The following is a 57,671-nucleotide window of genomic DNA, read 5'->3' on the forward strand; positions in this document are numbered from 1 at the left end:
TGCACCGCACATTGTTCTGCGTGAACTGCAGTTGCCATTCGAGCTGGTCCGCGTCGACAACCGAACGAAGAAGACCGGCGACGGTGCCGACTTTCTTGCGATCAATCCGAAAGGTTATGTCGCGGCGCTGCAACTGGATAACGGCGATGTGCTGACCGAGGGACCGTCAATCCTGCAATACCTGGCGGATCTTCGCCCGCTTGCCGGCCTTGCACCGACATGCGGATCCTGGGAAAGAGTGCGTTTGCAGGAGGTCCTGAACTTCATTTCGAGTGAGATTCACGGCGGCCTGGGACTGCTGTTCAACGTGCAGTTTCCTGATCAGGTGAAAGCGCTCTTCAAGGAGAAACTGTTCAAGCGGTTTGCCGTGCTGACCCAGACACTGGAACAACAGGATTATCTGCTGGGCGAACGCTTCAGCATCGCTGATGCCTATCTGTTCAGCGTACTGCGGTGGACTTCCTTGTTTGATATCGACCTGAAGCAATGGCCGCCGCTGGAGCGTTTTCAGGTACGGATTGGCTCACGGCCTGCGGTAAGCGAGGCGCTGGCGGCGGAAGTGGCGCACGACTGAAGATTGATCGCTGGCAAGCCCTGCTCCTACGGTGATGTGATGTGCTCGAGATCAAGGGCTCATGCAAAACCTGTAGGAGCACGGCTTGCCGGCGATGGCGACTTCATGAGCGCCATCACCGGTGAATGCCACACCTACAGACTACTGCTGACTTTCGTCGCGACCTGCATCGGTACCCAGCCTTGCCACACCTGCGGTTGTTCACGCAGGAAGGCCTGTGCGACTTCACGCGGTTTTTGGCGTTTTTCGCTCATCTGGCCGAGGGTCTGGTTCAGCAGATCGATCGGTAAATCGACTTTCTCGAAGAACGCCACCAGGTCCGGGTATTGGGCCTTGAACGGTGCCGAGACGCCAATGGCCAGGTTGGCCGGCATCGAGCGCGTACCTTTGGGGTGTGGGTTGTTGGCGTCGGCCAGGGTTTTCCAGGCATCGGCATCGAAGGCCGGTTCGTCGAGCTTCACCAATTTGAAACGCCCCAACAGCGGTGTCGGCGACCAGTAGTAGAAAAGTACCGGCTTGCCGCGCCGAATCGATGAACTGACCTCGGCATCCATCGCCGCCCCCGAGCCGGTGCGGAAGTTGACGAAGCTCTCGTTCAACGCATAGGCCTTGAGCTTCTGGCTGTTGACGATCTCCGAGGTCCAGCCGGTCGGGCTGTTGAGAAAGCGCCCGCGAGTCGGGTCTTCCGGATCCCGGAACACGTCCTTGTAGCGCGCCAGATCGGCGACCGATTTCAGCTCCGGCGCCAGCGGTTTGATCCCGCGCTCGGGGTCGCCCTTAATCACATATTCCGGCACCCACCAACCTTCGGTAGCGCCTTTGACGGTATCGCCCAGGCCAAACACTTTGCCCTCGGCCTGAGCCTTGATCCAGGCTGGACTACGCCCCGCCCACTCCTCGCCGATGACCTGAATATCATCCTTGGCCAGCGCGGCTTCAAGGCTGACGGTGCTGCCCGGCAGCGTGTCAGTCGGGTAGCCATAACCTTTCTCGACGATCAAACGCAGGATCTCGGTGATCAGGCTGCCGCTTTCCCAGGTGATGTCGCCGAAGTGAATGGGTGCGACTTTTTCCGCCGCGGGGGCCTGTGTCGCCACAAGGCTGAAGACCAGCAGCGAACTGCCGAGCCAGGTTTTGATTGATCTCATGCGGACCTCAGGGTGGGGGGTGAGAACAATGGTTGATTGGCGCTGCGCTGGCAAAGCGTCTGACAGCGGGTCATGTAGACGCTGACCGAACGCTGGGAGATGCCCAGTTCGGCGGCGATTTGCGGGTAAGTCAGGCCCTCGAGCCGTGACAGCAGGAACGTCGCCCTGACCTTGCCCGGCAAGCGGTCAAGCGCCTGATCGAGAACACTCAAGGTCTGCAACTGCTGCGTCAGGTCTTCCGGCGACGGCCCTTGGCAGGGCTGAATGTGCCGCAACTGATCAAGGTGTTCACGCTCGCGGTCCCGTCGGTGCCAGAGACGATAAATCACCCGCTGAGCAAGAGTGGTCAGCAAGGCACGAGGCTGTTGGATCGACGTCAGGTTCGGCGAGTCGAGGAGCTGCGCAAAGGCCTCGGCGGCGACATCTTCGGCGCTGATGCCAGCATCGAGGTAGCCGCGCAAGCGATTGCACAACCAAACATAATGACAGCGGAACAATCCGCCGACGTATTCGCTGTGAGAAAGGTCGGTGCCGGACATGGAGGCTCCAATCGATAGGGTTGCGCTGGATGTCCGGTGGTCCGGTGCAGCGATCCTAGCAAGGAGCCTTATTCTTTAATAATACTTAAAAACTATTTTTATATATTTTTTAGAAATAAATAAATCACATCGTCCACCAATCGCGTCAATCCTCAACGCAGTCGTCCATACCCCAGCTCTTCGGCTTCCTGCCGGTAATCCAGGAGGATCCGATAGTCGCTTTCAGTAGCCGGCAACACCTCGTGGAGCCCCAGGACTTCAACCACATCAGGCAGTTCATTCAACGCCTGGTTCATCACCTCGCGAAGGTGCCCGATTTGCCCGTCCGTCAGGCTGGCGACCCCGATATACGGCAAGGTTGGGCTGAACGCACTGCGCGCCACCACCCGCAGACCTTCGACCTCCTGCGGCGCATGGCGTGCCAGATAGGCGAAGGTCACGCTGTCGATGGACGCCAGATCCGCGCGCCCGTCACGCAGCCAGCGCAGGCTTTCCCGGTGACTGCCGCTGACCGAGACGCTGGAAAAAAACTGACCATTGCGTTGCAACGCAGCGATGCGGTGACGCAACAGATTCATCCCGCTGTTGGAGTCCTCGCCATTGATCACCGCTCGGCACTCCAGCAGCGCCGGCAAGGTTCGGCGCGGGTCGTCGGCCCGGGTCAGCAGCAGGCTGCAATGGTTGCCAGCGCTGCTGTCCGGTAGCTCATAACGCGGCCGACCGATCACCCGCACCTGCCCGCGCAGTGTCGTCATCAGCGGATAGCCACAGGTCTGCGTGAGCAGTAATTGCGGGGCCAGCCAAAGCTCCATCAACGACAGGCCTTCAGCGTTCAAACGGGTCGCGCCGAGCCGCTCGACGATACGCGCCAGCCAGTGTTCATTGGCCTGACGTATCGGCTCGGGGGCGACGTACATCAGTAATTCTGCAAAACCTGAAATCATGCCGCTTCTCAACTGAAGGGATGCTGCGGACTGTCGACGGGACTGAGCCCGTGCCGACGCAACAGCTCACCATAGCCGCGCACCAGAAACCCGCCACTGCGCACCTGCCATTGTTCACGTCGCGCGCGATAAACCTGTGGCAAATAGAACCACGGCAAACCCGGCAGATCGTGATGCACCAGGTGCAGGTTCAGGTTCAGGAACAACCAGCGCCAAGGCCAGGCAGCCTCGTTGAGCACGGTGCGTTTTTGCGATTCGCGGTGCGGACGATGTTCATAGTAGGAACGGATCGCCCCGACCGACAACGCCGGCACGCTGATCAAGAACAGGTAATGCCAGACGGGAACAGCACTGTAACCCGCGATGAAGGTCAGCATCAGCACGGTCAACGCGCCGTGGGTCAGCCACATCAACCAGGCCTGGCGATCTCCGTGGCGCAAGCGCTGGAATTCTTCCTTGGCCAGCGCCAGTAACGCCAATGGCGCACCGACGGCGAAGCGCCCCAACACGGTTTTGTTCAGCCAGTGCAGGCTGCGCTCGAACACTGAACTGCCCTGCCACTGCTGCGCGCTCACATAGCGACTTTCCGGATCGCGGCCGGGTAACGTCAGGTCCTCGTCGCGGTGATGCAAAAGGTGGCTGTCGCGGTACAGGGTGTACGGGTACCAGACGGCAAATGGCGCGTAACCGAGGAGTTTGTTCAGCGAGGTAAAGCGCGTCGGATGCCCATGCAACAGTTCATGCTGGACCGACATCCACAGCACCACGATCGGTATCAGCAGCAGCGTGCTCAACCACAGTCCCAGCCAGGCGCTGGCCAGCAGTACGCCAAACCAGGACGCGTAGACGCCGATCAACAACAGCCAGGTCGGCCATTCGCTGCGACCGGCAAACGTTCGGCGCAGGGTTTCAATTTCTTCACGCAGGTTTTGATCAAGGTAATAGGACATGGCTCGGCTCAGAACAGGACAAGCCAACAGACAAATGTCGGCCTTATCCCCTTCTGTGCAACGACACGGGGAAATCTTGCAGCTCAATGGCTGATTTACCTGGAAGTGAACACTTGAGAATGAACGCGGAGCCCGATTGCCGGGCTCCGTCAAAGCGGGCTCAGTGCCCGAACACACCGACCTTTTTGGCCTTCTTGTCAGCGCGTTTTTCAACGGCTGTCTTGGTCGGTTTCTTTTTCGCCGCTTTCTTCGAATCCATGCCTTTGCTCATGATGCACGCTCCACCAACTGGGAATATGAGATCAGGTATACACCTATCTCGCAGCGTTGGTTCTTTTATAATAGGCGCATTTTTCGCAGTGACCCTCTCGCACATGCCCAACACCCAGTACACCCAGCTTGCCGAGCCACTGTGGCCTTTGCTGAACAAGTTTTACCGCAGTCACCAGTCATCGATGAAAGCCGTTCGCGACGCTCAACTGTGGGTAGGCAAGCGCGACGAGATCATCGCCGGACTCTGTTTGCGGCCGATGGCGGAGGGGTTTTGGCTGACGGGGTTATTTGTCGACCCGGCCCTTCGGGGACAAGGTATTGCGGGGGCGTTGATGGCCCAGGCGCTGGTGCAGATCAAGGCGCCGGTGTGGCTGTTCTGCCACCCGGACTTGCGCAGTTTTTATGAGTGCAATGGCTTCACTGCGGCCCCGTTGTTGCCCTATGCACTGGCCGAGCGCCTGGCTCGCTATAAACGCAACAAGCCGATGATCGCCATGGGCCTGGAGCCGGGCAGGTAAACAGCGATCTTTTAGCGCCTTTAGTCATCAGCCGTCGGGTCGAGATCCGGGAACATCACCTCGGTAAACCCGAACTTGCGAAAGTCGGTGATCCGCGACGGGTACAACCGGCCGATCAGGTGATCGCATTCGTGCTGCACCACTCGGGCGTGAAACCCCGAGGCGATTCGCACAACCGGCTCGCCCTTGGGATCGAAGCCTTCATAACGAATGTGCTGATAACGCTCAACCGCCCCCCGCAGCCCCGGCACTGACAGGCAACCTTCGAAGCCCTCTTCCAGCGTCGGATCAAGCGGCGTAATCAACGGGTTGATCAAGATCGTCTGCGGTACGGCGTCAGCGTCCGGGTAACGTTCACTGTGCTCGAAGCCGAAGATCACCAGTTGCAGGTCGACGCCGATCTGCGGGGCAGCCAGGCCAACGCCACCGACACTTTCCATGGTCTGGAACATGTCATCGATCAACTGCCACAGTTCCGGGCTGTCGAACATTTCGGCCGGTACCGGCGGAGCGATACGCAGCAGGCGCTCATCGCCCATTTTCAGAATTTCACGGATCATCGTCAGGCTTCGTCAGTGGTTGGGTTGAGCGAGTGGTCCCGGCCCAGTCCCGAAACATGGTGTTTTTCGTCGTGTTCGCCGAAGTCCTTGGCACCAGGATGCTTGCCTTCGCTCGACATGTGATCGATCACCGCATTCATTTCCGCGCCGAGCAACAGCACCGCGGCGGAAATATAGAAGTACAGCAACAGCACGATGATCGCGCCGATACTGCCATACATGGCATTGTAGTTGGCGAAGGTCTTGACGTAATAACCAAAACCCAGCGAAGCGATGATCCACACCACCACCGCCAGCACCGAGCCCGGCGTGATAAAGCGGAACTTCTGCTTCACATCAGGCATCACGTAATAAATCAACGCAACCGCAACCATCAGCAAAATGACGATCACCGGCCAGCGCAGTATCGTCCACAGCGTGACGATGAACTCTTCCATGCCGATCTGTGACGCAATCCATTCCATCACCTGCGGGCCGAGCACCATCAAGGCGGCAGCGACCAGCAGCATGCCGGCGATACCCACGGTGTAGAAGACCGACAGCGGAAAGCGCTTCCAGATCGGCCGGCCTTCGACCACATCGTAGGCTGCGTTCATCGCGCTCATCATCAGCCGCACACCCGCCGAGGCGGTCCACAGGGCGATGACGATACCCACCGAGAGCAATCCACCCTTGGATTGCTGGAGCTGGTCGATCACCGGGTTCACTTGTTCCAGCGCTTGCGGCGGCAATACCAGCTCTGTCTGAAGGCGCAGCCAGGAAAAGAAATCCGGCAGGTGCAGGAAACCGATCAGGGCAATCAGGAACAGAATGAAGGGAAACAGCGAGAACAGCATCTGATAGGCCAGCGCCGAGGCATACGTCGACATCTCGTCATTAATAAACTCGGTGACGGTGCGCATCATCACGCGGTGCAAGGGCAAGCCTTTCAACTCGGGGAACATCATAGCGTCTCCTTTCGCCGCAAAAAGGTTGAAGTCGGGGGCGACTCAGGGGGCCGTTTTCTACATCAAAGTAACCTACTTGGCGACTTTGGAACAATTTCGGGGGGGATTCATAACAATAAGCCACAGAAAAACGGCCATCCTCGGATGGCCGTCACACTGCACTAAAACAGGTTATCGGGTCAGATTTTATCGATGGTTTTCTTAATCGCGTCTTTAGCCTTGCCGAGCGCTTGCTGGGCTTCGCCTTTCTTCTCCTGAAGCTTGCCTTCGGCTCGCAACTTGGGATTGTCGGTGGCTTTACCCACACCTTGCTTGACGTTGCCGACCGCTTCGTTGGCCAGGCCTTTAACTTTATCGCCAGTGCTGCTCATGGTATTTCTCCTGTGAACACTCAAAGGTCAGTGACTACGTAGAGGTTGACCTGAGGACGTTGCACAGAGTTTCATTTATTTACACCCGGTCATTTCATCAGCACATGCAGGTTGGGCTTTATGTTTGCGGGCTTTGCCCCGAGAATGCGCAACGTATTCAGGCCGTGGCGCTGAAGATCCAATCCCGTAGGAACGTTATGAAACTCGATAAAAAGCAGGCCATTGCCCGCAGAAACCAGGAACTCGGCGGTGCAGTGCTTGGCGTCAACAACTGCCATTTCACCGAATTGAACCGCAACCGCAATATCTGGTGGTTTGATATCCCGGTTGCGCGCCTGGCCATTGGTCAGTACGAATGGGTTCACCTGCTGATGTACACGCCGGCCACCGACGAACTGCTGCACCTGAAAGTGCCGACGGTGTTCCTGCGCGAGAAGCTCGAAGGCCTGGTGGTGCGCAATGAAGGCAAGCGCAAGGCGGCCCTGAGCCTGGAACTGAGCGCTGACAAGGACTCGTACCTTCAGGACATGCGCCCGGCCGGTACCAACGTCAACTTCGCGCAGTTCCGCCTCTAACAGCAAAAGATCTGAAGAAACAAAAAGCCCCGCAAATGCGGCAATGCTGTTCACTTAAGGAAGTCTGGAGGCCTAAGAAGTATCTGTGGCGAGGGAGCTTGCTCCCGCTGGACTGCGTAGCAGGCCCAATTCAGGGTCGCTTCGCGCCCCAACGGGGGCAAGCCCCCTCGCCACAAGAAACGATCCAGGTATCTGAAAAAAAGCCCCGCATCTGCGGGGCTTTTGTTTTAGGCGCTGACCTTCTTCAAGCCGAGTTTCTTCAGCTCTTCGTCGCGCAGTTCGCGACGCAGGATCTTGCCGACGTTGGTGGTCGGCAGCGCATCGCGGAACTCGATGGCTCTCGGCACTTTGTAGCCCGTGACGTTGGCACGCATGTGCGTCATCACCTGCTCTTTGGTCAGGGTTACCCCCGGTTTGGCGACAATGAAAATCTTGATCGCCTCGCCCGACTTCTCGTCCGGTACACCAATGGCTGCGCATTGCAGTACGCCCGGCAAGGTGGCCAGTACGTCTTCGAGCTCGTTCGGATAGACGTTGAAACCGGAGACCAGAATCATGTCTTTCTTGCGATCGACAATGCGCATGTAGCCGTCTGGCTGGATCAGCGCGATGTCACCGGTCTTCAACCAGCCTTCGCTGTCGAGGATTTCATCGGTGGCTTCCTGGCGCTGCCAGTAGCCTTTCATCACTTGCGGACCTTTCACGCACAGTTCGCCGATTTCGCCCAACGGCTGTTCAACGCCGGCGTCATCGATGACTTTGCACAGGGTCGACGGAACCGGAATACCGATCGTGCCTATCTGAATGTTCTGGTTTGGATTGACGGTGGCCACCGGGCTGGTTTCGGTCATGCCGTAACCTTCGCAGATGGCGCAACCGGTGACGGCTTTCCAACGCTCGGCAGCGGCCAGTTGCAGGGCCATGCCACCGGACAGGGTGATTTTCAGGCCTGAAAAATCCAGCTTGCGGAACGCTTCGTTGTTACACAGCGCCACGAACAAGGTGTTCAGGCCGACGAAACCGCTGAACTTCCACTTCGACAGTTCCTTGACCATCGCCGGCAGGTCGCGCGGGTTGCTGATCAGGATGTTGTGGTTGCCAATCAGCATCATCGCCATGCAATGAAAGGTGAAGGCATAGATGTGGTACAGCGGCAGCGGCGTGATGAGGATTTCGCAACCTTCATTCAGGTTGGAACCCATCAGCGCCCGGCACTGCATCATGTTCGCCACCAGGTTGCGGTGGGTCAGCATTGCACCCTTGGCCACGCCGGTGGTGCCGCCGGTGTATTGCAGCACGGCAACGTCGCTGCTGGCCGGGTTGGCTTCGGTTACGGGCTGGCCATGGCCTTTGCTCAACACGTCATTGAACTTGACGGCCTTGGGCAAGTGATAGGCCGGAACCATCTTCTTCACGTACTTGATGACGCTGTTGATCAGCAAGCGCTTGAGCGGTGGCAGCAGGTCGGCCACTTCGGTGACGATGACGTGCTTGACGCCTGTCTTGGGCACCACGGCCTCGGCCAGGTGCGCCATGTTCGCCAGGCACACCAGCGCTTTGGCGCCGGAGTCGTTGAATTGGTGTTCCATTTCCCGCGCGGTGTACAGCGGGTTGGTGTTGACCACGATCAAGCCAGCGCGGATGGCACCGAATACGGCGATCGGGTATTGCAACAGGTTTGGCAGTTGTACGGCAATTCGATCGCCCGGCTGCAAATCGGTATGCTGTTGCAGGTAAGCGGCAAAAGCACCGGACATTTCGTACAGCTCACCGTAGGTGAGTGTCTTGCCGAGGTTACTAAAGGCCGGTTTGTTGGCGAAGCGTTGGCAGGATTGCTTTAACACTGCCTGAATATTCGGATACTCGTCTGGATTGATCTCGGCAGCAATTCCAGCTGGGTACTTATCCTTCCAAAAGTCTTCGATCATGGAAGCCCACTCCTCAGCAACGCGAATTCTTCACCGCATTTTGCGATTATTATTGGTGTCTTTTTGTTGGTGAATCTGGCCTTTACCTAGGCCGAGAAGTCACAAAGCGCGCCGAGAGTAGCAGCTTTGCCAAGGCCCTACTAGAGCCAAAAGAAGCCCCTACAGTCACTTTAATGACTCAAGACCTGTAAATGGTCTGTTTTAGAGCAAAAAATCTATACTCCCTTGAAACGCCCTGAAATTGGCGTTTACCCCCGCTGAAAAGCATCGCGGGCAAGCCTTGTTCCTACGGATTTGTGTCGTGCCACAATTGGCTGATCGACACTAAACCTGTAGGAGCAAAGCTTGCCCGCGATCGCACGAAGCGCGGCCTCTAACGATTACGCGATATCGCGCAGCTCCCGTCGCAGGATCTTGCCCACTGGCGTCATCGGCAGCGACTCGCGCAGCACGATGTGCTTGGGCACCTTGTAGGCGGTGAAGTTTTCCTTGCAGTAGGCCTTCAGCTCTTCAAGGCTGATCCCCGCTTCACGCGCTACCACGAAGAGCTTCACCGCTTCCCCGGAACGTTCGTCCGGCACACCGATCACCGCGCAGTTGGCGACTTTCGGGTGCGCCATGACCACATCCTCGATTTCGTTCGGGTAAACGTTGAAACCCGAAACGATGATCATGTCTTTCTTGCGATCGACAATCCGTACGAATCCGTCCGGGTCGATCACCGCGATGTCGCCGGACTTGAACCATCCGTTGGCATCCAGCACTTCGGCAGTGGCTTCGGGTTTCTGCCAGTAGCCTTTCATGATTTGCGGGCCCTTGATGCACAGCTCGCCGCGCTCGCCCAGGGGCTGTTCGACACCGTCATCATTGATGACTTTCAACGTGGTACCCGGCACCGGCAGGCCGACCGTGCCAATACGCGACTTGTCGCCATACGGATTGGTGCAGGCCACTGGCGAGGTTTCGGTCAAGCCGTAGCCTTCGGTGATCCGGCAACCGGTTATCTGCTCCCAGCGTTCGGCGGTGGCCTTGACCAGTGCGGTGCCGCCGGAGTTGGTGAGTTTGAGGCTCGAGAAGTCCAGGGTCTTGAAGTCCGGATGATCCATCAACGCGACGAACAGCGTGTTGAGCCCCAGCAGCGCCGAGAACCGCCAGTTTTTCAGTTCTTTGATGAAACCGGCGATGTCCCGTGGATTGGTGATCAACACGTTGTGGTTGCCGGTCACCATCATGCACATGCAGTTCGCCGTGAAGGCATAGATGTGGTACAGCGGCAGCGGCGCGATCATCACTTCCTGACCTTCACGCAACAGCGGTTTGCCATCGCTGCCGAACTGGCCAAGACAGGCGCGGGCCTGCTGCATGTTGGCGACCAGATTGCCGTGGGTCAGCATCGCCCCCTTGGCCAGCCCGGTAGTGCCGCCGGTGTATTGCAGCACGGCGACATCATCGAGGCTGACGTTCAGCGGCTTGATGCTTTGACCTCGGCCCAGGCGCAGCGCGCTCTTGAAGGAAATCGCCTGCGGCAGGTCGTAGGTCGGGACCATCTTCTTGACCTTGTCGACCACGGTGTTGATCAGCCAGCCCTTGGCGGTCGGCATCAGGTCGCCCATCTTCGCTTCGATCAGGTACTGAATCTCGGTGTCGGGCAGTACTTCCTGGACCTTCTGCCCGAACATGTTCAGGTACACCAGTGCCCGGGCACCGGAGTCCTTGAACTGGTGACGCATCTCACGCGCGGTGTACAGCGGGTTGGTGTTGACCACAATCAGCCCGGCTCGCAACGCGCCGAACACGGCAATCGGGTAATGCAGGACATTGGGCATCTGCACCGCGATACGATCACCGGGCAACAGGTCGGTCTGTGTTTGCAGGTAGCCAGCGAACGCCGCGCTGTAGCGCTCAAGCTCGGCATAGGTGAGCGTCACACCCATGTTGCTGAACGCCGGACGGTCAGCGAATTTCTTGCAGGAACGCTCGAACACCTCGATCACCGACTTGTAGGCACCCGGTTCGATATCATTGGGTACGCCGGCCGGGCGTTTGTCATTCCAGAAATCAGGTTGCATTGTACTTGTCCTCTTTACCTGAGCGAATCCGGGCCGCTCTCTGTGACGCTGAAAAGCGGGGCTTCTGGGACACTAGCAGCTATGGTGATTCAGGCAAATATACGCACCAGCTTCATTGACAGTGTGAATCTTGCTGCTGAGGGACACCCACATCGCACGTCCTGCGGTTGATGAGCTATACAATGCAACGACGCCGCACCTAAACAAAACCGTGCAAAGGAATCGCCATGATCCACGACACTTTCTGGTTGACCGCGAGCGATCACAGTCGACTTTTCGTCAACCAGTGGTTGCCTGAAGGCCCGCTGAAGGCGGTGATTCTGCTGTCCCACGGTATGGCTGAACACAGCGGTCGTTATGCGCGGCTGGCGCAGGTTTTATGTGCCGAGGGTTACGGCGTCTATGCGCTGGACCAGCGCGGTCATGGCAAAACCGCCGAATACGGCCTGCTCGGGCATTTCGCCGATCAGGACGGCTGGTGCAAAGTGGTCGGTGATCTGGCCAGCCTCAATCAGCACATCGGTCAGCACCATCCGGGCGTACCGATCGTACTGCTCGGTCACAGCATGGGCAGCTACATCGCCCAGGCGTACTTGCTGCACCACAGCGCCAGCCTGCACGCTGCCGTGCTCAGTGGCTCGAACTTCCAGCCCGTCGCGCTTTACCGAGTAGCGCGCCTGATTGCGCGTTTCGAACGCTGGCGCCAGGGGCCTACCGGTCGCAGTGCACTGATCGAGTGGTTGTCGTTCGGTTCATTCAACAAGCCCTTCAAGCCTCATCGCACTCGGTTCGACTGGCTCAGCCGCGACCCGGACGAAGTCGACAAGTACGTCCACGACCCGCTCTGCGGCTACCGTTGTACCAATCAGCTGTGGATCGACCTGCTCGGCGGCTTGCAGCAAATCAGCAAAGCGTCCAATCTCGCGGAGATCGATCCGGGCCTGCCGTTGCTGGTGATCGGTGGTGAATGTGATCCAGTGAGCGAAGGCAAACGTCTCAAGGCTCTGGCCGACGCACTGCGCGGCGCCGGCAACCAGTGCATGCAGCTGAATATCTACCCGCAAGCCCGGCACGAACTGTTCAACGAGAGCAACCGCGATGAAGTGACCGCGGACCTGCTCAAATGGCTGGCTGAGGCATTGAGCCATCGCCGGCCACCCCGAACCGAATAATGTTTGGTTATTACACTTAACTCGTCACAGGATTCAAGACACATGACCCAGGTTACCAATACCCCGTACGAAGCCCTCGAAGTCGGCCAGACCGCCAGCTACAGCAAGACCGTCGAGGAGCGTGACATTCAGCTGTTCGCAGCGATGTCCGGAGACCACAACCCGGTGCACCTGGACCCCGAATTTGCGGCAGCGAGCATGTTCAAGGAGCGCATCGCCCACGGCATGTTCAGCGGTGCGCTGATCAGCGCCGCCGTCGCCTGCGAGCTGCCTGGGCCGGGGACTATCTATATCGGTCAGCAAATGAGCTTTCAGAAGCCGGTAAAAATCGGCGACACCCTGACCGTACGCCTGGAAATCCTCGAAAAACTGCCGAAGTTCCGCGTGCGCATCGCCACTCGGGTATTCAACCAGCGCGATGAACTGGTCGTCGACGGCGAGGCCGAAATCCTCGCACCGCGCAAGCAACAGACCGTGACCTTGCCGACACTGCCCGCGATCAGCATTGGCTGATCCTCATATATGATCGCTCCCACGCTCGCGTGGGAACGATCCTCTGATCCAGGCGTTTTTAACCGACTTACGACCGGGCACGAGCCTGATAACACAAGGCTTTGACCTGATCGTGGTTGCGTTGCGCCCCGTGATACTGACGTTCGACCAGATCACGAATCCCCAGCAGATTGTCTTCGTTGATCTTCTCGAGCGCTGCTTTGTAAGCCTTCAGGGCATGGTCCTCGCCACGCTTGGCTTCGTTGAGCACCACTTCTTCGCTCTTTCCAGTGACCAATGATTTGACGCCGACCCAACGACGATGCCTATCACCGCCGACATGGGTTCTGGTCTCGGGATCGCCACCCATCGAACGCACGGTATGTTGAAGTTCGGCAGCGGCGCTGGCGCACTCGGCAGCGCGTTTGACAAACAGCGCCTTCAGTTCAGGATGCTTGATGTCCTGGGCACAGGTCTTGAAACCCTCCTGACCGTCCTTGCTGATCTCGATCAGGTCGTTCAGGACTGAAATCACTTCTCTATTGATGTCAGTCATTCTTCAATTCCTCGCAGACCAAGAGGGATACCTAAAACACTGCATCTCGTGTGCCAGCCCTCGATTTGAAGTTTTTACGATAAATTTCAATACATTAACTTTTAAGCAAACATCTGCACCCGAGTTATTTGCATGATCTGTCAATTGGCCTGCATGCAGAATGCCTGTATTTTCCAGATTGTTTGAATCAAGACGAGCGATCGATGAATCCCGAAAAGCTTGAACTGCTGGTCACCCGCGAAATGCCCTTTGGCAAATACAAGGGGCGCATCATTGCCGACCTGCCCGGCCAATACCTGAACTGGTTCGCCCGCGAGGGTTTCCCCCACGGTGAACTGGGTGGCTTGCTGGCCCTGATGCAGGAAATCGATCACAACGGCCTGTCCGACTTGCTCGACCCGCTACGCGCCAAACATGGCAAACCCAAACCACGCCACTGAACCACGGAACGAGTCGCCCCCATGCCCGAAAACACCCGCCGTGCCCTTGATGAAGCTTTTTGGCAAACGTTCGCCGACCGCTACGAAGTCCAGCCAGGTCCGATCAATCTGGAGAATGGTTACTTCGGCCGCATGTCGCGTACCGTGGTCGAGGAGTACCAACGCAACATCGAGCTCATCAACCGCAGCAACTCGGTGCATGTGCGCCAGCGTTTCGAAAAACTCGAAAGCCTGAAAATACGCGGGCAACTGGCCGAGCTCTTGCAGGTGCCCGCCGAAGCGGTAGCCCTGACACGCAACGCCTCGGACGCACTGCAATCGCTGATTCGCAACTACAACGGCTTGCAACCGGGCGATCAGGTGCTGTTGTGCGACCTGGAATACGACACGGTCAAAAGTGCGATGCGCTGGCTAGCTCGCTATCGCGGTGTCGAAGTGATCGAGATCGAGCATGCTCATCCCGCCAGCTTCGAGACGTTGGTGGCGACCTACCGCGAGGCGTTCGTGCGTTATCCGCGGCTCAAGCTGATGGCGCTGACCCACGTCACCCATCGCACCGGCCTGGTGATGCCGGTCAAGGCGATTGCCGCTGCGGCCAAAGAGCACGGGATCGACGTGATCCTCGACGGCGCCCACGCGCTCGGCCAGATTGAATTCAACCTTGATGACCTGGGCATCTCTTTTGCCGGCTACAACCTGCACAAATGGATCGGCGCACCGTTGACCCTGGGGTTCATCTACATCGCACCACAACGTCTGGCCGATATCGATCCAGACATGGACGAGTTTCACTTCCCGCCCACCGACATCCGCTCGCGCACGCCTTACAGCACGCCAAACATTCCGGCGTTACTGACCTTGCCACTGGTGTTCGAAGAACATCGCTCCATCGGTGGCGCAGCCTCCAAGGGTGCACGGCTTAACTACCTGCGCAATCTGTGGGTCGAGGCTGTTCGCGATGTGCAGGGCATTGAAGTCATGACCCCGGATGATCCGCGCCTGTATTGCGGCATCACCTCGATGCGCTTCACCCGACATGCCGACCAGCAAGCGATGGTCGAGCGCCTGCTCAATGACTACAACCTGTTCACCGTGACCCGCAGCGGTTCGGCGTGCGGCAGCTGTATTCGCATTACACCGGGCCTGACCAACACCTCACAGGAAATGCAGCTGCTGGCTCAGGCCCTGATCAAGCTGAGTTGAGGTGATGAACACCGAGGCTGGTGTTCACACGGTATAGATGTCGAAGTCTTCGGGTTTGATCTGCGCAGACATCGCACGCTTGTCGATCCCGATGGTCAACTGCCCGAAATAACCGTCTTCCCAGGAATCGCGGGCAATGGTGTGGATTTTCAGGATCGAGTCTTCCCCATGCATTTGGGTAAAAAGCTCATCCTGATCGTTGCGCAACGGTGAGACGCCTCGCCCGGTATAGTCTTTGGCGCTCAGTACCGAACGCGATGTCACCTCGGGAAGGTACAGTTGACCGACCCAGGCAACATGCCGCGCCTCCAGGTGATTGCTGCCGGTTACGATTCGAACGGCAACGTGGATGTGCACGCTGCGCCCCGCATAAAACCCCGGATAAATCGTGGTAAACCTGACGGCGCCTTTGCGATCGGTGAATTGCCCACCGCGCAAATAAGTGTCGTCATCGGTACGTGGAACCGAGCCGATATCGCCGACATCGACCTCTTTATCCGGATTGATCTTGCTCCAGCCTGAATAGGCCCCTCGCGCATTGCATTGCCAGATATCCACCAGGGCATCCGTCACCGGTTCGCAGGTGCTGACGTCGACAAGGCTCAGTTTGAGCAGCAAGGGAATGCCACTGGCGCCTTCACTGATGTTCCTTCGGATCAACCTGGGGTTCCTGAAGTACGGGCCGGCAATCTGCTCGGGAGCCAATAAACAGACCGGCCCGGTTGCCTTGGTTGTTGCGTGTTCTTCCATGAGTCGCTTCCTCCATAAGTTGCTCGAAGGATAAACAGATCTGCGGGGTGGGTTGCGGTAACTATGTATGCCGCTATAGGCGTTCCAACTCCCCGTAGCAGCTGTCGAGCCCGCGAGGCAGCGTTAGAGGCGGACCGCGTTCGGGCGAAGTCCTCGCAAATCCTGCGAATGCGGTTTGCCTGGAAGAATCCGCTGCCTGATTTTACGACTGCTGCGCAGCCGAACGCAGCCTCGCAGGCTCGACAGCTGCTACAGGGCCGCCGCTTTTCCACAGGCAAAAAAAAACGGCGCACTGACCAAGTGCGCCGTAAAGCCGTAGAACACAACTACAACGATTCTGCGTAAAAAACAGCCGGTAAAACCAATCAGTCCAGCAGAGCCAGCGCCTCGGCGGTGCACTCCTGGATACGTGCCCAGTCGCCGTTCTTGATCCACTCCGGATCAAGCATCCAGCTACCGCCGACGCACATCACGTTTTTCAGTGCCATGTAACTCTTGATATTGGCCGGGCCAACACCGCCAGTCGGGCAGAAACGTACTTCGCCGAACGGGCCGCCAAGGGCCTTGATCGCTGCCACGCCACCGCTGACTTCCGCCGGGAACAGCTTGAAGCGGCGATAGCCCAGGGCGTAGCCCTCCATGATCCCGGAGGCGTTGCTGATGCCTGGCAACAGCGGAATCGGGCTGGCAACGCTGGCTTCCAGCAGGTCGCGGGTAATACCCGGAGTAACGATGAACTGCGAACCGGCAGCTTCAGCGGCAGCCAGCATGTTGCGATCGAGCACGGTGCCGGCACCGGTGACCAGCTCTGGACGCTGCTCACGCAATACCTGGATGGCCTTGAGGCCGAACTGCGAACGCAGGGTGACTTCCAGGGCCGTCAATCCACCTGCGGCAAGGGCATCGGCCAGTGGCAGAATGTCTTGTTCGCGGGCAATGGTGATCACCGGCAGAATCCGCGCCTTGACGCAGAGACTGTCGATCAGGGCAACTTTGTCCGCCATGGAAACGGTCGGTTGAGTGTTTGTCATAGCGGCTGATCCTTGGTTCATGGGCACCAGTAAATCTCTAACGTGGGTTGCAGAAACGCGCGAATCGGCATTGCGGCGACATCGTCACCGGCCAGTGCGGCACTCAGGGTGGTCAACTTGGACTGACCGGAAATCGATAGCACAGTGAACTTTGCCGAGGCCAGCAGCGCACGACTCATGGTCAGGCGCTGATGCGGCACGGTCGGCGCCAGCATCGGCCAGCATCGGCGCGTGCCGTCGGCTCGCAAGGCTTCGACCAGGTTCGGGCTGTTGGGGAACAGCGAGGCCGTGTGGCCGTCGTCACCCATCCCCAACACCAGCACGTCGATTGCCGGCAACTCGGCGAGCAAGCGATCGGCCTGCTCGGCAGCCTGTTCAAGGTTGGCAGTGGCGCTGTAGAGGCTGAGGAACTTCGCCTTGGCTGCCGGGCCTTGCAACAGGTAGCGCTTGAGCAGACCGGCATTGCTGTCGGCGTGCTCTACCGGTACCCAGCGCTCGTCGGCCAGGGTCACCACGACCTTGGACCAGTCCAGCGTCTGCTTGGCCAGATGCTGGAAAAATGCCACCGGGCTGCGTCCGCCGGAGACCACCAGCGTCGCGGCGCCTCGGGCATCGATAGCGTCGCTGAGTTGCTTGGCCACCTTCAGTGCCAGGCCTTCGGCCAGCAACACCGGGCTGCGAAACTCATGAGCGCTGACGCCCTGAGGCAGTTTGAATTCAGATATCGCCATACCACGACCTCCCGTCCCGCGTGATCAGTGCAATGGAACTCATCGGTCCCCAGGAGCCCGCCGCATACGGCTTGGGCGCATCACCGGACTTCTTCCACCCGGCAATCAGCTGGTCACACCACTTCCACGCGGCTTCGATTTCATCTTTACGGACAAACAGGTTCTGATTGCCGCGCATCACTTCCAGCAACAACCGTTCGTAGGCATCGGGAATCCGCGCGCTGCGATAGGTATCGGAAAAATTCAGCTGCAACGGACCGCTGCGCAGCTGCATGCCCTTGTCCAGGCCCTGTTCTTTGGTCATCACGCGCAAGGAAATACCTTCGTCCGGTTGCAGGCGGATGATCAGCTTGTTGCTGATCTGCAAGCGCTGCTCGGGAGCGAAGATGTAGTGCGACGGTTCCTTGAAGTGGATGACGATCTGCGACAGTTTCTGCGGCATGCGTTTACCGGTACGCAGGTAAAACGGCACGCCCGCCCAACGCCAGTTGCGGATGTCGGCACGCAGGGCGACGAAGGTTTCGGTGTCGCTCTGGGTGTTGGAGTTTTCTTCCTCCAGGTAACCCGGTACCGACTTGCCTTCGCTGTGACCGGCTATGTACTGGCCGCGCACCACCTGGGTGGTCAGGCCTTCCGGACTGATCGGCGCCAGCGCCTTGAGCACTTTGACTTTCTCGTCACGGATGCTGTCGGCCGAAAGATCCGCTGGCGGGTCCATGGCGATCAGGCACAGCAACTGCAGCAGGTGGTTCTGAATCATGTCGCGCAGTTGGCCAGCCTTGTCGAAGTAGCCCCAACGGCCCTCGATCCCGACTTTCTCGGCGACGGTGATTTCCACGTGGGAAATGTAGTTCTGGTTCCACTGGGTTTCGAACAGGCTGTTGGCGAAACGCAGGGCGATCAGGTTCTGGACCGTCTCTTTGCCCAGGTAGTGGTCGATACGGTAAGTGCGGTTTTCCGGGAAGTACCGCGCCACTGCGTCGTTGACCTTGCGCGACGACTCGAGGTCCGAACCGATTGGCTTTTCCAGCACCACACGGGTGTTTTCGGCCAGGCCGACCTTCGCCAGGTTCTCGCAAATCGCGCCGTACACCGCAGCGGGCGTCGCGAAGTAGGCAATCATCCGCTGCGCCGAACCGGCCAGCTCGGCCAAGGCGACGTAGTCGTCAGGCTGGAGGAAGTCGACATGCAGGTACGTCAGGCGTGCCAGGAAGCGCTCGACCACCGTTTCGTCGAGTTCCTTGGCATCAACGTAATGGCGCAGTTCACGGGCAATAAATGCCAGATGCTCTTGCTCGCTGCCTGGTTCACGGGCCAGCGCGATAATGCGCGTGTCCTCGTGCAGCAGGCCAGCGCCATCCAGTTGGTACAAAGCAGGAAACAGCTTGCGAAGGGCCAGATCGCCCAAGGCGCCGAACAAGGCAAAGGTGCACGGTTCAACCGTAATCGAAGGCATGATGTTTGTTCTTTTATCAAGTTAAGCTACAAATACCTTTTTTTAAGGCATCGCTCAAGGAAAAATGTAGTAATAACCACAACATTTTTCCAAAATATAGATTCCGAGTGGTGGTCGGTCGGGGCCATCAGTAGGATAGGCCACCATTATGGGCCGCTTCACAGGCCCAATCTGCATAGCCGACCTAAGGAACATAAATGGACCGCGTGCGAAATTTACTGGAACAAATCCAGAATCGCCTTGCAGACCTGAACAAGGCCGAACGCAAGGTCGCCGAAGTGATCCTGCTCAACCCGCAGCAGGCCACTCGCTTCAGTATTGCCGCCCTCGCCCAGGCCGCCTCGGTCAGCGAGCCGACGGTCAACCGTTTCTGCCGTTCGTTCGGTGTCAGCGGCTACCCGGAACTCAAACTGCAACTGGCCCAAAGCCTGGCCAGCGGCGCGGCCTATGTCAGCCGCGCCGTGGAAGCCGACGACAACCCTGAAGCCTACACCCAGAAAATCTTTGGCAGCGCCATCGCCTCACTGGACAGCGCCTGCCAGGCACTGGACCCGAACCTGATCAGCCGCGCCGTGGATTTGTTGATCCAGGCCCGGCAGATCCACTTCTTCGGCCTCGGTGCGTCAGCCCCGGTGGCGCTGGATGCGCAGCACAAGTTCTTCCGCTTCAACCTGGCGGTCACCGCCCATGCCGACGTGCTGATGCAGCGGATGATTGCCTCGGTGGCCCACACCGGCGAACTGTTCGTGATCATCTCCTACACCGGGCGTACCCGCGAACTGGTCGAGGTGGCGCGCATTGCCCGTGAGAACGGTGCCTCGGTGCTGGGTCTGACGGCCGAGGGTTCGCCACTGGCCAAGGCCAGCACCTTGAGCCTGAACATCCCGCTGCCGGAAGACACCGACATCTACATGCCGATGACGTCGCGAATCATCCAGCTGACCGTGCTCGACGTGCTCGCCACCGGTATGACCCTGCGCCGCGGCGTCGACTTCCAGCCGCACCTGCGCAAGATCAAGGAAAGCCTCAACGCCAGCCGGTATCCGATCGGGGATGAGTTCAGCTGACGTCTGTCCAAGCCGAGTGCCCACTTGTGGCGAGGGGGCTTGCCCCCTCGCCACAGGGTTTGTGTGCCACCTCTACCCTCCCATCCGCGCCTGCAAACTCAAATGCGCCCGCTCCCCCGGTGCCAGGCTCAGGCTATCGGTGCCTCCGCAGGCTGCCTCTACGCAGACAAACTCCGAGACCTCATTCCAGCTCACTCCCAACAGCGGCCGTGACCCGGGGTGCCAGACCACGGTGTCAGCGCTGTCGCCGGTATCGATGCACAACTGGCGCTGCCAGGCGTGGTCCTTGAGCTGTAACTCGCCCTCATGCTGGAACACCCGCTGACAGCCACCTTCCACCCGCAACTCGCCCTTTTGCTCGCAGAACTCGCGCTTGAGCTGGTCATAACCTTGCGCGCCATCGAGTCCAGACAGCGCTATCTCAGCAACGTCGCCAATACGCCAATAGGCGTGCAATGCATGGCTCAACTGGCACGGCAGGCTGTCCTGATGCTCAGTGCTCAGGCGTAAATCCATACGCTCGCCCAAGTGCGCATGCAGGTCCACCTGCCAGTCACACAACTGCAATTGCCAATGCAGGCGCACGCCGTCGTCATCGGTGCTGCTGTCGATCAGCTTCCAGTCGATCAGCCGCGCCCAACCATGGGACGGCCAGGCATTTTCGCTGGGATGACGGCCAAACCACGGCCAGCACACCGGTACCCCACCGCGAATCGCGCCGACCTGCGGCCACTTCGCCGCGCACCAGAGCCAGGGCTTCTGGCCCGTGGGCTGGAAATGCAGCAACTGCGCGCCCTGACGACTGAACACCGCCTGACACAGCGGATGGTCGATCACCAGCACCTCACGCTGCTGATAGCGCTCCCAGGCAAACACCGGGCGCTCGCGCAGGGATTTGAAGAAGCGTTGTAGCGGATGCTCAAGCATGTGCCGCGGTCCTGAAAATCATGGATGTACTCATCACCATTGTCACAACAGCGCTTTTTTGTGGCGAGGGAGCTTGCTCCCGCTGGGCTGCGAAGCGGCCCCAAAACCAGTCATCGCGCTGCTTCAGCTAAACCACATTTAGCGGATTTACGACTGCTGCGCCCAAGCGCGGACCGGCCGGCGGGAGCAAGCTCCCTCACCACAGAAAACCGTCGTGTGCGCCGCCCCAAAAAAAAGCGGACAGCCTTGGCCGTCCGCAAAAATGCGCACATGGAGAGGAGCTTATCGCAGCTGCGTTAGAACACCGACTGAATTTTCAAACCGGCGACCAGCGCGTTGTCGACTTCATCAACACCGCCCGGGTGAGTGATGTATTGCAGGTTAGGACGCACAGTCAGCCAGTTGGTAACGTGGAAACCGTAGTTGATCTCGTAGTTGTACTCGGTGGAACGCAGTGGCGAGAACAGCGGATTGTCGTAGTCGCTGACACCATTGGCGGCGTTGACCAACTCGGCATTTTTCTTCACGTCATCGTTGACATGGATACGGGCAAAACCGATTCCGACGTCATCTTTTGGACGCGCATCGAATGGGCCCTTGTACACAAACATCAGCGACTGGTAGTTGTCGACGACGTTAGTGTCCTTGTCGTGGAACGTCGCGTTGGCCGCGACGTTCAGACCGCGAGAAGCATCACCGTTGTGGGTGGTGAGTTGTTGTTGCGCCACAAACCAGTAACCGTGCTTGCTGTCGTGGCTGCGGAAGGCCTTGCCTGTGGTCGCTGCATCATCGCCATTGTCGTCTTTACGGACGTCATTGGCGTCGGCAGTGCTCTTGTAGTAACCGACACGGTATTCGCCCGGCAGGTTGTTGACCTTCGGCGACCAGACCAGTTCGACCGGCAAGACGGTGCCTTTGGTACCACTGCCGCTGAGCTTGAAGCCGTTACCGTGTTCCAGTTGCGATGGGTTCTGGTTGTATGCGCCGATCTGCGCATAGAACTCAGGCGTGATGTTGTACTTCACGCGAACCGCCGCCTGCATGACCGGCCAGTTGTACCAGATACCGGTCGCCCAGTTACCCGCCTGGGAACCGCAGAACGCCAGGTTCTGGAACTCGCAAGGGAAGGTGTTGAAGTCTTCGCCTTCGCCGAAGTAACCGGCTTTGACGTCCAGTTTGCCGTCGAGGAACTGGTGCTGGACCCACAATTGGGTCAGACGGACCATATGGCCACGACCGTAGACTTCCTGGGAGGAACTCAAGGTGCCAGCACGCGGGTCGCCGACACGGTCATTGGAAATGTTCTGACCGTTACGGTTGGTGAGCTGGATCTTGGCCTGGGTGTTGTCCCAGCCCCACAGTTTTTGCAGGTCCAACGCCACGCCCAGGCCAAACTGGTCGGCGTAACGTGCGGTCTTGTCGTGGTTGTAGCCGCCGTGAAGGTTGGCGCCCACTTCACCGACGTAATCCGCCTTGATGTCGATACCTTGGTCGATCAGCTTGGTCCGCTCGCCCCCCCAGTCACCTGTCATCCACTTGGAGTCGGCGCTGAATGCATCAGCTGCGTGTACGTTACCGGCCATGGTCAGCACCGCAACAGCCGACAATTGGCAGATAAGCTGAGCGTTGTTCTTCTTTTTCATCCCTACATCCTCGTCTTTATTGTTATTAACTGTTTTTATCTAACGCGGTTTACAGCGGTTGCGACGGATGTCCCCATCCGCCGCGAATCCCCCACAACTTGATCTTCAGCGCCCTTTGAACTGAGCGACGTTGTCACTGTGAGTCCCGGTTTTCGCTTGACCGGCCGTCCCCAGGCGTTCGCCCGTCTTGGCATCGAACAGCAGCACTTTCGATGGGTCGAATTGCAAGGTCAGGGTCTCGCCCACGGCCGGCGCAACATCCGGTGCCAGACGGCAGCAGACTTTGGTTTCGTTCAAATTGACGAACACCAACGTATCGGGACCGGTCGGCTCGGTAACCTGGACTTCGGCGCGAATGGTCGGCAAACCATTAGCCTCGCCGTTCGCCAGAACGATCTGCTCCGGGCGCATGCCGAGGATCACTTCGCGGTCCTCAAGACCGGCGTCCTGCATGCCCAGCGGCAGCTCGCAACGCGCCTGGCCGCTGTCGAGCAACGCCAACAGACGGCCGTCCTTGCGCTGCAAACGCAGTGGGATGAAGTTCATTGGGGGCGAGCCGATGAAGCTGGCAACGAAGAGGTTGGCCGGATCGTTGTAGATCTGCTTCGGCGTGCCGAACTGCTGGATGATCCCGTCCTTCATCACCGCCACTTTGTCGCCCAGAGTCATGGCTTCGATCTGGTCGTGAGTCACGTAGACCGTGGTGGTTTTCAGGCGTTGGTGCATCAGTTTCATTTCGGTACGCATCTCGACCCGCAGCTTGGCGTCGAGGTTGGACAGCGGTTCGTCGAACAGATAAATCTTCGGCCGCCGCGCCAGCGCACGGCCCATGGCCACGCGCTGTTGCTGACCACCAGAGAGCTGGCCGGGCTTGCGGCTGAGCAGGTGTTCGATTTGCAGCAGCTTGGCGACCCGCGCCACTTCTTCGTCGATTTCAGCCGCCGGCATTTTGCGGATCTTCAGGCCGAAGGCGATGTTGTCGCGCACGCTCATGGTCGGGTACAACGCGTAGGACTGGAACACCATGGCGATGTCGCGATCCTTGGGGCTCATGCCGCTGATGTCAGCGTCATCCACCAGAATCGCCCCGCCACTGATGTTTTCCAGGCCGGCGATGCAGTTCATCAAGGTCGACTTGCCGCAACCGGACGGGCCGACGAGGATCAGGAATTCACCGTCATCGATCTTCAGTTCGATGTTTTTCAGGGTGTCCGGCAAGCCGCTGCCGTAGGTTTTGTTGACGTTGCGTAATTCGAGAGTTGCCATGTTCTACCCCTTGACCGCGCCGGACGTCAGCCCACGCAGGAAATACTTGCCAGCGAATATGTAGACCAGCAGTGTCGGCAGCCCGGCGATCATCGCCGCCGCCATATCAACGTTGTATTCCTTGACCCCGGTGCTGGTGTTGACCAGGTTGTTCAGGGCCACGGTGATTGGCTGGGCATCGCCACTGGCGAAGACCACACCGAACAGGAAGTCATTCCAGATCTGGGTGAACTGCCAGATCAGGCAGACCATCACGATCGGAATCGACATCGGCAGCAGGATCTTCCCGAAGATCGTGAAGAAGCCCGCACCATCCAGCCGCGCCGCCTTGACCAGCGCATCCGGAATGCTCACGTAGTAGTTACGGAAGAACAGCGTGGTGAACGCCAGCCCGTAGACGATGTGCACCAGCACCAGCCCTGTGGTGGTGTTGGCCAGGCCGAGTTTGCCGACGGTGAACGAGGCTGGCAGCAGCACGGTCTGGAACGGCAGGAAGCAGCCGAACAACAGCAGGCCGAAGAACAACTGCGAACCACGGAAGCGCCACATCGACAGCACGTAGCCGTTCATTGCACCGATGAAGGTCGAGATCAGCACCGCCGGCACGGTAATTTTCACCGAGTTCCAGAAGTAGCCGCCTACCACGTCCCAAGCCTTGATCCAGCCAATGCCATCAATCACTTGCGGCCAGCTCAAGAGGTTGCCGGTGCGGATGTCTTCGGGGGATTTGAAGCTGGTCAGCAACATCACCACCAGCGGAATCAGGTACACCGCAGCGGCCAGCAACAAGGTCGCATAGATCGCAATGCGGCTAAAGCTCAAGGCTGGTTTGCCAAGTTGATTACTCATGGCGTTTGCCTCGCAGTTCGGAGTACAGGTACGGCACCAGAATCGCCAGGATCGCGCCGAGCATCATCATCGCGCTCGCCGAACCGATGCCCATCTGGCCACGGCTGAAGGTGAAGGAATACATGAACATTGCCGGCAAGTCGGAGGAATAACCCGGACCGCCCGCGGTCATCGCCGCCACCAGGTCGAAGCTCTTGATCGCGATGTGCGCGAGAATCATGAAGGCGCTGAAAAATACCGGACGCAGGCTTGGCAGGACGATCTTCAAATAGATGGTCGGCAGGCTCGCACCGTCGACTTGAGCGGCACGGATGATCGACTGATCGACACCGCGCAGGCCGGCCAAAAACATCGCCATCACAAACCCGGAGGCTTGCCATACGGCAGCGATCACCAGGCAGTAAACCACGCGATCCTGATCCACCAGCCAGTCCAGGCGAAAGCCTTCCCAGCCCCAGTCACGCAGCATCTTGTCCAGGCCCAGGCCTGGGTTGAGCAGCCATTTCCAGGCAGTACCGGTGACGATCATCGACAGCGCCATCGGGTACAGGTAGATGGTGCGGATGAAGCCTTCCTTGCGAATGCGCTGATCGAGCAGCACCGCCAGAAACACCCCGAGCACCAGGCTGATACCGATGAACATGCCGCCGAAGACCGCGAGGTTCTTGCTCGCGACCCACCAGCGGTCGTTCTCCATCAACCGGACGTATTGCTGCAGGCCGACCCACTTGTAGCTCGGCATGAAGCTGGAGTTGGTGAAGGACAAAACGAATGTCCAGATGATGTAACCGTAAAAGCCAACCAGGACGATCAGCATGCTCGGCGCCAAAACCAGTTTGGGAAGCCAGCGCTGCAGTGCGTCGAACGGTGAGGCTTTGCTGAAAACCGCCACAGAGCTCATCGGGATAATCCAGTTGAAGAAGTGAAATCCGGACCGAGCGCCCCCACTACACGAGCCATGGCCCGTGCAGGGAGACGAAGATCTGGGGTTGGCCGCAGGTCGGGCCCGCGGCGGTCCTGGTGTTACTGGGCGGCTTTGATGGCCGATGCCAGTTGGGCGCTGGCCTTGGCCGGGTCAGCGCTCTTGTCGTTCATGAAGTTGGTCACCACATCGAAGATCGCGCCTTGCACAGCCAGGGAAGTGGCCATGTTGTGCGCCATGCTCGGTTGCAGGCCGCCGGTCTTCTCGTCAGCCAGGAAGTCCTTGGCCGACGCCTGGGCGCAGGAGTCGAAGCCCGACGCGCTCATGTCATTGAGCATGTCGGTGCGCACCGGGATCGAACCTTTGTTGATGCTGAAGACCTTCTGGAAGTCTTTACCCAGCGCGACCTTGGCCAGGTCTTGCTGAGCGGCGATATCGCCGGTGCGATCAGCCTTGAGCTTGAACACCGCCAGAGAGTCGATGTTGTAGGTGAAGGCTTTTTCAGTGCCAGGGAACGGCACGCACTGATAGTCCTTGCCCGCTACCTTGTGGGCGGCGGTCCATTCGCTCTTGGCCCAGTCACCCATCATCTGCATGCCGGCCTTGCCGTTGATCACGTCGGCGGCAGCGATGTTCCAGTCACGGCCCGCGCGGTTGGGGTCCATGTAGCCGGTGAGTTTTTTCAGCTCGGTGAAGGACTTGACCATTTCCGGGCCGGACAGGGTTTTCTGGTCCAGATCGACCAGGGCTTTCTTGTAGCCCTCAGGGCCCATGACCGAGAGCACCACGTCTTCAAACACGGTGCTGTCCTGCCAAGGCTGACCACCGTGGGCCAGGGCAATGAAGCCCGCAGCTTTCAGTTTGTCGCCAGCGGCATAGAACTCTTCGAGGGTGGTCGGGGCTTTGTCGATACCGGCTTTCTTGAAGACCGCCGGGTTGATCCACAGCCAGTTGACGCGGTGAATGTTCACCGGAACGGCGACGTAATCGCCTTCGTATTTGACGGTATCGGAGACTTTCTTCGAGAGCAGGCCGTCCCAGTTTTCAGCTTTGGAAACGCCTTTCAGCGCATCGGTGCTGAGCAGGCCAGTGCTGCCCCACTCCTGGATATCCGGACCTTTGATTTGCGCGACACCTGGCGGATTACCCGCGACGGCGCGGCTTTTGAGTACGGTCATGGCCGTAGCGCCACCACCGCCGGCGACTGCACCGTCCTTCCAGGTGAAGCCGTCTTTTTCGACTTGAGCCTTGAGGACATCGACCGCTGCTTTTTCACCACCCGAAGTCCACCAGTGCACGACTTCCACGGAACCTTTGGAATCGGCAGCAAGGGCGCTGAGAGGAAATGCAGTCAGGGGAAACAGCGTGGCAAGAGAAACGACAGTGGCGAGGCGAGAAATCGCATTCATCTAGCAGTACCTTTCTTGTTGTTATGCATGCAAGTCTGGTGCTTGCGCTGCAAATGAGTTTAAACAGCGTAGATCGCTTGGCAGGTAACGAAGCGACGGCAAAATGTCACCGCATGGTTACATAAGTACCGAGACAGAGCCTTGAGCCAATGCACTGGCCATGCTCGGCGCCAGCGGCAAGCGTGGAATCAACACCGCTTGCCAGGCGTGATAAAGATCTGGTTTGCCACCCCAGATCTCGGCGCTCGGACGATTTTGCGGGTCAAGCTCGTGGTGCCAGCTGCCGTGAATCCGGTCGATCAAGTTGCGGTCGCTGAACTTCCAGAAACGCCGGTACCAGGTTTCGTATTGCGCCTCACCGGTACGCTTGAGCAAGGCACTGGCGGCGGCACTGGCTTCGCAGTGAACCCAGTGCAAACGCTGGCGCACGACCGGGCGATTGTCCCAGTCGAGGGTGTAGACAATGCCTGGCGCGCCATCGACGTCCCATCCGTGAAGGCAGTTGTTGGCGAAGAGTTGTTGCGCGTCGCTCAGCAGCCAACCGGGGGTTAACATCCCGGCCTGCCCGCGTGTAGCCTCCAGGTGCAACAGCAGTCGTGACCATTCGAAACCATGGCCCGGCGTGGTGCCGTACGGTCGGAAGCCATCAGCCGGATTGGCCTGGTTGTAGTCGCGCAACGGTTGCCAATCGCGATCAAAATGCTCGACCACTAAATGGTCGTTGGCCGCTGCGTGCCGGTGAATCACCCGTTCGACAATCCGCAGGGCGCGGTTCAGCCAACGGCTGTCCTGCGTGACATCGGCCAGCGCGAGAAAGGCTTCGGTGGCGTGCATGTTGCTGTTGGCACCGCGATAGGGTTCCTCTTCGCTCCAGTCGCGATTAAAGGATTCGCGCATCGCGCCCTCCTCTTCGCTCCAGAAATGCTGCTCGATAATCGCGATGGCATCGTTGAGCAACGCCTCTGCACCGGGCCTTTGGGCGACCACCGCAGAACTCGCCGCGAGTGCCACGAAAGCATGCAGATAAGCGACCTTGCCGGTATCGCCATCACGGTGATCGGGGGCCGCAAACCAGCCACCGAATTCGGCGTCACGCAGCGGGCCATTGAGGGCATTGATGCCGTGATCCACCAGCTCGGCAAACCCCGGTAAGCCTTGGATGTGGGCCATGGCGAAGCTGTGGGTCATGCGGGCGGTGTTCATGGTGTGGGCCTGGGCGTCAGCCGATAATTGGCCGTGTTCGTCCAGGTTGCCGAAGCCTTCGGACAGCTTCGAGGCCTTGGCGAAAGCCAGCAGGCGCAAGCCTTCATCGGCCAGCCATTGCTGATGGGCAGGTGCGTTCAGCCAACTGCTGAAAGCAGGAGGGGCGGTGTTCATGGGATGCCTTTTTTGTTGTTATGACTGAGGGGAGTCTAAACAACGGGCGGTGGCGGGCAGGTAACGAAGGGGGCCGGGTATGTCACTGACTTGTGACATTGATCGTTCCCACGCAGAGTGGGAACGATCATCAATCTCTGGGTAGCTGCAACGTTACCCGCAGTCCGCCCTCGCGCAAATTCTGCAGGCTGACTTCTCCACCATGGCTATGGGCGATATTGCGCGCAATGCCCAACCCCAACCCGTAACCCTGCTGCTGTCCGGCCAGACGAAAGTGCGGCTCGAACACTTGCTCCAGTCGCTGCTCAGGCACGCCCGGGCCTTCGTCGTCGACGTGCAAGATAAACGCGCTGTCATCATCATCGATGTGCAGATGGGCGTTCTGCCCATACTTGAGGGCGTTGTCGATCAGGTTGCCAATACAGCGCTTGAGCGCCAGCGGCTTACCCGGATACGGCGCCAGCGCCCGGCCTTGCTGGGTTACGCGACCATTGCCGTTGGGCGCCAGGTAAGGCTCGACCAGGCAATCGAGTACATGATTGAGGTCCACCGGCTCGATGTTTTCGTGAATGTCGGTGTCCTTGACGCATTGCAGCGCGCCTTTGACCAGCAGCTCCAATTCATCCAGATCACGCCCGAACTTGGCTTGCAGCCGCTCATCTTCCAACAACTCGACCCGCAGGCGCAGACGCGTGATGGGGGTGCGCAAGTCATGGGAAATGGCGCTGAACAACTGGCTGCGCTCCGTCAGGTAGCGGCTGATGCGCTCGCGCATGGCGTTGAAGGCGCGGCCGACTTCGACCACTTCACTGCCACCGCCCTCGGCCACCGGCTCCACTTCGGCGCCCAGCGACATGTCCCGTGCGGCCCGTGCCAGACGCTTGAGCGGCCGGCTCTGCCAGTGCACCAACAGGCCAATAAACAACAACAGAAAACCGCTGGTGAGCACGATGAACCAGACCTGCTGCGACGGCAGGCCCTGCTCTTCCAGACTGGTATAGGGCTCGGGCAACAGCGAAGCGATGTACAGCCATTCGCCTTGGGCCAGTTTGATTTGGGTAACCAGCACTGGTGGATTGACTGGCTCCAGGGTCAGCGCGTAATGCGCCCAGGACCTCGGCAATTCGTCGAGTTTCAAACCGCCATTGAAGATCCGCAGATCGTCCGGGCTGACGAATTGCACCGAGATATTGGTGTCCGCGCCCAGCGATTCGCGCAACACGTCATCCACCGCCGCCAACACTGCTTGTTTGCGCGGGGTCGGCGGCAACAGCTGCATTTCCAGCGGTTTGTCGTTGAGCGTCACCACGAAACGAGTACCGCCCATGCTGCGCAACTGGTCGAGAACCAGCGGCCGGTACGCCACCGGCAAGGAACGAAAGTAACTGACGCTGGCGGTCATCGAATGCGCCAGGCTGCGGGCCGCGGTGACCAGTCCTTCCAGCTGCGTTGCACGCAATTGCGAAACCCAGATCACGCTCGACAGCGTCTGTGCAAACAGCACCGCCAGCAGGGTCAGCAGCAACATCCGCCCAAGCAGCGAACGCGGCACCGGCACCCGCCGTATCAGGCGACTGAAGAACTCAGTGGCCATTGCTGGCGACTACATTGGCGGCCAGTTGATAACCGCTGCCGCGCACGGTGCGGATCAGGCGAGGAGGTTTGTCGGTATCGCGCAGACGCTGGCGCAAACGGCTGACGGCCATGTCGACGATGCGATCGAGCGGCATCAGGTCGCGGCCACGGGTGGCATTGCCGATGGTGTCGCGGTCGAGGATTTCCTGCGGGTGATCGAGGAAGAGTTTCAGCAGTGCGAAATCGGCGCCGGAGAGAATCACCTCTTCGCCGTCGGTGTGGAACAGCCGGTGGCTGACCATGTCCAGCCGCCATTCATCGAAGGCCAACACCTCGCCGCCAGAGCGCTCCTGACCGAATTGGGCACGTCGCAGCAAGGCTTTGATTCGTGCCTGCAACTCACGAGGGCTGAAGGGTTTGCCAAGGTAATCGTCGGCGCCGAGTTCCAGGCCAATGACCCGGTCGGCCTCGTCGGAACTGGCGGTGAGCATGATGATCGGCACCTGGGCCTGGCGCGGGTGCTGGCGAATCCAGCGGCACAGGCTGAAGCCGTCTTCGTCGGGCAACATCACATCAAGGATCACCAGATCACTCGGCGCCTCGTTCAACGCCTGGCGAAAACCGGCGCCGTCGGGCGTGGTCCGCACCTGAAACCCTGCGCGGCTGAGGTAGGTGTCCAGCAACTCGCGTATCTCTTGATCGTCATCGACCAACAAAATCGACTTGTTGACTGAGCTCACTTCGAAGGCATCCTTGTTGTTAGTGTTGGGACGGATTATGCCTGATCAAAAATGCATCGCGAACGAGCTTTTGTGGCGAGGGAGCTTGCTCCCGCTGGAGTGCGAAGCGCTCCTGAACCCGGCGAACGCGGATTATCCGAGAACCGCAGTGTCAGGTTTTGCGACTGCTTCGCCGCCGAGCGGGAGCAAGCTCCCTCGCCACAGGTATCAAGCCTGTTCCAGTGCCACTCCCGCGCCGGTCAAACCGGAATACGGTGCGGTCACCAGCCAGACCGGAATGCCCTTGAAGTACTCACTCATGCAGCCCTTGTCGGCGAAGCAGCGGGCAAAACCGCTCTTGAGAAAGAAATCGGCAAACCGTGGAATCACCCCGCCGACGATGTAGACACCGCCACGCCCACCGACGGTCAGCACGTTGTTGCCGGCCACTCGACCGAGCCAGCAGCAGAACTGCTCAAGCACTTCCACGGCAATCGGGTCGCCTGCAAGGCCGGCGGCGGTGATGGCTTCCGGGGTATCGAGCACAGGTTCATGCCCGTCGACAGCACAGATCGCCCGATAGACGCGCGGCAAACCGCTGCCGCTCAGCGCTGTTTCGGCACTGACGTGACCGATCTCGTTGTAGATGTGCTGCCACAGTTGGGTTTCTCGCGGACTGCTCAGTGGCAGGTCGACATGTCCACCCTCCCCTGGCAATGCGGCCCAACGGCCTTCACCAAGATCCAGCAAGGTGCCGACCCCAAGGCCAGTACCGGGACCGATCACCACGGCCGGGCGCAACGGCTCCGGCGTGCCTTCGCAGACCACCCGGAACTCGCCTGGTTGCAGGCGCGTCATGCCCAGCGCCATGGCCGAAAAATCGTTGACCAGCAATAGCCGGTCGACCTGCAAGGTCTGGCAAAAGGCCTTGCGGCTCAGCCGCCAGTGGTTGTTGGTAAAACGAAACTCGTCACCGCTGACCGGGCCGGCTACCGACAAGCACACCGCGCCTATCGAACCGGGCGCCAGGCCGAGGCCGCTCAGGTAGACGCCGATGGCGTCTTCCGGGCAGGCATAGTCGGCCGTCGCCAGCACCTGGATCGACTCCAGTTGCTGGTCTTTCCACAACGCAAAACGCGCATTGGTTCCACCAATGTCACCGACCAGCGCTAGTTTCACTTAAGGGTCTCCAGGGCAGAGGTAAAGGCGCTGGCGCCCTGCTCTGCCGAGCTGAAGGCCATGCGCATGAAGCCAAACAACTCGCGACCACAACCAATGCCGTTGTCCAGCAGGCCTTTGGCGGGTGTACGAGCGGCAAATTCATCGGCGTCCACCAACAGCTGCAAGGTGCCTTTGACGCCATCGACGCGGATGATATCGCCCTCTTGCACGCGAGCCAAAGCACCACCGACAAAGGCTTCCGGGCTGACGTGAATCGCCGCCGGGATTTTCCCCGACGCGCCGGACATCCGCCCGTCAGTCACCAGCGCAACCTTGAAGCCGCGGTCCTGCAACACGCCAAGGAACGGCGTCATCTTGTGCAGTTCCGGCATGCCGTTGGAGCGCGGGCCCTGGAAGCGCATCACCGCGACAAAGTCCTTCTCCAACAGGCCGGCCTTGAACGCATCGGCCAGGTCCTGCTGATCCTGGAAGACCATCGCCGGTGCTTCGACCACTTGATGTTCCGGTGCCACGGCCGAGACTTTCATCACCCCGCGACCGAGGTTGCCTTCCATCACCCGCAGGCCGCCTTCTGGCGAGAACGCACGGGCGACCGGACGCAGGATGTTTTCATCGAGGCTTTCGATCGGACCTTCGCGCCAGACCAGCTCACCGTTTTCCAGGAACGGTTCCTGGGTGTAGCGGCTCAGGCCATGGCCAGCCACGGTGTTGACGTCTTCGTGAAGCAGGCCGGCTTCCAGCAGTTCGCGGATCAGGAACGACATGCCGCCCGCAGCCTGGAAGTGGTTGATGTCGGCCTTGCCGTTCGGGTAGACGTGGCTCAGGGTCGGCACCACCTCGGAGAGGTCGGCCATGTCCTGCCAAGTCAGTTGAATACCGGCCGCCATGGCGATGGCCGGCATGTGCAGGGTGTGGTTGGTCGAGCCGCCGGTGGCGTGCAACGCAACAATCGAGTTGACCAGCGAACGCTCGTCGACGATTTCGCCGATCGGCATGAAGTTGCCGCTTTGCTTGGTCAGGCGGGTGATCTGGTGCGCGGCTTCACGGGTCAGGGCATCACGCAACGGGGTGTTCGGGTTGACGAAGGATGCGCCCGGCAAGTGCAGGCCCATGACTTCCATCAGCAACTGGTTGGTGTTGGCGGTGCCGTAGAAGGTGCAGGTGCCAGGGCTGTGGTAGGACTTCATTTCCGACTCCAGCAGCTCTTCGCGGCTGGCCTTGCCTTCGGCGTAGCGCTGGCGCACGTCGGCTTTTTCCTTGTTGGAAATGCCCGACACCATCGGCCCGCCCGGAACGAAAATCGTCGGCAGATGACCGAAGCGCAATGCGCCCATCATCAGGCCCGGCACGATCTTGTCGCAGATACCGAGCATCATTGCCGCGTCGAACATGTTGTGCGACAGCGCGACAGCGGTCGACATCGCGATCACTTCACGACTGGCAATGCCCAGTTCCATGCCCGGCTCGCCCTGGGTCACGCCGTCACACATGGCCGGTACGCCGCCGGCGAACTGGCCGACCGAACCGATCTCGCGCAATGCGTGTTTGATTTGTTCCGGGTAGTGCTCGTACGGCTGATGCGCCGAGAGCATGTCGTTATATGACGAAACAATCGCCACGTTGGCGGCGTTCATCATCCGCAGGCTTTGCTTGTCTTCGGTGCCACATCCGGCCACGCCGTGGGCGAAGTTGGCGCATTGCAGCTTGCCGCGCATCGGGCCATCGCTGGCGGCGCCGCGAATCAGTGCAAGGTAGGCCTCACGGGTAGCGCGGCTACGGGTGACAAGCCGTTCAGTGACCTCAAGTACGCGGGGATGCATGTGTAGAACTCCAGGCTAACGGATGTGGCGACCTGTTCGTGTCTATGCTGATCAAGAGGCATCGACGCGTGACGCGCTGACGGTTTTCTTGACCACTCGGACCAGTTGATTCAGGTCACTCGTTGTAGATAAAACAAAATATTGCCACTAAAAAGGCTTGTTTTCTATTTTTTTGCGAATAATCTTGTAATTCCAACAACAAATATGACGAAGGCGCTTTTCATATGACTCTACGAATTGCAATCAATGGTTTTGGCCGCATTGGCCGCAATGTCCTTCGCGCACTGTATACCCAAGGCTACCGTCAGGATTTACAGATCGTCGCCATCAACGATTTGGGCGATAGCTCGATGAACGCCCACCTGCTCAAGTACGACACCGTGCACGGCACCTTCGATGCCGATGTGCAGCACGATCAGGAAAGCCTGACCGTCAACGGCGACCGGATTTCGGTCAGCGCCATTCGCAACCCGGCCGAATTGCCGTGGGCTGCCGAAAAGGTCGACGTCGTGTTCGAATGCACCGGCCTGTTCACCGACCGTGCCAAAGCCGCTGCCCATATTAGCGCCGGCGCGCGCAAAGTGATTATCTCGGCCCCGGCCAAAGGCGCCGACGCCACCGTGGTGTACGGGGTCAACCACGACATCCTGCGCCAATCGCACCAGATCATTTCCAATGCGTCGTGCACCACCAACTGCCTGGCCCCGGTGGCTCAGGTGTTGCACCGCGAGCTGGGCATCGAGAGCGGTCTGATGACCACCATCCACGCCTACACCAATGACCAGCATCTTACCGATGTCTACCACGTCGACCCGTACCGTGCGCGTTCGGCCACCCAGAACATGATCCCGAGCAAGACCGGCGCCGCCGAAGCGGTGGGCCTGGTGCTGCCGGAACTGGCTGGCAAACTGACCGGCATGTCGGTGCGCGTGCCGGTGATCAACGTGTCGCTGGTGGACCTGACCGTGCAGCTCAAGCGCGAAGCCAGCGCTGGCGAGGTCAACGCATTGCTCAAAGAAGCCAGCCAGCACTCGAAGATCCTTGGTTACAACACCCTGCCGCTGGTTTCCAGCGACTTCAACCACAACCCGCTGTCGTCGATTTTCGATGCCAATCACACCAAGTCCAGCGGCAAGCTGCTCAAGGTGCTGGCCTGGTACGACAACGAATGGGGCTTCTCCAACCGCATGCTCGATAACTGCCTCGCCCTGTGCAACGCCGAATAAGGCCGATTGCCCCTACAGTAACGCGGGAGCAGCAGCCGATGATCGGTATCAGCTTTACCAAAAAAACCATGGCGGCGCGCAAACGCATCGCCCTGGTTGCCCATGATCACTGCAAAGTGTTCTTGCTGGACTGGGCCGAGCGGCAGAAGGACAAGCTCGCCCAACACGAGCTTGTGGCCACCGGCACCACCGGGATGCTGTTGAGCAAACGCCTGGGCCTGCCCGTTGAAAGCATGATCAGTGGCCCGTTGGGTGGCGACCAACAACTGGGGGCGCGAATCGCCGAGCAGCGGGTCGACATGCTGGTGTTCTTCTGGGACCCGTTCGAGCCGCAACCTCACGATCCGGACATCAAGGCATTGCTGCGGGTCGCGGCGGTCTGGAACATTCCAGTGGCCTGCAATGAATGCAGCGCCGATTACCTGCTCAGCAGCCCGCTGATGGATCAGCCGCACGCGTACCGGATCCCCGATTACCCGGTGTACCTGCAAGGCCGCAAATAATTCTCACCGGTAGCGCTTGACCTTTCAAGCAGATGATAAGCATTATCATTCGCTTGAAATGGATCAGGTCCTACTGTGAGTCAATCGCGCTTCAACCATGTCTTCCTCGCGCAGCGAGTCTCGCTGCTGCGGACCCTGGAGCGGATGGTCAACAACCACAGCACCGCCGAGGACCTTTTGCAGGAAACCTACCTGCGAGTGGCCCGCGCGTTGAGTGAACGGGCCATCGATCACCTCGAACCTTTCGTGTTTCAAACTGCCCGCAACCTGGCGCTGGACCATTTGCGCGCACGGCGCATTCAGTCCCGAACGATGCTCGAAGACGTTCCGCTGGACGTCGTGCAAAACATCGCCGCGCCGCTCAGCAGTGCCGAGGACGCCGCCCATGCCGAACAGTTGCTCGAACGCTTGAACATCAGCCTCAGCCAACTCAGCCCGCGCCAACAGCAGATCTTCATCCTCAGCCGCCTGCACGGGCACAGCTATCTGGAGATCGCCGAACAGCTCAGCGTGTCCTTGAGCACCGTGCAAAAAGACCTGAAGCTGATCATGGCAATCTGCGTCGGTGTCGCTGATCGCCTCAACGAGCACTGAGTCTGCCAGCCATTATTTTGCACAACGACGTCATGACTCAGGCTTTGCTACCCTTAGCCGTCGTTTGCACTCCCCCTATCAAAAACCAGCCGCGCGCAGACGCAGCCGAGGAACACCCGTGACGGACAGCCCACCTTCCCACCCGCCACTCCCGGCGCGGGACTCAGCCAGCACCAGCGCCATGGACCAGGCGCTGGACTGGCTGATCGTGCTGGACAGTCCGAGCGAGCAACAAAGCCGCGAATTCCACGACTGGCTTGCCGCCGACCCGCGCAACGCCGAAGCATTCGCCAAGGCCCAGGCGATCTGGGACGGGCCGCAGGTCGCGCAAGCCGCGCTGGGTTTGAGCACGACCAAACGCAAGATCTCAAAACTTGAGCGCCTGCGCCCGCACTGGAAACCGCTGGCCATGGCGGCAGTGTTGATCCTCGGGCTGTTCAGCTTCAGCAACCTGCCGATGCGGATTCAGGCGGATCATCTGACTGTGGTCGGCGAGCGTCAGCGCCTGCAACTGGAGGACGGTTCAAAAGTCCTGCTCAACACCAATTCGGCGTTCTCCAGCACCATCAACGACCAGCAGCGCATTGCCCGCCTGTATCAGGGCGAGGCCTATTTCGAGGTGGCGGCCAATCGCGGCCTGCCACTGGAAATCGACGCCGGCCCGGTCACGGCCAGCGTGCGCGACACCACGCTCGCCGTGCGTTACCTGGACGGCATTGCGCAGGTTCGCGTGCAACGCGGCGACGTCGACTTGCGCACCACCCACAGCAACGCCCGCGTGCGCCTGAGCGCGGGCGAAAGCATTCGTATCGGCCCTAATGGCTTCGATCAACCGGCCAGACTCGACCCGGCGACCGATCTGGCCTGGGTCCAGGGCCGACTGGTGTTTGAAAACTGCCCATTGAGCCAAGTGCTGGCCGAGTTGCGCCGCTACTACCCAGGCTGGATCATCAACACCAATGAACAGTTGGCCAACGTCGCGGTGACCGGTAATTACCGTCTCGACCAACCGCTGGACGTGGTGCGCTCGCTGGCCCACATCACCTCGGCCAGGCTCGAGGAATTTCCGGCACTGGTGATCCTGAACTAAATGAGAATTATTTTTACTCGATAGCGTTTCATCGTTCGTCTCGTTATAGCCAATGCAATTGATTCGCATCTCTGATGTGAGTCTGCACCTATAAGATTCGTGCGACACGGAGCGCTATCGATGTCCTCTCGCCTTACCCGCCGGTCCTCTTCACCTTCCTGCGTGCTGCCCCTGCTGACTGCCGCCATTCTGTTGGCCGGCACGGCACAGGTCTCGGCCGCCACCGTCGAACAACCGAGCCGTAACATGGGCGACTACTCGTTCGCGATTGCCCAGCAGCCATTGGTGTCGGCACTCAATGCCTTTACCGCCGTAACCGGTTGGCAGGTCGGCTTGCCGGCCGAACTGGCTGAAGGCGTCGCCTCGCCGGGCGTACACGGCTCGCTGCCCCCGGAAAAAGCCCTCGATCGCCTGTTGGTGGGGACCAACCTGAGCTATCGCAAGCTGGGCAATCACAACATCGTGCTGGAAAAACGCAGTGTCGGCGGCACCCTCGCCCTGCAGCAGATGACCATCAGCGCCACCCGTCAGGAGCAGAGCGTCGACAGCGTACCGAGCACCGTCACCGTGCACACTCGCGAAGAGCTGGACCACGACAACGTCAACACCATCAAGGAACTGGTGCGCTACGAACCGGGTGTTTCGGTCGGCGGCACCGGCACCCGTGGCGGCATCAGCGGCTACAACATTCGCGGTATCGACGGTGACCGGGTCCTGACCCAGGTCGATGGCGTCGAAGTGCCCAACGGTTTCTTCAACGGTCCGTACGCCAAGACCCAGCGCAACTACGTCGACCCGGAAATCATCAAACGCGTGGAAATCCTCCGCGGCCCGGCGTCGGTGCTCTACGGCAGCAACGCCATCGGCGGTGCGGTGAGCTACTTCACCCTCGACCCGGATGACATCATCAAGCCCGGCAAAGACGTCGGCGCCCGCCTGAAAACCGGCTACAACTCTGCTGATGACAGCTGGCTGAAATCCGCCAGCGTCGCCGGGCGCGCCGAGCAGCTCGACGGCTTGCTGCACTTCAGTCAGCGTGATGGTCACGAAACCGAATCCTTCGGCAGCAACAACGGCACGGGGCTCAATCGCACCGCCGCCAACCCGGAAGACGTGCGCACCACCAACGTGCTGGCCAAAGCCGGCTGGAACTACGCCGATGATGCGCGCCTGGGCCTGACCTATGAGAAGTACAAGGACGACCGCGACACCGACCAGCAAAGCGCCGTCGGCGGTCCTTTTGACAAAGGCAAGCCAGTGGGCATGTACCGCTCGCGCACCGGCAACGACACCATCACCCGCGAACGTTTCGGCCTGGAAAACAGCTTCGCCCTCGATGCCTTGCTGGTCGATCACCTCAAGTGGAGCCTGAACTACCAGATTGCCAAGACCGATCAGAGCACCCTGGAAAACTACTTCCCGTTCAGCCGCAACGTGATGCGCAGCCGCGAAACCCTCTACGAAGAAAAGCAGTGGGTATTCGACGCCCAACTCGATAAGGCCTTCAGCCTCGGTGAAACCGACCATTTGCTGACGTACGGCACCACCATCAAGCAAGAGAAAGTCACCGGCTCGCGCAGCGGCAGCGGAACCTGCCTGGCAGTTGGCCGTGGTTGCACAGCGATCGGCGCGATCAGTCCTAGCGATGTGCTAAAGAAGTCCAGCGACTTCCCGGACCCGACCATCAACACCTACAGCCTGTTCGCCCAGGATCAGATCCGCTGGAACAAATGGACCTTCCTGCCGGGCCTGCGCTACGACTACACCCAGCTCAAGCCGCACATCACCCAGGAATTCCTCAACACCGTGGCCGCCGACGGCAAAGGCACGGTCAGCGACGAGAACAAGACCTGGCATCGCGTATCGCCCAAGTTCGGCCTGACCTACGCCCTGACCGACAACTACACCTGGTACGGTCAGTACGCCGAAGGTTTCCGCACCCCGACCGCCAAGGCGCTGTATGGCCGTTTCGAAAACACCACCACCGGCTACCGCGTGGAGCCGAACCCGAATCTGGGGCCGGAAAAAAGCCAGAGCTACGAGACCGGCCTGCGTGGCAACTTCGAGTCCGGTCACTTCGATGTGGCGGTGTTCTATAACAAGTATCGCGACTTCATCAACGAAGACGCCGTCACCCCGGGCTACAACGAGCTGACGTTCCAGAGCAACAACATCAAACGCGCAACCATCAAGGGCGTTGAGCTCAAAGGCCGCCTGAACCTCGACACCTTCGGCGCACCGCAAGGCCTCTACACCCGGGGTTCGGTGGCTTATGCCCATGGTCGCAACAACGACACCGGCGAACCGCTCAACGCGGTCAACCCGCTGACCGGCGTGTTCGGCCTGGGTTACGACCAGGACAACTACGGTGCCTTGCTCAGTTGGACCCTGGTGCAGAAGAAAAACCTCGTCGACAGCAGCAGCTTCAAGTCGCCGGATGGCGTCAGCAGCCAGTTCAAGACGCCGGGCTATGGCGTGGTCGACCTGAGCGGTTTCTACAAAGTGACCGACGACGTCACCGTCAGCGCTGGCGTGTACAACCTGGCCGACAAGAAATACTGGCAGTGGGACAACGTGCGCGGTTACGACAGCGTCGGTGAAGCCGCCGTGATCAGCCCGGCCAACCTTGATCGCCTGACCGAGCCGGGCCGCAACTTCGCGATCAACCTGATCTGGGACATCTGACTGATGGAGCCTTGCTGCGCTTTTGGACGAAAGCGCAGTGAGGATTTTTTACGCTGCCGCGTCGTCTGGTTCGTCCAGTTACAACGCGCCTTTCATTCTCAAGGACCTCTTCATGACCGCTGCCCATACCTCTGAACGCCCGAGCCTGCGCTCGCAACGCCTGAACCAGATCACTAATGAGCCACACAGCAAGCTCGACGCGCTGGTGAAAGCCCATGCACCGTTCGAAACCCAAGCCAACTTCGCCCGCTTCGTGGTTGCCCAGTACCTGTTCCAGTCAGAACTGGTGTCGCTGTACAACGATGCCGAGCTGATCGCCATCGTCCCGGACCTGCCGCAGCGTTGCCGTGCCGACGCCGCCAAGGCTGACCTGGCTGACCTGGAAACCGACGTCCCGGCCCCGGTGGCCGGTGCCGTGAAAAACCCGGGCAAGGCCGAAGCCCTGGGCTGGATCTTCGTCTCCGAAGGGTCGAAACTCGGTGCCGCGTTCCTGATCAAGCGTGCCGTTAGCCTGGGTTTGAGCGAAACCTTTGGTGCCCGTCACCTGGGAGAACCTGCCGGTGGCCGCGCCGAAGGCTGGAAACGCTTCGTCAAAACCCTCGACGGTCTTGAGTTCAGTGCCGAAGAAGAAGCCGCAGTCGAGAATGGCGCCATCGACGCCTTCAACCGCTTCACCGTGCTGCTGGAACAGGCTTACGCCACAACCCCTGAATTGGCCTGATTCAATCTTCCAGGCTCAACTGGCCTTGCTTTCTGTAGGAGCGGGGGGGCGCCTACAGATTGTGATCTTTTGTTCTATTATCGGTGCTCTCTTCCGGAGGGCCTTCGATGACTGATTTCCTGACGTCCATTCAAGCTGCGCTCGGCTTGCCCGCTACTGCGATCACCTTTACCTCCAAAGGCGCCCTGCCCTCGGTGTTTGCCGTGACGGACCTCGCCAGCGCCAGCATCGCGGCTGCCGGCCAGGCCGCCTGCGAATTGCTCCGGCAACAGACCGGTCGGTTACCGGCCCTTGAAGTCGACCGTCGTCTCGCCTCCTTCTGGTTTGCCACATCGATCCGCCCGATCGGCTGGAACGTGCCACCGCTGTGGGACCCCATCGCGGGTGACTACGCGACCCAGGACGGCTGGATTCGCCTGCACACCAATGCCCCCCATCACCGCAGTGCCGCCGAGCAGGTGCTGGGACACTGCTTTGATCGCAGCGCGATGGCCGCCAAGGTCGCTCAATGGAGCAAAAGAGATCTGGAACACGCGATAGTCGAGGCTGGTGGTTGCGCCGCTGAAATGCGCTCATGGCCACAATGGCAGTCCCACCCTCAAGGGTTGGCGGTCAACGCCGAGCCACTGATTGATTTTTCCGCCGGCAACAGCGAACGCTCGAAAGCCTGGCAAGGTTCGGTCGCACAACCGCTGGCGGGCATCAAGGTGCTGGACCTGACCCGCGTCCTCGCCGGGCCCGTTGCCAGCCGCTTCCTTGCGGGACTGGGTGCCGATGTGCTGCGCATTGATCCACCGCAGTGGAACGAACCGGGTGTGATTCCGGAAGTCACCCTGGGTAAACGCTGCGCCCGCCTCGACCTGCACAACAGCGTCGATCGCGGGGTATTCGAAAGCTTGCTCAAGGACGCCGACATCCTGCTCCACGGTTACCGCGCCAATGCCCTCGAACACCTCGGCTACGGCACCGCCGAACGGCAGGAACTCGCCCCCGGCCTGATCGACGTTTGCCTCAATGCGTACGGCTGGAGCGCCCTTGGCAAAACCGTCGTGGTTTCGACAGCCTGGTGCAAATGAGCAGCGGCATCGCCGAGGCCGGGATGGGGTGGAAGCAGGCGGACAAACCGACACCCTTGCCGGTTCAGGCGCTGGACCACGCCACCGGTTACCTGATGGCGGCCAGTGCGATCAAGTTGTTGGCCGAGCAATTAAGTAGCGGACGCAGTGGCTCGGCACGATTGTCTCTGGCGCGCACGGCAAAGTTGCTGGTTGAACAGGGTCCGGGAACGGATGAGGCCTTGCGGCCTGAAGATGACAACGATCAGGGAATGGTGATCGAACAGACACCCTGGGGCCCGGCGCATCGGTTGCATGTACCGCTGAAAATAACCGGCACGCCGTTGCAGTGGGCCATTCCGGCCGGGGAATTGGGGTCACATCGGGCGCGATGGTGAGCCCCCATGATCGTTCCCACCGGAACGTGGGAACGATCAATCGATGCGAACCAACGACGTCCACAGCAGCTGCGCCGCATACGCCCGACACGGTCGCCAAGCCTCGGCACGGGCCAACAACTCGCGCGGCGTCACCGGCCCGCCTTCCAGCGCCGCCAGCGCGTTGATCAATCCCACATCGCCTGACGGAAACGCATCCATCTCGCGCATCTGTCGCAACGCGATGTACTGCGCCGTCCAGTCGCCAATCCCCCACAATGCCAGCAATCGCGCAATACCGTCGCCCCGACCCGGTTCAAACAACAAGGGATCGTCAAGCAACGCCTGCGCCACGCCAGACAGCGTCCGCCCACGGCTTTTCGGCATTCCCAACGTTGCCAGATCCGCTGTCGCCAGCACCGCCGCTTGAGGAAACACATGAGTCAATCCTGACAGCGGCGCAGACAACGGTTCGCCATACTGCGCCACCAACTTACCTGCCAGCTTGATCGCGGCGCCGACCGTGATCTGCTGGCCCAGCACCGCACGAACCGCCAGCTCCAGTCCGTCCCAGGTCCCCGGCACCCGTAAACCAGGACGCTCGTCAATCAACCTTGCCATCAACGGATCAACCGCCAGTTGCTGGTGGATACGCGGCAAGTCCACGTCCAGATCGAACATCCGCCGCAACCGCGTAATGATCTCGGGCACGACTGACGCATCGGGGAAGCACAGCCTCACCTCCAGCGCATTATCAGCCGCTGGCGTAATCGAAAACGTGCCGTGCACACCGTTCAGGCTGATGCTGCGCGAGTACACACCATCGACCACCGACTCCATCCCGGCAATCGCCCGCGCCGACAAAAAGCCGAGCATCGCCGGCCAGTCATAAGGCGGCTGATAGTCAAGCAACAACCTCACAGCATCAGCCCGCCGAGTCGAAGCGTTTGCGCCGGTTGCGACATCCTTACCTCTCATCTCGAGTCGACTGTTTGTCATGTTTTGAAACCATAACAAGTGTTCAATTCATTAAATAGGCAACGTGATATGACGCTAATAAAATAACGGCAAAAAACAATGCTTATTCAGAATGCTCTCATCTATGCAATGAAGGCACTTTGCCGGTTTTGTGGGGCATTCCAGATACATAAATTCTGTACTGAAAACAGATGTGCAAAATTTTCGCATTCTGGAAAAACAACTAGCTTCAAGGCTCGCAGCTATTAGCAGCCATCCCCGGTTAATTTGTAAAAAGCCCTCTGGAACAGGCTTCTTGTGGCACATACGCTCTATTCAGGAAGTGTTCACACATCAGTCATTAACAATGGAATGTGGCCATCAACTGATCCAGATCAGCTGTCCTGTCAGCGAGCGGATTTAGAGTGTGGCTCTCTCTTCTCCGGCAATGGAGTCATGCATGTCTGAATCTTCCGGAAAACTACGACTCGGCGCCTTAGTCGCCCTGGTAGTAGGTTCCATGATTGGGGGCGGGATATTCTCTTTACCGCAAAACATGGCCGCCAGTGCCGATGTCGGCGCAGTGCTGATTGGTTGGGTCATTACCGCCGTGGGCATGTTGACCCTGGCGTTCGTCTTCCAGACCCTCGCCAACCGCAAGCCTGACCTCGATGGCGGTGTCTACGCCTACGCCAAGGCCGGTTTCGGCGACTACATGGGTTTCTCGTCCGCCTGGGGTTACTGGATCAGCGCCTGGCTGGGTAACGTGGGGTACTTCGTACTCCTGTTCAGTACCCTCGGCTACTTCTTCCCGCTATTTGGGGAGGGAAATACGCCTGCGGCGGTGATTGGCGCTTCGCTGCTGCTGTGGGCCGTGCACTTTCTGGTGCTGCGCGGGATCAAGGAAGCGGCGTTCATCAACCTGGTGACCACCGTCGCCAAAGTCGTGCCACTGGTGCTGTTCGTCTTGATCGCGATCTTCGCCTTCAAACTCGACATCTTTACCGCCGACATCTGGGGCCTGAAAAACCCGGACCTGGGCAGCGTAATGAACCAGGTGCGCAACATGATGCTGGTCACCGTCTGGGTGTTCATCGGCATCGAAGGCGCGAGCATCTTTTCGGCCCGGGCGGAAAAACGTTCGGACGTCGGTAAAGCCACCGTCATTGGCTTCATCACCGTGCTGTTGTTCCTGATGCTGGTGAACGTGCTGTCACTGGGCATCATGACTCAGCCGGCGTTGGCCAAACTGCAAAACCCGTCGATGGCCGCCGTACTTGAACACGTTGTCGGTCACTGGGGCGCGGTACTGATCAGTGTCGGCCTGGTCATCTCGTTGCTGGGTGCATTGCTGTCGTGGGTGCTGCTGTGTGCGGAGATCATGTTCGCCGCCGCCAAAGACCACACCATGCCGGAGTTCCTGCGTAAGGAAAACTTCAAACAGGTACCGGTCAATGCCTTGTGGCTGACCAACGCGATGGTGCAGATTTTCCTGGTCATCACCCTGTTCTCGGCCAGTACTTACCTGTCGCTGATCTACCTCGCCACCTCGATGATTCTGGTGCCTTACCTGTGGTCGGCGGCCTATGCCCTGCTGCTGGCGGTGCGCGGCGAAAGCTACGAAAACGCCCTGGCCGAACGCAAGAAAGACCTTGTCATCGGTGCCACTGCGCTGATCTATGCGATCTGGCTGCTGTACGCCGGCGGCATCAAATACCTGCTGCTGTCCGCCCTGCTCTATGCCCCCGGCGCAATCCTGTTCGCCAAGGCCAAGCGCGAGTTGGGCAAAGCGGTTTTCACCAACGTCGAGAAGCTGATTTTCACCGCGGTAGTCATTGGCGCCCTGGTGGCGGCCTATGGACTCTACGACGGCTTCCTGACCCTGTAGCACCTGAACCATTCGACTGTTTTGTTATCTGGAGGATCTGAAATGACCACGGAAAAAGTGAAGTACGGCGTACATTCCGAAGCCGGCAAACTGCGCAAAGTCATGGTGTGCTCCCCCGGTCTGGCTCACCAGCGGCTGACCCCGAACAACTGCGACGAACTGCTTTTCGATGATGTGCTGTGGGTGGCCCAGGCCAAGCGTGACCATTTCGACTTCGTCACCAAAATGCGCGAGCGCGATATCGACGTGCTGGAAATGCACAACCTGCTGACCGACATCGTCGCCAACCCAGAAGCGCTGGACTGGATTCTGCAACGCAAGATCACCGCCAACTCGGTGGGTGTCGGCCTGGTCCACGAAGTCGACGCCTGGTTGCGCAGCCTTGAGCCGCGCAAGATCGCCGAATTCCTGATTGGCGGCGTGTCGGCCGATGACCTGCCCAACAGCTTCGGTGGCAAGACCATCGAAATGTTCCGCGACTTCCTCGGCCACTCCAGCTTCATTCTGCCGCCGCTGCCGAACACCCAATTCACCCGCGACACCACCTGCTGGATCTATGGCGGCGTCACGCTGAACCCGATGCACTGGCCGGCGCGCCGTCAGGAAACCCTGCTGGCCAGCGCCATCTACAAATTCCATCCGGAGTTCACCAACGCCGACTTCCAGGTCTGGTACGGCGACCCGGATCAGGAGCACGGCAACGCCACGCTGGAAGGCGGCGATGTGATGCCCATCGGTAACGGCGTGGTGTTGATCGGCATGGGCGAACGCACGTCCCGTCAGGCCATCGGTCAACTGGCGCTGAACCTGTTCAAGCACAAAGCGGTCGAGCGGGTAATCGTTGCCGGCCTGCCGAAATCCCGCGCGGCGATGCACCTGGACACGGTGTTCAGCTTCTGCGACCGCGACCTGGTGACGATCTTCCCGGAAGTGGTCAGCCAGATTGTGGCCTTCACCCTGCGCCCTGACGAAAGCAAACCGGGCGGTATCGATATCCGCCGCGAAGAAACCAGCTTCCTCGACACCGTGGCCGCCGCGCTCAACCTCAAGGCCCTGCGCGTCGTCGAAACCGGCGGCAACAGCTTCGCCGCCGAACGCGAACAGTGGGACGACGGCAACAACGTGGTGGCCTTGGAACCTGGCGTGGTAATCGGCTACGACCGCAATACCTACACCAACACCTTGCTGCGCAAGGCCGGGGTCGAGGTCATCACCATCAGCGCCAGCGAACTCGGCCGTGGCCGTGGCGGCGGCCACTGCATGACCTGCCCGATCATCCGCGACCCGATCGACTATTAACCTTCAAACCAGGGCCAGCGCTTATAAAGCGCCGGCCTTGGGGATAACCGAAATCCAAGGAGATCCACATCATGGCTTTCAACATGCGTAATCGCAGCCTGCTCTCGCTGATGCACCACACCAATCGCGAGTTGCACTACCTGCTGGACCTGTCCCGCGATCTGAAACGTGCCAAGTACACCGGCACCGAACAGCCGCACCTCAAAGGTAAGAATATCGCGCTGATCTTTGAAAAAACCTCGACCCGCACCCGTTGCGCCTTCGAAGTCGCGGCCCATGACCAAGGAGCTCACGTCACCTACATCGACCCGGTGTCGTCGCAGATCGGCCACAAGGAAAGCATGAAAGACACCGCCCGCGTTCTCGGACGGATGTTCGATGCCATCGAGTACCGCGGCTTCGAACAGGAAATCGTCGAAGAGCTGGCCACGTTCGCTGGCGTGCCGGTGTTCAACGGCCTGACCGCCGAGTTCCATCCAACGCAAATGATCGCCGACACCCTGACCATGCGCGAGCACAGCGACAAGCCGCTGCATGACATCAGCTACGCCTACCTTGGTGATGCGCGCTACAACATGGGCAATTCGCTGCTGATGATCGGCGCCAAACTCGGCATGGACGTACGCATCGGCGCACCGAAAGCGCTGTGGCCCCATCAGGACTTCATCGATCAGTGCAAAGCCTTCGCAGAAGAAAGCGGCGCACGCATTACCATCACCGAAGACCCTGCCGAGGCGGTCAAGGGCGTGGACTTCATTCATACCGACATCTGGGTGTCGATGGGTGAGCCGGTCGAAGCGTGGGACGAGCGCATCGAACAACTGCTGCCGTACCAGGTCAACGCTAAAATGATGAAAGCCTCGGGCAATCCCCGGGTGAAATTCATGCATTGCCTGCCGGCGTTCCACAACAGCGAAACCAAGGTCGGCAAGGACATTGCGGCGCGCTATCCGCACCTGGCCAACGGCGTTGAGGTGACTGAAGACGTATTCGAATCGCCCGCCAACATCGCCTTCGAGCAAGCGGAAAACCGCATGCACACCATCAAGGCGATCCTGGTCTCGGCGCTGGCGGATATCTAACAGGCTGACGCTTCCTTCTTGTGGAAGCAGTTTTTGTGGCGAGGGAGCTTGCTCCCGCCGGCCGGTCCGCGCTCGGGCGCAGCAGTCGTAAAGGCTTCAATCGTGTCGCACCAGTTGCGCCGTATTCTGCCTGATTGCGACCACTGCGCGCTCAAGCGCGAGCAAGCTCGCTCGCCACAAAAGCAGCTCCTACGGGATCACCGAATTTCAGAAGGATTGCATTATGCGTATCGTCATTGCACTGGGCGGTAACGCCCTGCTCCGCCGTGGTGAGCCCATGACCGCGGACAATCAACGCGGCAATATCCGCGTCGCCACGGAACAGATCGCCAAGATCCATCCCGGCAATCAACTGGTGATCGCCCACGGCAATGGCCCGCAAATCGGTCTGCTGTCGTTGCAAGCGGCCGCCTACACCTCTGTCAGCCCTTATCCGCTGGACGTGCTGGGGGCTGAAACCGATGGGATGATCGGCTACATCATCGAACAGGAACTGGGCAATCTGCTGGACTTCGAAGTGCCCTTCGCGACCCTGCTGACCCAAGTCGAAGTCGACCCCAATGACCCGGCGTTCCAACACCCGAGCAAGCCCATCGGCCCAGTCTATTCCAAGGCCGAAGCAGAAAAACTCGCCGCCGAAAAAGGCTGGGCCATCGCCCCGGACGGCGACAAATTCCGCCGCGTGGTGGCCAGCCCGAAACCCAAGCGCATCTTCGAAATCCGCCCGGTCAAGTGGCTGCTGGAAAAAGGCAGCATCGTGATCTGCGCAGGCGGTGGCGGCATTCCGACGATGTACGACGAGCACCGCAAGCTCAAGGGCGTGGAAGCGGTGATCGATAAAGACCTGTGCTCGGCGCTGCTGGCCGAACAACTGGAAAGTGACTTGCTGGTGATCGCCACCGACGTCAACGCCGCGTTTATCGACTTTGGCAAGCCGACCCAGAAAGCCATCGCCCGGGCCCACCCGGACGACATCGAAAAACTCGATTTTGCCGCCGGCTCCATGGGGCCGAAGGTCCAGGCTGCCTGCGAGTTCGCCCGCAACACTGGCAAAGTCGCGGTGATCGGTTCACTCTCGGACATCGAAGCGATCGTCCAGGGTAGGGCCGGCACCCGAATCAGCACGGCTGAATCTGGTATCACTTACCTGTAAAACCAACCGGGCAGGACTTGAACCTGCCCCGTTTCAACGCCTTTGAAGGAGATGTCCATGGCCATATTTGAGCCCGGTCACTTGCACATCGAGCGCCATGCACTGAACAAGGACGACTTCAGCTACAACCTGTGCATCGACTATGCGATCGCCACCGACCCCAAGGAAGGTATAGGCATGCTTTTCACGGTGCATGGTTCGGTCGAGGGCAAGGACCTGAAGGAAGACTTCTTCCTGGCCAAAGACCAGGCCTTCGACTTTGCTCGACACGCCACGCGCATCGCACAGAAATACGGCATGCCCAAGACTGCCAACATCAGCTCGTTGCACAAGTACTACGACGAAATGTTCGAAGACGTACGCAAGCAGCTCGATGTGAAATCCGGAGATCCGGTGAAGCCCGAACACCTGTAATAACCCATAACCTGTGGGAGCAAAGCTTGCTCGCGATGCAGGCACCGTGGTGTAACTGATACACCGCGTTATCGTTCATCGCGAGCAAGCTTTGCTCCTACAATTTGATTACGAATTTCACCTGACACCCCGCTCCAAGGCATACTTGCCACCCTCCGCACTCCAGAACACTGAACCGTCCCATGCGTATCCACGTCAGCTTCATCGACCGCGTCGGCATCACCCAGGAAGTCCTGGCCTTGCTCGGTGGGCGCAATCTCAATCTGGATGCGGTGGAAATGGTGCCTCCGAACGTTTACATCGATGCGCCGACCCTTAGCCCGCAAGTGCTCGAAGAGCTGAGCGATGCGCTGTTCAATGTGCGCGGCGTGCAAGCGGTGACGGTGGTCGACATTCTTCCCGGACAACGTCGGCACCTGCAACTCGACGCGTTGCTGGCGGCGATGACCGACCCGGTGCTGGCCCTCGATAGCGCGGGCAACGTGTTGCTGGCCAACCCGGCACTGATCGCCTTGTACGGCCGTGAACCGGCCGGGGAAAGCGTCGCCGAGTTGTTCAGCGATCCGGCGCTGCTGGACACGCTGCTGGAAAACGGCTTCCGCCTGCCGTTGCGCGAGATCACCGTCAACGGCCAGACCTTGCTGCTGGACGCTACACCCATCACCGATGCCGGCGCCCTGCTGACCTTGTATCAACCCAATCGCATCGGTGAACAACTCTCGGCGTTACACCACGATCACGCCGAAGGTTTCGATGCGTTGCTCGGCGAATCCCCGGCGATCCGCACCCTCAAGGCCCGTGCGCAACGGGTGGCGGCGCTCGATGCTCCGCTGCTGATCCAGGGCGAAACCGGCACCGGCAAAGAACTGGTGGCCCGTGCCTGCCATGCCATCAGCGCCCGACACAGCGCGCCGTTTCTGGCGTTGAACTGCGCAGCACTCCCGGAGAACCTCGCCGAAAGCGAGCTGTTCGGCTACGCCCCCGGCGCCTTCACCGGCGCTCAGCGTGGCGGCAAGCCAGGCCTGATGGAACTGGCCAACCAAGGCACGGTGTTCCTCGACGAGATCGGCGAAATGTCGCCGTACTTGCAGGCCAAACTGTTGCGTTTCCTCAACGATGGCAGCTTCCGTCGGGTCGGTGGCGATCGCGAGGTCAAGGTCAATGTGCGAATCCTCAGCGCCACCCACCGCAACCTGGAAAAAATGGTCAGCGAAGGCGCGTTCCGTGAAGACCTGTTCTACCGCCTCAATGTGCTCAACGTCGAAGTCCCGCCGCTGCGTGAGCGCGGTCAGGACATCCTGCTGCTGGCGCGCTATTTCATGCAGCAGGCCTGCGCACAGATCCAGCGCCCGGTCTGTCGTCTGGCGCCCGGCACGTACCCGGCCCTGCTCGGCAACCGCTGGCCGGGCAATGTGCGGCAATTGCAGAACGTGATCTTCCGCGCCGCGGCCATTTGTGAAAGCAGCCTGGTGGACATCGGCGACCTGGACATCGCCGGCACCTCGGTGGCCCGCGAAAGCGACGTGGATGTCGACAGCCTTGAGCAGGCCGTGGAAGCGTTCGAGAAAACCCTGCTGGAAAAGCTCTACGTCAACTACCCCTCGACCCGCCAACTGGCCAGCCGCCTGCAAACCTCCCACACCGCCATCGCCCATCGATTGCGCAAGTACGGGATTCCCGGCAAGCCCTGACCCCCGATAACCGCCCCGTGGCGAGGGAGCTTGCTCCCGCCGGCCGGTCCGCGCTCGGGCGAAGCAGTCGTAAACCAGCAAACGCGAAGTATCTGCGGCAACTCAATTGCAAGTTTTAGGGCCGCTTCGCGCCCCGGCGGGAGCAAGCTCCCTCGCCACAATCGACCGCAAGGCACCCATTCTTCACGCCAAAAGCGACCTCCACCTGTACTGAATGCGCTACAGCGGAACGATTTCGCTACACACTCGATTAAACTGCGCTACGCAAGGCTTTGATCCCCATAGGCTTTTTTACACGCCTCAATCTGTAGCGATTTCGCTACAGTCGTGTTTTTCACCTCGCCCGCAATAATCATCAACCTATTGATTTATAACGAATAAAAAACGTTGGCCGCGTTCTTGCTACGTTCTTGTCAAGTCACTGAACATTCAGCTCTGCCCTGCACGAGCATTCAATCGCGTCCACCAGACGAATCTGGCCCCCTAGGAGTTTCCATGAGCGAGTTGCGTTTTACTGAAGATCACGAATGGCTGCGCACCGAAGCTGACGGCAGCGTTACGGTCGGCATCACCGCCTTCGCACAGAACGCCTTGGGCGACGTGGTTTTCGTACAACTGCCTGAGCTGCAGTCCTACGAACAAGGCGCTGAAGCGGCCACCGTGGAATCGGTAAAAGCCGCCAGCGGCGTGTACATGCCACTGGACGGTGAAGTGCTGGAAGTGAACCCGGCGCTGGACAGCAGCCCTGAACTGGTCAACGAAGATCCGCTGGGCGAAGGCTGGTTCTTCCGCTTCAAGCCTACCGACGCCTCGGCTGTCGCCAAACTGCTGGATCAAGACGCTTACGACCGTCTGATCAAAGCCAACGCCGAAGCCTGAGGAGCCGCCATGACTCAAGTAAATCTAAGCACCGCCAACGAATTCATCGCGCGCCACATCGGCCCGCGCGCAGGCGATGAGCAAGCCATGCTCAACAGCCTCGGTTTTGACTCGATGGAAGCCCTGAGCGCCAGCGTCATCCCCGACAGCATCAAAGGCACCAGCGTTCTCGGACTGGAAGACGGCTTGAGCGAAGCCGAGGCCCTGGCCTCGATCAAAGCCATCGCCGCCAAGAACCAACTGTTCAAGACCTACATCGGCCAGGGCTACTACAACTGCCATACGCCGTCGCCGATCCTGCGCAACCTGCTGGAAAACCCGGCCTGGTACACCGCGTACACCCCGTACCAGCCAGAGATTTCCCAGGGCCGCCTGGAAGCGCTGCTGAACTTCCAGACCCTGATCAGCGACCTGACCGGCCTGCCGATCGCCAACGCCTCCCTGCTCGACGAAGCCACTGCCGCTGCCGAAGCCATGACCTTCTGCAAACGCCTGAGCAAGAACAAGGGCAGCCACGCCTTCTTCGCCTCGATCCACAGCCACCCGCAAACCCTCGACGTGCTGCGCACCCGTGCCGAGCCGTTGGGCATTGACGTGGTGGTCGGCGACGAACGTGAACTGACGGATGTCAGCGCGTTCTTCGGCGCGCTGCTGCAATACCCGGCGAGCAACGGCGACCTGTTCGACTACCGTGAACTGACCGAGCGGTTCCACGCTGCCAATGCGCTGGTCGCAGTCGCTGCTGACCTGCTGGCCCTGACCGTGCTGACCCCGCCGGGCGAGTTCGGCGCCGACGTGGCCATCGGCAGTGCGCAACGCTTCGGCGTGCCGCTGGGCTTCGGTGGCCCGCACGCGGCTTACTTCTCCACCAAGGATGCGTTCAAGCGCGACATGCCGGGCCGTCTGGTCGGTGTCTCGGTGGACCGTTTCGGCAAGCCGGCCCTGCGCCTGGCCATGCAGACCCGCGAGCAACATATCCGCCGCGAGAAAGCCACCAGCAACATCTGCACCGCCCAAGTGCTATTGGCCAACATCGCCAGCATGTACGCCGTGTATCACGGCCCTAAAGGCTTGAAGCAGATCGCCAACCGCATTCATCACCTGACCGCGATCCTCGCCAAAGGCTTGAGCGCACTGGGTCTGAACGTTGAGCAAGCAAACTTCTTCGACACCCTGACCCTGGCCACTGGCGCCAACACCGCGGCCCTGCACGACAAGGCCCGCGCCCAGCGCGTCAACCTGCGTGTCATCGATGGCGAGCGCCTGGGTCTGTCCCTCGACGAAACCACCACCCAGGCCGACATCGAAACCCTGTGGAGCGTGCTGGCTGACGGCAAAGCCCTGCCGGACTTCGCCGCGCTGGCCGCCTCGGTGCAAAGCCGCATCCCGGCTGAACTGGTGCGTCAATCGCCGATCCTCAGCCACCCGGTGTTCAACCGTTATCACTCGGAAACCGAGCTGATGCGCTACCTGCGCAAGCTCGCCGACAAGGACCTGGCGCTGGATCGCACCATGATCCCGCTGGGTTCGTGCACCATGAAACTCAACGCCGCCAGCGAAATGATCCCGGTGACCTGGGCCGAATTCGGCGCCCTGCACCCGTTCGCTCCGCCTGCGCAAAGCGCCGGTTACCAGCAACTGACCGATGAACTGGAAGCGATGCTCTGCGCCGCCACCGGTTACGACGCGATCTCGCTGCAACCGAACGCCGGTTCCCAAGGTGAATACGCCGGCTTGCTGGCAATCCGTGCCTACCACCAGAGCCGTGGCGAAGAGCGCCGCGACATCTGCCTGATCCCGTCGTCGGCCCACGGCACCAACCCGGCCACTGCCAACATGGCCGGCATGCGCGTGGTCGTCACCGCGTGCGATGCGCGCGGCAACGTCGACATCGAAGACCTGCGCGCCAAAGCGATCGAGCACCGCGAGCACCTCGCCGCGCTGATGATCACTTACCCGTCGACCCACGGCGTGTTCGAAGAAGGCATCCGCGAAATCTGCGGGATCATTCATGACAATGGCGGCCAGGTGTACATCGACGGCGCCAACATGAACGCCATGGTCGGCCTCTGCGCACCGGGCAAGTTCGGTGGCGACGTCTCGCACCTGAACCTGCACAAAACCTTCTGCATCCCGCACGGCGGTGGCGGCCCGGGTGTTGGCCCGATTGGCGTGAAATCGCACCTGACGCCGTTCCTGCCGGGTCACGCGGCCATGGAGCGCAAGGAAGGCGCGGTCTGCGCGGCACCGTTCGGCAGTGCGAGCATTCTGCCGATCACCTGGATGTACATCCGCATGATGGGCGGCGCTGGCCTCAAGCGGGCTTCGCAATTGGCGATCCTCAACGCCAACTACATTTCCCGTCGCCTCGAAGAACACTACCCAGTGCTCTACACCGGCAGCAACGGTCTGGTCGCCCACGAATGCATCCTCGACCTGCGCCCGTTGAAAGACAGCAGCGGCATCAGCGTCGATGACGTCGCCAAGCGCCTGATCGACTTCGGCTTCCACGCCCCGACCATGTCGTTCCCGGTGGCCGGCACGCTGATGATCGAGCCGACCGAAAGCGAATCCAAAGAAGAACTGGACCGCTTCTGCGACGCGATGATCCGCATCCGCGAAGAAATCCGCGCAGTGGAAAACGGCACTCTGGACAAGGACGACAACCCACTGAAAAACGCCCCGCACACGGCTGCGGAAATCGTTGGCGAGTGGACGCACCCGTACAGCCGTGAGCAAGCGGTGTATCCAGTGGCTTCGTTGATCGAAGGCAAATACTGGCCACCGGTCGGTCGGGTCGACAACGTGTTCGGCGACCGCAACCTGATTTGCGCTTGCCCGTCGATCGAAAGCTACGCTTGATCTATGCAGGGGGGCGGATTCACCCGCCCCCCTCCGTAGGGACACGCCTCCCCCTGTAGGAGCAAGGCTTGCCCGCGATAGCCGTTACAGGGTCCACCTGATTGACCTCATCATCGTTCATCGCGGGCAAGCCTTGCTCCTACAGGTTCGCGCTGCGCCTATAACAAGAAACCGGAGAACAACCATGTCGTTAAGCGTGTTCGACCTGTTCAAGATTGGCATCGGCCCCTCCAGCTCCCACACCGTTGGCCCGATGCGCGCCGCTGCGCGCTTCGTCGAAGGCCTGCGTCGTGAAAACCTGTTGGCAGCCACCACCTGCGTCAAAGTCGAGCTCTACGGCTCGCTCGGCGCCACTGGCAAAGGCCACGGCAGCGACAAGGCCGTGTTGCTGGGTCTGGAAGGTGAACACCCGGACACCGTGAACACCGAGAATATCGCCGCTCGCCTGAATGAGATTCGCAGCAGCGGTCGCTTGAACCTGCTCGGTGAGCACGTCATTGAATTCAACGAAAAACTCCACCTGGCGATGATTCGCAAGCCATTGGCCTATCACCCCAACGGCATGATCTTTCGCGCCTTCGATGCGGCCGGCATCCAGATCCGCAGCCGCGAGTATTACTCGGTCGGTGGCGGTTTTGTGGTCGACGAAGACGCTGCCGGCGCCGACCGCATCGTCGAGGATACGACGCCGCTGACCTTCCCGTTCAAAAGCGCCAAGGACCTGCTCGGCCATTGCGCCACTTACGGGTTGTCCATCAGTCAGGTGATGCTGACCAACGAAAGCGCCTGGCGCCCGGAAGCGGAAACCCGCGCCGGCCTGCTGAAAATCTGGCAAGTGATGCAGGACTGCGTGGCCGCGGGTTGCCGTAACGAAGGGATTCTGCCCGGGGGCTTGAAAGTCAAACGCCGCGCCGCCGCCCTTCATCGACAACTGTGCAAGAACCCGGAATCGTCGCTGCGCGATCCGTTGTCGGTGCTCGACTGGGTCAACCTGTATGCGCTGGCGGTCAACGAAGAAAACGCCAACGGCGGGCGCGTGGTCACGGCGCCCACCAACGGTGCAGCCGGGATCGTCCCCGCGGTATTGCATTACTACATGCGCTTCATCCCCGGCGCCAACGAAGACGGTGTGGTGCGATTCCTGCTCACCGCCGCCGCCATCGGCATTCTGTACAAGGAAAACGCTTCGATCTCCGGCGCCGAAGTCGGTTGCCAGGGCGAAGTCGGCGTGGCCTGCTCAATGGCTGCCGGCGCGCTCTGCGAAGTGCTCGGCGGCACGGTGCAGCAAGTGGAAAACGCCGCCGAAATCGGCATGGAACACAACCTCGGCCTGACCTGCGACCCGATTGGCGGACTGGTGCAAGTGCCGTGCATCGAGCGCAACGCCATGGGCTCGGTCAAAGCCATCAATGCGGTGCGCATGGCCCTGCGCGGCGACGGTCAACACTTCGTCTCCCTCGACAAGGTCATCCGCACCATGCGCCAGACCGGCGCCGACATGAAAAGCAAATACAAGGAAACCGCCCGTGGCGGTTTGGCGGTCAACATTATCGAGTGCTGATGCGAACGCATCTGCATCAGTGCAATTTTCAGGAGCTGCATATGTCCACCGAACAACTGTTGAAAACCCCTCTGCACGCGCTGCACATCGAACTCGGTGCGCGCATGGTGCCTTTCGCCGGCTACGACATGCCGGTGCAATACCCGCTGGGCGTGATGAAAGAACACCAGCACACCCGTGATCAGGCCGGGTTGTTCGATGTCTCGCACATGGGCCAGATCCGCCTGACCGGCGCCAACGCCGCCAAGGCCCTGGAAACCCTGGTGCCGGTGGACATCATCGACCTGCCGGTGGGCATGCAGCGCTATGCGATGTTCACCAACCAGAACGGTGGCATCCTCGACGACCTGATGGTCGCCAACCTCGGGAACGACGAGTTGTTCCTGGTGGTCAACGCCGCCTGCAAGGACCAGGACCTGGCACACCTGCGCCAACACATCGGCGATCAATGCAGCATCGAGCCGTTGTTCGAAGAACGCGCCCTGCTCGCCCTGCAAGGCCCGGCTGCAGCGACCGTGCTCGCGCGCCTGGCCCCTGAAGTGGCGAAGATGACGTTCATGCAGTTCACCCGCGTGACCTTGCTCGGCGTCAACTGCTTTGTCAGCCGTTCGGGCTACACCGGTGAAGACGGTTTCGAAATCTCCGTGCCTGCCGCCGATGCCGAAGCCCTCGCTCGGGCCTTGCTGGCCGAACCGGAAGTCGCGGCCATCGGCCTCGGCGCCCGTGACTCGCTGCGCCTGGAAGCCGGCCTGTGCCTCTATGGCCACGACATGAACACCGACACCACACCGATCGAAGCCAGCCTGCTGTGGGCCATCTCCAAGCCACGGCGTGCCGACGGGGCGCGTGCCGGTGGTTTCCCGGGCGCCGAGACCGTATTCGCCCAGCAACAAAACGGTGTCAGCCGTAAACGCGTCGGCCTGCTACCTCAGGAACGCACCCCGGTGCGCGAAGGTGCGGAAATCGTCAACGAAGCGGGCGAAATCATCGGCAGCGTCTGCAGCGGCGGCTTCGGGCCGACCTTGGGTGGTCCTTTGGCCATGGGTTACCTCGACAGTGCTTACATCGCACTCGATACCCAGGTTTGGGCGATTGTACGTGGGAAAAAGGTGCCTTTGCTTGTAAGCAAAATGCCATTTGTTCCACAACGCTACTATCGTGGTTGATTGACTGTTCCTATAAGTAACGCGGTTGCGTAACAGTGCACTAATCTGTAACGCAACCGCCATAAAACAGTGCATACCTGGATCAGGCACTTCGATTGTGAACTTGACTTATATCAATCGAAAACAATTGAACAACACTATCGAATAAGCCGCACTATCCATCCTGTGAAACAGTCATCAAGCCAAGCAATACGCGGCTTCCACGGGGCTTGTTTTTTCTCCCGTAGTTGGCGTAGAGTTTGTTCACTGTGTTTGCATGGGTCGCTTGGAATCGTGACCTGGGCAGTAGCCTACAAGTTAGCTACATCCCGTTCGACGCCTCTTACTCTCCTGCAACCAGCTCCAGTACTCTTTCATGAGAAAGAGGCTGTCATCAATTTTTGCGTCAAAGGAAATAAGAAATGTCCCAACGTCAGAGCGGCACCGTCAAGTGGTTTAACGACGAGAAAGGTTTTGGTTTTATCACTCCAGAAAGCGGTCCGGAT

Annotated in this window: 51 protein-coding genes and 1 pseudogene (2 of these 52 cut by a window edge); 26 read left to right on the plus strand and 26 right to left on the minus strand. The window is 59.7% G+C overall.

The window, feature by feature from the left end:
* Positions 1-574 carry the 3' portion of a glutathione transferase GstA gene (gene gstA, locus AC1RJ3_RS10255; RefSeq protein WP_493078749.1) on the plus strand. It extends 35 nt beyond the left edge of the window, so the window shows 574 of its 609 coding nt (coding positions 36-609); the start codon falls outside the window, past its left edge; its stop codon occupies positions 572-574.
* Positions 575-708: 134 nt separating this feature from the next.
* Here gstA and AC1RJ3_RS10260 read toward each other — a convergent pair whose 3' ends face one another.
* The 4 genes from AC1RJ3_RS10260 to AC1RJ3_RS10275 all read right to left on the minus strand — a co-directional run bounded on the left by AC1RJ3_RS10260 (position 709) and on the right by AC1RJ3_RS10275 (position 4,155).
* Positions 709-1,722, minus strand: a complete 1,014-nt coding sequence (locus tag AC1RJ3_RS10260) for an ABC transporter substrate-binding protein (protein WP_493078751.1) — start codon at positions 1,720-1,722, stop codon at positions 709-711.
* Positions 1,719-2,261: a sigma-70 family RNA polymerase sigma factor gene (locus tag AC1RJ3_RS10265; protein ID WP_103314980.1), complete on the minus strand. Its 543-nt coding sequence runs from the start codon at positions 2,259-2,261 to the stop codon at positions 1,719-1,721. The genes AC1RJ3_RS10260 and AC1RJ3_RS10265 overlap by 4 nt, the downstream gene beginning before the upstream one ends.
* Positions 2,262-2,413: 152 nt before the next feature.
* Positions 2,414-3,205 (minus strand): phosphate/phosphite/phosphonate ABC transporter substrate-binding protein, encoded by a 792-nt coding sequence (locus AC1RJ3_RS10270; RefSeq protein ID WP_493078753.1) that lies wholly within the window; start codon positions 3,203-3,205, stop codon positions 2,414-2,416.
* Between the two features lie 8 nt (positions 3,206-3,213).
* Positions 3,214-4,155 carry a fatty acid desaturase gene (locus tag AC1RJ3_RS10275; RefSeq protein WP_493078755.1) on the minus strand — a complete coding sequence of 314 codons (942 nt, stop codon included), beginning with the start codon at positions 4,153-4,155 and terminating at the stop codon, positions 3,214-3,216.
* A 374-nt stretch (positions 4,156-4,529) separates the two neighbouring features.
* On the opposite strand from AC1RJ3_RS10275, the gene AC1RJ3_RS10280 reads away from it, so the two are divergent.
* Positions 4,530-4,946, plus strand: a complete 417-nt coding sequence (locus tag AC1RJ3_RS10280; protein ID WP_493078757.1) for a GNAT family N-acetyltransferase — start codon at positions 4,530-4,532, stop codon at positions 4,944-4,946.
* 20 nt (positions 4,947-4,966) lie between these two features.
* Here AC1RJ3_RS10280 and def read toward each other — a convergent pair whose 3' ends face one another.
* The 3 genes from def to AC1RJ3_RS10295 form a co-directional block, all read right to left on the minus strand.
* Positions 4,967-5,506 carry a peptide deformylase gene (gene def / locus AC1RJ3_RS10285; RefSeq protein ID WP_054593668.1) on the minus strand — a complete coding sequence of 180 codons (540 nt, stop codon included), beginning with the start codon at positions 5,504-5,506 and terminating at the stop codon, positions 4,967-4,969.
* A 2-nt stretch (positions 5,507-5,508) separates the two neighbouring features.
* The gene (locus AC1RJ3_RS10290) at positions 5,509-6,453 is read right to left on the minus strand and encodes a YihY/virulence factor BrkB family protein (protein ID WP_347927811.1); all 945 of its coding nucleotides are present in this window, start codon (positions 6,451-6,453) and stop codon (positions 5,509-5,511) included.
* Positions 6,454-6,632: 179 nt separating this feature from the next.
* On the minus strand, positions 6,633-6,824 hold the full coding sequence (locus AC1RJ3_RS10295; RefSeq protein WP_054593670.1) for a CsbD family protein: 192 nt from the start codon (positions 6,822-6,824) through the stop codon (positions 6,633-6,635).
* A gap of 197 nt (positions 6,825-7,021) precedes the next feature.
* On the opposite strand from AC1RJ3_RS10295, the gene AC1RJ3_RS10300 reads away from it, so the two are divergent.
* Positions 7,022-7,399 carry a hypothetical protein gene (locus tag AC1RJ3_RS10300; protein ID WP_054593671.1) on the plus strand — a complete coding sequence of 126 codons (378 nt, stop codon included), beginning with the start codon at positions 7,022-7,024 and terminating at the stop codon, positions 7,397-7,399.
* Between the two features lie 227 nt (positions 7,400-7,626).
* Here the strand turns inward: AC1RJ3_RS10300 and fadD1 are convergent, their stop codons facing one another.
* Together fadD1 and fadD2 are read right to left on the minus strand one after the other, a co-directional pair.
* A complete protein-coding gene (gene fadD1 / locus AC1RJ3_RS10305) occupies positions 7,627-9,327 on the minus strand; it encodes a long-chain-fatty-acid--CoA ligase FadD1 (RefSeq protein ID WP_493078760.1) in 1,701 nt (566 codons plus the stop codon).
* Positions 9,328-9,707: 380 nt separating this feature from the next.
* Positions 9,708-11,396, minus strand: a complete 1,689-nt coding sequence (fadD2, locus tag AC1RJ3_RS10310; protein ID WP_493078762.1) for a long-chain-fatty-acid--CoA ligase FadD2 — start codon at positions 11,394-11,396, stop codon at positions 9,708-9,710.
* Between the two features lie 227 nt (positions 11,397-11,623).
* Between fadD2 and AC1RJ3_RS10315 the strand changes: the two genes are divergently transcribed.
* Together AC1RJ3_RS10315 and AC1RJ3_RS10320 are read left to right on the plus strand one after the other, a co-directional pair.
* Positions 11,624-12,568, plus strand: a complete 945-nt coding sequence (locus tag AC1RJ3_RS10315; RefSeq protein WP_054593674.1) for an alpha/beta hydrolase — start codon at positions 11,624-11,626, stop codon at positions 12,566-12,568.
* Positions 12,569-12,610: 42 nt separating this feature from the next.
* Complete coding sequence (locus tag AC1RJ3_RS10320) at positions 12,611-13,081, plus strand: MaoC family dehydratase (RefSeq protein ID WP_054593675.1); 471 nt, start codon at positions 12,611-12,613, stop codon at positions 13,079-13,081.
* A gap of 67 nt (positions 13,082-13,148) precedes the next feature.
* On the opposite strand, the gene AC1RJ3_RS10325 is transcribed toward AC1RJ3_RS10320, so the two are convergent.
* Positions 13,149-13,616, minus strand: coding sequence for a PA2169 family four-helix-bundle protein (locus tag AC1RJ3_RS10325; protein WP_493078765.1), 468 nt, complete (start codon positions 13,614-13,616; stop codon positions 13,149-13,151).
* 203 nt (positions 13,617-13,819) lie between these two features.
* Here AC1RJ3_RS10325 and AC1RJ3_RS10330 point away from each other — a divergent pair, with 203 nt between their 5' ends.
* Positions 13,820-14,056, plus strand: coding sequence for a DUF3820 family protein (locus tag AC1RJ3_RS10330; RefSeq protein WP_019693207.1), 237 nt, complete (start codon positions 13,820-13,822; stop codon positions 14,054-14,056).
* Between the two features lie 21 nt (positions 14,057-14,077).
* Positions 14,078-15,259 (plus strand): aminotransferase class V-fold PLP-dependent enzyme, encoded by a 1,182-nt coding sequence (locus AC1RJ3_RS10335; RefSeq protein WP_493078767.1) that lies wholly within the window; start codon positions 14,078-14,080, stop codon positions 15,257-15,259.
* Between the two features lie 24 nt (positions 15,260-15,283).
* Here AC1RJ3_RS10335 and AC1RJ3_RS10340 read toward each other — a convergent pair whose 3' ends face one another.
* The 4 genes from AC1RJ3_RS10340 to zwf all read right to left on the minus strand — a co-directional run bounded on the left by AC1RJ3_RS10340 (position 15,284) and on the right by zwf (position 19,227).
* Positions 15,284-16,009: an intradiol ring-cleavage dioxygenase gene (locus tag AC1RJ3_RS10340; protein ID WP_103314989.1), complete on the minus strand. Its 726-nt coding sequence runs from the start codon at positions 16,007-16,009 to the stop codon at positions 15,284-15,286.
* A 365-nt stretch (positions 16,010-16,374) separates the two neighbouring features.
* The gene (locus AC1RJ3_RS10345; protein ID WP_024264889.1) at positions 16,375-17,040 is read right to left on the minus strand and encodes a bifunctional 4-hydroxy-2-oxoglutarate aldolase/2-dehydro-3-deoxy-phosphogluconate aldolase; all 666 of its coding nucleotides are present in this window, start codon (positions 17,038-17,040) and stop codon (positions 16,375-16,377) included.
* 17 nt (positions 17,041-17,057) lie between these two features.
* Entirely contained in the window at positions 17,058-17,771 is a 714-nt protein-coding gene (gene pgl / locus AC1RJ3_RS10350; protein WP_103314990.1) for a 6-phosphogluconolactonase, read from the minus strand.
* Complete coding sequence (gene zwf, locus AC1RJ3_RS10355) at positions 17,758-19,227, minus strand: glucose-6-phosphate dehydrogenase (protein ID WP_493078770.1); 1,470 nt, start codon at positions 19,225-19,227, stop codon at positions 17,758-17,760. The genes pgl and zwf overlap by 14 nt, the downstream gene beginning before the upstream one ends.
* Positions 19,228-19,433: 206 nt before the next feature.
* Here zwf and AC1RJ3_RS10360 point away from each other — a divergent pair, with 206 nt between their 5' ends.
* Positions 19,434-20,294: a MurR/RpiR family transcriptional regulator gene (locus AC1RJ3_RS10360; protein ID WP_173859948.1), complete on the plus strand. Its 861-nt coding sequence runs from the start codon at positions 19,434-19,436 to the stop codon at positions 20,292-20,294.
* A gap of 72 nt (positions 20,295-20,366) precedes the next feature.
* Here the strand turns inward: AC1RJ3_RS10360 and AC1RJ3_RS10365 are convergent, their stop codons facing one another.
* The 11 genes from AC1RJ3_RS10365 to edd form a co-directional block, all read right to left on the minus strand.
* The gene (locus AC1RJ3_RS10365; RefSeq protein WP_054593681.1) at positions 20,367-21,221 is read right to left on the minus strand and encodes a D-hexose-6-phosphate mutarotase; all 855 of its coding nucleotides are present in this window, start codon (positions 21,219-21,221) and stop codon (positions 20,367-20,369) included.
* 296 nt (positions 21,222-21,517) lie between these two features.
* Entirely contained in the window at positions 21,518-22,864 is a 1,347-nt protein-coding gene (locus AC1RJ3_RS10370; RefSeq protein WP_429539229.1) for a carbohydrate porin, read from the minus strand.
* Positions 22,865-22,969: 105 nt separating this feature from the next.
* A complete protein-coding gene (locus AC1RJ3_RS10375; RefSeq protein WP_019693216.1) occupies positions 22,970-24,130 on the minus strand; it encodes an ABC transporter ATP-binding protein in 1,161 nt (386 codons plus the stop codon).
* Positions 24,131-24,133: 3 nt separating this feature from the next.
* Complete coding sequence (locus tag AC1RJ3_RS10380) at positions 24,134-24,979, minus strand: carbohydrate ABC transporter permease (RefSeq protein WP_054593683.1); 846 nt, start codon at positions 24,977-24,979, stop codon at positions 24,134-24,136.
* On the minus strand, positions 24,972-25,880 hold the full coding sequence (locus AC1RJ3_RS10385; RefSeq protein ID WP_019693218.1) for a carbohydrate ABC transporter permease: 909 nt from the start codon (positions 25,878-25,880) through the stop codon (positions 24,972-24,974). The genes AC1RJ3_RS10380 and AC1RJ3_RS10385 overlap by 8 nt, the downstream gene beginning before the upstream one ends.
* Before the next feature lie 122 nt (positions 25,881-26,002).
* On the minus strand, positions 26,003-27,310 hold the full coding sequence (locus AC1RJ3_RS10390) for an ABC transporter substrate-binding protein (protein WP_347927818.1): 1,308 nt from the start codon (positions 27,308-27,310) through the stop codon (positions 26,003-26,005).
* A gap of 117 nt (positions 27,311-27,427) precedes the next feature.
* Positions 27,428-28,687 (minus strand): D-mannose isomerase, encoded by a 1,260-nt coding sequence (locus tag AC1RJ3_RS10395; RefSeq protein ID WP_493078775.1) that lies wholly within the window; start codon positions 28,685-28,687, stop codon positions 27,428-27,430.
* 130 nt (positions 28,688-28,817) lie between these two features.
* A complete protein-coding gene (locus AC1RJ3_RS10400) occupies positions 28,818-30,239 on the minus strand; it encodes an ATP-binding protein (RefSeq protein WP_347930080.1) in 1,422 nt (473 codons plus the stop codon).
* A gap of 31 nt (positions 30,240-30,270) precedes the next feature.
* On the minus strand, positions 30,271-31,002 hold the full coding sequence (locus AC1RJ3_RS10405) for a response regulator (RefSeq protein WP_103314995.1): 732 nt from the start codon (positions 31,000-31,002) through the stop codon (positions 30,271-30,273).
* Between the two features lie 207 nt (positions 31,003-31,209).
* Entirely contained in the window at positions 31,210-32,160 is a 951-nt protein-coding gene (locus AC1RJ3_RS10410; protein ID WP_347927820.1) for a glucokinase, read from the minus strand.
* A complete protein-coding gene (gene edd, locus AC1RJ3_RS10415) occupies positions 32,157-33,983 on the minus strand; it encodes a phosphogluconate dehydratase (RefSeq protein WP_054593688.1) in 1,827 nt (608 codons plus the stop codon). Before edd ends, AC1RJ3_RS10410 begins: the two co-directional genes overlap by 4 nt.
* Before the next feature lie 224 nt (positions 33,984-34,207).
* Here edd and gap point away from each other — a divergent pair, with 224 nt between their 5' ends.
* From gap to AC1RJ3_RS10450, 7 genes and pseudogenes are all read left to right on the plus strand, one after another.
* Complete coding sequence (gene gap, locus AC1RJ3_RS10420) at positions 34,208-35,209, plus strand: type I glyceraldehyde-3-phosphate dehydrogenase (protein ID WP_054593689.1); 1,002 nt, start codon at positions 34,208-34,210, stop codon at positions 35,207-35,209.
* A gap of 38 nt (positions 35,210-35,247) precedes the next feature.
* Positions 35,248-35,712, plus strand: coding sequence for a methylglyoxal synthase (locus AC1RJ3_RS10425; RefSeq protein ID WP_493078779.1), 465 nt, complete (start codon positions 35,248-35,250; stop codon positions 35,710-35,712).
* A gap of 75 nt (positions 35,713-35,787) precedes the next feature.
* Complete coding sequence (locus AC1RJ3_RS10430) at positions 35,788-36,306, plus strand: RNA polymerase sigma factor (RefSeq protein WP_493078781.1); 519 nt, start codon at positions 35,788-35,790, stop codon at positions 36,304-36,306.
* 118 nt (positions 36,307-36,424) lie between these two features.
* The gene (locus AC1RJ3_RS10435; protein WP_493078783.1) at positions 36,425-37,396 is read left to right on the plus strand and encodes a FecR family protein; all 972 of its coding nucleotides are present in this window, start codon (positions 36,425-36,427) and stop codon (positions 37,394-37,396) included.
* A 120-nt stretch (positions 37,397-37,516) separates the two neighbouring features.
* Positions 37,517-40,081 (plus strand): TonB-dependent receptor, encoded by a 2,565-nt coding sequence (locus AC1RJ3_RS10440; RefSeq protein ID WP_493078785.1) that lies wholly within the window; start codon positions 37,517-37,519, stop codon positions 40,079-40,081.
* A gap of 112 nt (positions 40,082-40,193) precedes the next feature.
* Positions 40,194-40,802, plus strand: coding sequence for a biliverdin-producing heme oxygenase (locus tag AC1RJ3_RS10445; RefSeq protein ID WP_493078787.1), 609 nt, complete (start codon positions 40,194-40,196; stop codon positions 40,800-40,802).
* A 107-nt stretch (positions 40,803-40,909) separates the two neighbouring features.
* Positions 40,910-42,255 (plus strand): annotated as a pseudogene (locus tag AC1RJ3_RS10450) (CoA transferase).
* A 36-nt stretch (positions 42,256-42,291) separates the two neighbouring features.
* Here AC1RJ3_RS10450 and AC1RJ3_RS10455 read toward each other — a convergent pair.
* Positions 42,292-43,155 (minus strand): DNA-3-methyladenine glycosylase family protein, encoded by an 864-nt coding sequence (locus tag AC1RJ3_RS10455; protein ID WP_493078789.1) that lies wholly within the window; start codon positions 43,153-43,155, stop codon positions 42,292-42,294.
* A 496-nt stretch (positions 43,156-43,651) separates the two neighbouring features.
* On the opposite strand from AC1RJ3_RS10455, the gene arcD reads away from it, so the two are divergent.
* The 11 genes from arcD to AC1RJ3_RS10510 form a co-directional block, all read left to right on the plus strand.
* A complete protein-coding gene (arcD, locus tag AC1RJ3_RS10460; RefSeq protein ID WP_493078791.1) occupies positions 43,652-45,079 on the plus strand; it encodes an arginine-ornithine antiporter in 1,428 nt (475 codons plus the stop codon).
* Positions 45,080-45,121: 42 nt separating this feature from the next.
* Entirely contained in the window at positions 45,122-46,378 is a 1,257-nt protein-coding gene (gene arcA / locus AC1RJ3_RS10465; RefSeq protein WP_103315005.1) for an arginine deiminase, read from the plus strand.
* 71 nt (positions 46,379-46,449) lie between these two features.
* Complete coding sequence (locus AC1RJ3_RS10470) at positions 46,450-47,460, plus strand: ornithine carbamoyltransferase (RefSeq protein WP_493078794.1); 1,011 nt, start codon at positions 46,450-46,452, stop codon at positions 47,458-47,460.
* 223 nt (positions 47,461-47,683) lie between these two features.
* Positions 47,684-48,613: a carbamate kinase gene (gene arcC, locus AC1RJ3_RS10475; RefSeq protein ID WP_493078796.1), complete on the plus strand. Its 930-nt coding sequence runs from the start codon at positions 47,684-47,686 to the stop codon at positions 48,611-48,613.
* A 57-nt stretch (positions 48,614-48,670) separates the two neighbouring features.
* Positions 48,671-49,027 carry a DUF5064 family protein gene (locus tag AC1RJ3_RS10480; RefSeq protein ID WP_054593699.1) on the plus strand — a complete coding sequence of 119 codons (357 nt, stop codon included), beginning with the start codon at positions 48,671-48,673 and terminating at the stop codon, positions 49,025-49,027.
* A gap of 182 nt (positions 49,028-49,209) precedes the next feature.
* Positions 49,210-50,718 (plus strand): transcriptional regulator GcsR, encoded by a 1,509-nt coding sequence (gcsR, locus tag AC1RJ3_RS10485; protein ID WP_347927827.1) that lies wholly within the window; start codon positions 49,210-49,212, stop codon positions 50,716-50,718.
* A gap of 495 nt (positions 50,719-51,213) precedes the next feature.
* Positions 51,214-51,597, plus strand: coding sequence for a glycine cleavage system protein GcvH (gcvH, locus tag AC1RJ3_RS10490; protein WP_493078799.1), 384 nt, complete (start codon positions 51,214-51,216; stop codon positions 51,595-51,597).
* 9 nt (positions 51,598-51,606) lie between these two features.
* The gene (gcvP, locus tag AC1RJ3_RS10495) at positions 51,607-54,459 is read left to right on the plus strand and encodes an aminomethyl-transferring glycine dehydrogenase (protein WP_493078801.1); all 2,853 of its coding nucleotides are present in this window, start codon (positions 51,607-51,609) and stop codon (positions 54,457-54,459) included.
* Between the two features lie 184 nt (positions 54,460-54,643).
* Entirely contained in the window at positions 54,644-56,020 is a 1,377-nt protein-coding gene (locus AC1RJ3_RS10500) for an L-serine ammonia-lyase (protein WP_054593703.1), read from the plus strand.
* Positions 56,021-56,061: 41 nt separating this feature from the next.
* Positions 56,062-57,186, plus strand: a complete 1,125-nt coding sequence (gene gcvT / locus AC1RJ3_RS10505; protein WP_493078803.1) for a glycine cleavage system aminomethyltransferase GcvT — start codon at positions 56,062-56,064, stop codon at positions 57,184-57,186.
* Positions 57,187-57,587: 401 nt separating this feature from the next.
* Positions 57,588-57,671: the beginning of a cold-shock protein gene (locus AC1RJ3_RS10510; RefSeq protein ID WP_019693243.1), read on the plus strand. Its footprint extends 129 nt past the window's final position; only the first 84 of its 213 coding nucleotides appear in the window; the start codon lies at positions 57,588-57,590; its stop codon lies off the right edge, out of view.

The organism is Pseudomonas sp. GW822-FHT04C11, assembly GCF_058800905.1.

Bases quoted from the DNA above. Each gene is read 5' to 3' on its own strand.
- AC1RJ3_RS10260 (WP_493078751.1), bottom strand. From the start codon at position 1,722: ATGAGATCAATCAAAACCTGGCTCGGCAGTTCGCTGCTGGTCTTCAGC.
- AC1RJ3_RS10265 (WP_103314980.1), bottom strand. From the start codon at position 2,261: ATGTCCGGCACCGACCTTTCTCACAGCGAATACGTCGGCGGATTGTTC.
- AC1RJ3_RS10270 (WP_493078753.1), bottom strand. From the start codon at position 3,205: ATGATTTCAGGTTTTGCAGAATTACTGATGTACGTCGCCCCCGAGCCG.
- AC1RJ3_RS10275 (WP_493078755.1), bottom strand. From the start codon at position 4,155: ATGTCCTATTACCTTGATCAAAACCTGCGTGAAGAAATTGAAACCCTG.
- AC1RJ3_RS10280 (WP_493078757.1), top strand. From the start codon at position 4,530: ATGCCCAACACCCAGTACACCCAGCTTGCCGAGCCACTGTGGCCTTTG.
- def (WP_054593668.1), bottom strand. From the start codon at position 5,506: ATGATCCGTGAAATTCTGAAAATGGGCGATGAGCGCCTGCTGCGTATC.
- AC1RJ3_RS10290 (WP_347927811.1), bottom strand. From the start codon at position 6,453: ATGATGTTCCCCGAGTTGAAAGGCTTGCCCTTGCACCGCGTGATGATG.
- AC1RJ3_RS10295 (WP_054593670.1), bottom strand. From the start codon at position 6,824: ATGAGCAGCACTGGCGATAAAGTTAAAGGCCTGGCCAACGAAGCGGTC.
- AC1RJ3_RS10300 (WP_054593671.1), top strand. From the start codon at position 7,022: ATGAAACTCGATAAAAAGCAGGCCATTGCCCGCAGAAACCAGGAACTC.
- fadD1 (WP_493078760.1), bottom strand. From the start codon at position 9,327: ATGATCGAAGACTTTTGGAAGGATAAGTACCCAGCTGGAATTGCTGCC.
- fadD2 (WP_493078762.1), bottom strand. From the start codon at position 11,396: ATGCAACCTGATTTCTGGAATGACAAACGCCCGGCCGGCGTACCCAAT.
- AC1RJ3_RS10315 (WP_054593674.1), top strand. From the start codon at position 11,624: ATGATCCACGACACTTTCTGGTTGACCGCGAGCGATCACAGTCGACTT.
- AC1RJ3_RS10320 (WP_054593675.1), top strand. From the start codon at position 12,611: ATGACCCAGGTTACCAATACCCCGTACGAAGCCCTCGAAGTCGGCCAG.
- AC1RJ3_RS10325 (WP_493078765.1), bottom strand. From the start codon at position 13,616: ATGACTGACATCAATAGAGAAGTGATTTCAGTCCTGAACGACCTGATC.
- AC1RJ3_RS10330 (WP_019693207.1), top strand. From the start codon at position 13,820: ATGAATCCCGAAAAGCTTGAACTGCTGGTCACCCGCGAAATGCCCTTT.
- AC1RJ3_RS10335 (WP_493078767.1), top strand. From the start codon at position 14,078: ATGCCCGAAAACACCCGCCGTGCCCTTGATGAAGCTTTTTGGCAAACG.
- AC1RJ3_RS10340 (WP_103314989.1), bottom strand. From the start codon at position 16,009: ATGGAAGAACACGCAACAACCAAGGCAACCGGGCCGGTCTGTTTATTG.
- AC1RJ3_RS10345 (WP_024264889.1), bottom strand. From the start codon at position 17,040: ATGACAAACACTCAACCGACCGTTTCCATGGCGGACAAAGTTGCCCTG.
- pgl (WP_103314990.1), bottom strand. From the start codon at position 17,771: ATGGCGATATCTGAATTCAAACTGCCTCAGGGCGTCAGCGCTCATGAG.
- zwf (WP_493078770.1), bottom strand. From the start codon at position 19,227: ATGCCTTCGATTACGGTTGAACCGTGCACCTTTGCCTTGTTCGGCGCC.
- AC1RJ3_RS10365 (WP_054593681.1), bottom strand. From the start codon at position 21,221: ATGCTTGAGCATCCGCTACAACGCTTCTTCAAATCCCTGCGCGAGCGC.
- AC1RJ3_RS10370 (WP_429539229.1), bottom strand. From the start codon at position 22,864: ATGAAAAAGAAGAACAACGCTCAGCTTATCTGCCAATTGTCGGCTGTT.
- AC1RJ3_RS10375 (WP_019693216.1), bottom strand. From the start codon at position 24,130: ATGGCAACTCTCGAATTACGCAACGTCAACAAAACCTACGGCAGCGGC.
- AC1RJ3_RS10380 (WP_054593683.1), bottom strand. From the start codon at position 24,979: ATGAGTAATCAACTTGGCAAACCAGCCTTGAGCTTTAGCCGCATTGCG.
- AC1RJ3_RS10385 (WP_019693218.1), bottom strand. From the start codon at position 25,880: ATGAGCTCTGTGGCGGTTTTCAGCAAAGCCTCACCGTTCGACGCACTG.
- AC1RJ3_RS10390 (WP_347927818.1), bottom strand. From the start codon at position 27,310: ATGAATGCGATTTCTCGCCTCGCCACTGTCGTTTCTCTTGCCACGCTG.
- AC1RJ3_RS10395 (WP_493078775.1), bottom strand. From the start codon at position 28,687: ATGAACACCGCCCCTCCTGCTTTCAGCAGTTGGCTGAACGCACCTGCC.
- edd (WP_054593688.1), bottom strand. From the start codon at position 33,983: ATGCATCCCCGCGTACTTGAGGTCACTGAACGGCTTGTCACCCGTAGC.
- gap (WP_054593689.1), top strand. From the start codon at position 34,208: ATGACTCTACGAATTGCAATCAATGGTTTTGGCCGCATTGGCCGCAAT.
- AC1RJ3_RS10425 (WP_493078779.1), top strand. From the start codon at position 35,248: ATGATCGGTATCAGCTTTACCAAAAAAACCATGGCGGCGCGCAAACGC.
- AC1RJ3_RS10440 (WP_493078785.1), top strand. From the start codon at position 37,517: ATGTCCTCTCGCCTTACCCGCCGGTCCTCTTCACCTTCCTGCGTGCTG.
- AC1RJ3_RS10445 (WP_493078787.1), top strand. From the start codon at position 40,194: ATGACCGCTGCCCATACCTCTGAACGCCCGAGCCTGCGCTCGCAACGC.
- arcD (WP_493078791.1), top strand. From the start codon at position 43,652: ATGTCTGAATCTTCCGGAAAACTACGACTCGGCGCCTTAGTCGCCCTG.
- arcA (WP_103315005.1), top strand. From the start codon at position 45,122: ATGACCACGGAAAAAGTGAAGTACGGCGTACATTCCGAAGCCGGCAAA.
- AC1RJ3_RS10470 (WP_493078794.1), top strand. From the start codon at position 46,450: ATGGCTTTCAACATGCGTAATCGCAGCCTGCTCTCGCTGATGCACCAC.
- arcC (WP_493078796.1), top strand. From the start codon at position 47,684: ATGCGTATCGTCATTGCACTGGGCGGTAACGCCCTGCTCCGCCGTGGT.
- AC1RJ3_RS10480 (WP_054593699.1), top strand. From the start codon at position 48,671: ATGGCCATATTTGAGCCCGGTCACTTGCACATCGAGCGCCATGCACTG.
- gcsR (WP_347927827.1), top strand. From the start codon at position 49,210: ATGCGTATCCACGTCAGCTTCATCGACCGCGTCGGCATCACCCAGGAA.
- gcvH (WP_493078799.1), top strand. From the start codon at position 51,214: ATGAGCGAGTTGCGTTTTACTGAAGATCACGAATGGCTGCGCACCGAA.
- gcvP (WP_493078801.1), top strand. From the start codon at position 51,607: ATGACTCAAGTAAATCTAAGCACCGCCAACGAATTCATCGCGCGCCAC.
- AC1RJ3_RS10500 (WP_054593703.1), top strand. From the start codon at position 54,644: ATGTCGTTAAGCGTGTTCGACCTGTTCAAGATTGGCATCGGCCCCTCC.
- gcvT (WP_493078803.1), top strand. From the start codon at position 56,062: ATGTCCACCGAACAACTGTTGAAAACCCCTCTGCACGCGCTGCACATC.